Consider the following 57671-nt stretch of genomic DNA (forward strand, 5'->3'; position numbering starts at 1 on the left):
TCGCCTTTGTAAAGAATATGGTAAAGCCGGAGTATAATAACTGGGAAGGTAAAGAAGAGTACGAAACCCGCTTTATAGGCCTAATTGAACGTAGGTTCGCATAAATCCATTTTTTCAATTTTATTTTGATTTTAAGACCGTAACTTTGGTTCATGGGAAAGCTATATCTAGTTCCAACGCCAATCGGAAACCTTGAGGACATGACACTTCGTGCTATAAAGGTATTAAAGGAGGTAGATGTTGTTCTAGCGGAAGATACTCGGACCAGCGGCAAGTTGCTCAAGCATTTTGATATCAACACCCCATTACAAAGCCACCATATGCACAACGAGCATAAACAGGTGGAAGGATTGGTGCAAAAAATGAAAGAAGGGTCTACTTATGCCCTAATTTCTGATGCGGGTACCCCTGCAATTTCCGACCCAGGATTTTTATTGACACGCGCTTGCGTGGAAAACGATATTGAAGTGGAGTGTTTGCCTGGAGCAACTGCCTTTGTACCTGCTCTAGTGAACAGTGGACTGCCCAATGAGCGATTTGTTTTTGAAGGGTTTTTGCCCGTAAAAAAAGGCCGCCAGACCCGACTTTTGGAACTTGCAGAAGAAACTAGGACCATGGTTTTTTATGAATCGCCCCATAAGCTGCTTAAAACCTTGACGCATTTTGCTGAGTATTTTGGGGAAGACAGACCTGTTTCCGTATCTAGAGAATTGACCAAATTATACGAGGAAACCGTTCGCGGAACCGTTGCTGAAGTATTGGAACATTTCAATAATAAGTCGCCCAAAGGCGAATTTGTGATTGTAGTTGGTGGGAAGAAATAGTTGTTAACTTCAACACAATTTTACGACCCAACACATCAGATGGACCAACTACTATCCAAAATACGGAACTGCATCCATTGCAAGGAGCATTTACCCCTAGGCCCCAGGCCCATTGTTGCTGCCCATCCAGCATCAAAAATTGCGATTATTGGGCAGGCACCCGGGACCAAAGTCCACCAAACGGGGGTTCCGTGGGACGATTCTAGCGGAAGGCAGCTTAGAAAATGGTTGGGTGTAACGGATGAACAATTTTATGATGAACAACTTTTTGCCTTGATTCCAATGGGATTTTGTTATCCGGGCAAAGGAAAATCAGGGGATTTGCCACCACGATCCGAGTGTGCTCCTTTATGGCACGAGTCGCTGGTAAAACAAATGCCAAGCCTAAAACTGATAATCTTGATCGGTCAATATGCGCAAAACTACTATTTGGGCAATACGATGAAGCGGAATTTAACAGAAACGGTGAAGCACTATCAGGAATATTTGCCCGATTATTTTGTGTTGCCGCATCCATCGCCAAGAAATCGGTTTTGGTTGAGCAAAAACCCATGGTTTGAGGAAGAAGTTTTATCTGATTTGAGAGAAAAGGTTTCCGGTACGCTGGATTATTGAATCTATTTAATATTTGGACCCATCATGCTTTCCCTTTTGCCACCCAACTTCACCCAAATATTTTTCCGCACTTTCTATAGCACCATCTTCAATGGTTGTTCCCATGGAATCGTTCCAGCGGTTGAGGTAGCCAAAAAGTGAGATGACCCCCATCATTTCTACAATTTCTCCCTCGTTCCAGTATTGATGAAGCTGTTTTTTGATATCAGCATTAACCGTATTTGGTACTTGTGAGGCGGCCAAAGCAAAATCGAGAGCCGCTTTTTCTGCCGCAGAAAAGGCACTATGTGTACGGTATTCCCAAATGTTGTCCAATTGTTCCTGTTTGGCACCATAACGTTCTGCGGCCCTAATCGCATGCGCTTGGCAATAACGGCAGCCCGTAGCATTACTGCTTACCCAGGCAATCATCCGTTTTAAGGCTGAAGACACTCGGCCCTCATTGGCCATTACTGCCTTGTTTAGGTTGATAAAAGCCTTGGATATGGCCGGCCTGTGCTGCATGGTAAGAACCGAATTCGGACAAAACCCCAAGGTTTCGTTGAAGAACTCGGCCAGTTCTTTGGTTTCTGCATCATGCTCGGGCGACAAGGGTTGTACTAAGGCCATTTTTGAGATTATATATCGTATTTTTGAACCCTGCAAGAAACAAAAATTATATTGTCATGACAAATCACATAACTACCAAATGGTTGGGCGAAATGGCCTTTGAGAGCAATAACCCTTCCGGACATACCATACGAATCGATGCCGGAGAAGATAGTGGGGGCTCCGGAGCCGGTTTGCGCCCTAAGGCGTTGATGTTATCCGGATTGGCCGGTTGTTCCGGTTTGGATGTGGCTTCGCTCATCAAAAAAATGAAACTGGAAGTTGATGACTTCAAGATAGAAACCATTGCGAACCTTACCGATGAGCATCCCAAATATTATGATTCCGTAGTAATCGAGTATCACTTTACCGGTGCCAACTTAAACGAGGACAAACTTAAGAAAGCTGTGGACCTTTCGGTGGAAAAGTATTGTGGCGTTATGGAAATGTTCAGAAAATTTGCCGAGTTGGAGATCAAGATTATCTATAACAACAAATAGATTTTCCCCAAAAAGTCCAAGTCCAAGATTCAAGTTCAAAATTCGGTTAAATCAATTATATTTATGAACTAGGTCAACCTCAAGATCAAGTTTTGAAATATGAATGAATGTAAATTCTATGGAAATCGTATTTGAACTTGAATTTTATTGATGAACTTGAAATTGACCATTCATGCGCTGGACCGTAAAGCCAAAACCCGAACAAGAATCCATTGACCGACTTGCTGAAGCTCTGGGGGTAGATGATTTGATTGCCCAATTGTTGATTCAGCGAGGGATAACCAATTACGATGAAGCAAAGGCATTCTTCCGTCCGGAATTGAACCATCTGCACGACCCTTTTTTGATGAAGGACATGCACAAAGCCGTGGACCGGATTGAGCAGGCCATAACCAATGGAGAAAATATTTTGGTGTATGGAGATTACGATGTGGACGGCACCACTTCGGTAGCCTTGATGAGCTCATACCTTTTGGAGACTTATCCTAATGTAGCAACTTATATTCCCGATCGTTATTTGGAGGGATACGGTATTTCGTTTCAAGGAATTGATTTTGCTGCTGATAACGATGTCAGCCTCATGATTGCTCTGGATTGTGGCATCAAAGCCATCGACCAAATAAAATACGCCAAGGAAAAAGGGATTGATGTGATAGTCTGTGATCACCATCGGCCAGGAACAGAACTGCCCGAGGCCGTTGCGATTCTCGACTCAAAACAAGCAGATTGCGAATATCCGTACAAGGAACTTTGTGGTTGCGGGGTTGGTTTTAAACTGATACAGGCCCTTGCTTCAAAACGAGGTAAAACCATTGATGATATTTTACTTTATCTGGATTTGGTGGCTACCGCCATTGCTGCGGATATCGTTCCGATTACGGGAGAAAACCGTGTGCTCGCCTATTATGGTTTAATGGTCATCAACGAAAATCCAAGAATTGGCATAAAAGCCCTAATCGACCAGACCAAAAAGAAAGAACTTACCATAACCGATGTAGTATTTATCATTGCGCCACGAATCAATGCTGCCGGTCGCATGAAGCATGGACAACATGCCGTAAACTTACTTACCGAGACCAACTTTGCCCAAGCACAACAGTTTGCTTCTGAAATTGAACTGTTCAACACAGAACGGAGAAGTTTGGACCAAGAAATCACACAGGAAGCCTTGGTGCAAATCCAAGAAAATAAAGAGGAGGAGAAGTTTACCTCTGTGGTCTACAACGAAAATTGGCACAAAGGTGTGATAGGCATTGTGGCATCGCGATTAACTGAGACATACTACCGTCCTACCTTGGTCTTCACCAAAAGCGGGAATAAATTGGCAGCTTCAGCCCGATCGGTTAAAGGATTTGATATCTACAATGCACTCGAAGGCTGTTCGGATTGTCTGGAGCAGTTCGGGGGACACATGTACGCGGCAGGACTTACCTTGCTGGAAGAGCAGTACGAAGCCTTTAAAAAACAGTTTGAAAAAGTAGTTTCAGAAACCATAGACCCCAAATTATTGCAGCCAGAAATTGCCGTGGATGCCAAAATCTCCATGCACCAAGTTACACCTAAATTGATGCGTATCTTGAAGCAATTTGCACCTTTTGGCCCGAGGAACATGACCCCGATTTTTATGGCCGAAGGTTTAAAGGACACAGGGTATGCCCGTGGCGTGGGGGAAGGCGAGAAGCATTTAAAATGTAGTTTGTATCAGCCCGGTTCAAATCCCATTGGAGGCATTGGCTTTAATTTGGGCGATAAATTAGATGTAGTTAAGGGCATAAAACCGTTCGATGCCGTATTTTCGTTGGATGAAAATGAATGGAACGGAACGGTGAGCCTTCAACTAAAACTAAGAGATATTCGCTAGCAATTTATGGACCCCTACGCAGCACTTCGCTATAAGGAATTCAACATATTTTTGATTGTACGCTTTGCCATGGTATTTGCATGGTCCATGCAGTTTATAGTGATTGAATGGCAAGTCTATTCCTTGACCAAGGACCCACTTTCGCTTGGTATTATCGGATTGATGGAAGTGATTCCAGCGGTGAGCATGGCCCTTTTTGCCGGACATATCGTAGATCAAAAAGAAAAGCGAAACCTATTGATTACCTGTATTGGCGGGTTCTCTGTAATAAGTCTTGGACTGTTCTTGTTGAGCTGGCCCGGGCTTGAAGAGTCATGGGAATCCAAAACCATATTGTATTCCATTTACGCCTTGGTGTTCTTGGGAGGATTTGTGCGCTCGTTTTTAGGTCCGACCATATTCTCATTGATTGCTTTGATCGTTCCCAAAAAAATATATCCGAATGCCGCTACGTGGAGCAGTTCCACATGGCAATTGGCCTCGGTTTTGGGTCCGGCGCTGGCGGGTTTTTCCATTAGCTGGATTGGGGTGCATTGGAGCATGTGTGTTATTTTCGGTTTCTCTTTGTTCGCGTTGATTTTTCTTTTCCAGATTCCCAGAAAACCTATTATGAACCCAAAAATTGGAGAGCCCGTTTTTCAAAGTTTGAAGGATGGACTCAAATTTGTTTTTGGCAACAAGGCCATTTTTGGGGCATTGACCTTGGATATGATTGCCGTACTTTTTGGTGGGGCCGTAGCACTATTGCCCGTTTATGCCCAGGACATTTTGCATGTGGGCTCCGAAGGTTTCGGGATTTTACGGGCGGCTCCAGCGGTAGGAGCATCCATTACCATGTTGGGTTCTACGAGATTTCCGTTACATAAAAATGCGGGCAAAAAATTGTTGATGGCAGTATTTGCCTTCGGTGTCTGCATCATTGTTTTTGGGCTATCGGAATTGTTTTGGCTATCGGTGATTGCCTTGTTCCTCAGTGGTGCTGTGGATGGTGTTTCCATGATCATACGGCAGACTATTTTACAATTAAAGACGCCAGATAATATGCGTGGCAGGGTAGCATCAGTGAACTCCATGTTTGTGGGTTCCTCCAACGAGTTGGGAGCCTTTGAAAGTGGATTGGCGGCCAAATTATTGGGAACGGTTAGCGCAGTAGTTTTCGGTGGATGTATGACATTATTGACAGCGGGAACAACGGCTATTGTTTCGCCGAGCTTCAGGCGATTGGACCTTCAAAAAGACATTGAAGAGCACGAAAAGGAAGATTAATTTTCTAGTTTTTCCAAAATCAATTTTTCACCATCAAAAACGGCATAAGTAAAATAGGAAATCCAATCCCCTAAATTGGTATAGGTCGATTTTTCATTGAGTTTGATTTCCATAGGAAGGTGTCGATGACCAAAAATGAAATGGTCATAGTGCTGCTGCTCCAGCTTGTGCTTGGCATATAAAATCAGCCATTCCTTGTCCTCTCCCAAAAAAGTAGCATCAGCATCTCCGGAAATAACCTTGTTGTTCACGGACAAATGCTGTCCCAAACGTACTCCCAAATCGGGGTGCAACCATTTAAAAAGCCATTTGGCCACGGGATTGGTAAACACCTTTTTCATTCGTTTGAAGCCCTTGTCGTGTGGCCCCAATCCATCGCCATGGCCGATAAAAAAGGAAGTATCGTTGATAAGATACTGCTGAGGTTTGTGGTAGACAGGTATGTTGAGCTCTTCTTCAAAATAACCGTTCATCCAAAGATCGTGATTGCCCACAAAATAGGTAATGGGAATGCCCATGTCCGATAGTTCGGCCAGCTTTCCCAAGGTGCGGGTAAAGCCTTTTGGCACTACGGTTTTGTATTCAAACCAAAAGTCGAAAAGATCGCCCATTAAAAAAATGGCAGCAGCATCATGCTTTATGGAATCCAACCACGCCACAAACTTTTTCTCACGAGGCAAACTATCCTTGCGGGTGGGAGCCCCGAGGTGGTTATCGCTCGCGAAATAGACTTTTTTGCCTTTAGGCAGGGCAATGTTCTTCATTTACTTTTTGTAACGTCGGTTGCTTCGTATTCTGTTGACCACATATACCACGATTACGAAAAGGGCCAATATGGGGAAAATCAAATCATTCATTTTTAATAGACTCTATATCTTTAATTATTTCTTGAATTCTGTCAAATATAAGCCTAAAGCTATCAATATTAACTTTTTTAAAATTGTCATGTTTGGATAATATATTACGAGCAAAGTCCTTTTTTGATAATGCTAGACTTCTTTCTTCCAAGTCATAGACTTTTGAATCAATTATACCATCAGTCATCCTTAGTTTTTTTTGTCCAAAGTCACACCTGACATTTTCCATCTCTATATGTTCACCGCTTTGATCATTAAACTCATTGCTTAAAAAGATTCTTCTTCCATATTCATCTTTGATACATAGATCGTGATTTTTGTAATAATGTTCTATGCAGTTTTTATCAGTTTTTCTGTGAAATGGTTGAGGTAAATAAAATGTAAAAACTCGATTATCAAAGTTTAGGTATTTCCTATTTCTTGTAGGGTTAAATTCTCCAAGAGTTTGAGGGTTGTCAGAATCAAAAACGCCAATAATCGGACGTGTATTATCGGATAGAAGATGACCTCTCAATATTTCCATTAGCTTTTTATCACCTATTGTAAGGGTTTCATCATACTCATAAATTTTGATGGCCGAATTGACTTGAAGGTAATTATTAATAACGTTGAAAGATTCAAGGGCATGCTTTAAATGCATCCAATCCGTATTTCCCTCAGTATACACCAATATTTTATCCCCTTGGTAACTTAGATAATTTTTTAGAGTGTCTTTAGGCGCTAGAACCTTAAATTTAGCAAGTAACTTTTTAAATATAGGGTCGTTCTTTCCTCTTATGTCAGCGACAAAAAGTAGTTTCCCTTCAATTATTCTAATAAAAAGTGAATCATCTTTTTTACTCTTATGACGAACAGAATACTTATTAAAATGCTCTTGTGCTGCATTACTTAGACCAAAGGTTTCCCAAGCATGTAGCATAGCCCTAACTTGCTTTAAAAACTTACGCTTAACATTTACTTTTTGGTTTACTGTTAAACCTGTTACATATTGATGTTCGTAAGGCCTTTTAAGTGAGGATTTATTGGGATTAATACTAAATCTGTTTTTGCAGATAATTTCATTTAACTTTTCTCCAATCTGAATTTCATGCTTGACGATTTTGCAAAGTGAATCAGGGAACCTTCTAAGACTTGTAGAGAAAGTAATATCATCTGCATAACGAGAGTAAAAACATTTATTGTTTTTTGCAAGACGTTTTAAATCATTATCAAGGCTTCTACATATTAAATTTGATATGACGGGAGAGCATGGACTTCCTTGAGGTAATGAGTTTTGATGGCAACAAAGTTGGGCCAATATATATGCCACTTCATTATTAAAATTAAATGGGGGTGCTTTGAAAACACCAGAAACTCTACCAAAATTTATAGAAGGGAAGAAGTTCTCAAGATCTATATTAAAAACAAAACGTTGATTTACATGTATTTTAGCATTGGTTCGAATGCCTTTCTTACTCGTGTAGCTATGAACATGTTTTTTTGGGAGATATAGTTTTGTTAGTTCTTTTGATAGTTTTTTTTGGATTGTTTTTAAAGATGGAATGGGAGCATAAATCTCCCTTTTGCTACCATTTTTCTTTGGTACGTGAAACTTATTATACTTTTTGTCTTCGTTATAGGCGTTATAGTCTAGCTGCTTAATTGTAATGTCAAGAAACTCTGCTAAATCATTTTTTGTTTTTAAATCGGTGAAGTTTTTTTTCATAAACTAGACGCACACAACAATTCTACTTTAGCTGGATTGCTAAGAATAATTAAATGTTATTATAACTTTTAAAGCATTTTTTCTAATGACAATTAACAGTTATGGAAATTTAAGTAGAAGTAGTTTTTGCTATTAAGTATACCACTCCGAAACTATGGCAGGATCGCACATAAAATCAATAATGTTATGTACGCCTAGAAAACTTCTACAATATAAAGATAATGTGAGTAGTTTACTACTTTTTAAATTTTTCCAGTGCTTTTTTAGTGTTGGATGACAGTGCCAATCTACCAGATGCTTCGGCACGTTCCAACAATAGGTCGTCCCAATGCTCGGTTCCTTCCCAAAGGACCTTTTTCATTTCAGCTAAGGCTTCGGGATTATAGGTCGCCATTTTTTGCAAGTGAATGTCCAGTTCCTTGTCCATTTCGGAAATGGAATCGTATACCTTTGCATAGAGTCCATGTTCCTTGGCCCAATACGCATTTTTCCACTCTGTGGGATATAAAGTGAGCTCTGCAAGGGCAGCTTTTCCCATTTTACGCTCTACAGCGGGAGCGATGACGAACGGACCTATGCCTATGGAAATCTCGGATAGTTTGATGGCTGCTTCCTCGGTAGCATGCACATAATCGCAAGCCGAAGCCAATCCAACCCCGCCACCAACAGTCTTTCCTTGCACCCGACCAATAATCGGTTTTGGACATTTGCGCATAGCATTGATGACATTGGCAAAACCGCTGAAAAACTGTTTGCCTTCTTCTAAATTAGAAACGGCCACCAGTTCATCAAAGGAAGCTCCTGCACAAAAGGCTCTTTCTCCTTCTGATTTAAGAACAATGACGGAAACTTCATCATTTTTACCAAGTTGGTCAAACTCCTTGGCTAGTCTGGCCAAAAGTTCGGACACAAAGGAGTTGCTTGCCGGATGGCCGAATTCGACCGTGGCAATCCTGTTTTCTATTTTGGTATATAAACTTCCGTTGGTTCTATCCGTTGTCATCAAATTAGATTATCAGATGTCTTTGAGCACTAAATTAAGGGTTTTGCACCAAGGGTCTGAACTTTCTTCTAAATTTCCAGACCAGAGAGAATCCGCGAATCATCATCCAGACGACAAAAGCTATCCAAATGGCATGTATGCCGAGACCGGCGTATAATCCTAAATAGAGGCAAGGTATAAACCCTAAAAAGGTAGCGACCAAGAGTACATTTCTCAAATATTTCATTTCTCCCATTCCTTTAAAAATCCCATCAAAAATAAAGGCCAAGGTATTCATAGGCAGCCCTAGAATTACAATGTAAAATATGCTGTAAAAGGTATTGAGTACAATTTCTTCTTTGGAAAAAAGTAGTCCAATGGGCCGATAAAAAATAAATCCTAGACACATGAGGGAGAGACTCACAATCATTCCGTACTTGAAAATGGTCTTGGCCAATTTCCACAGACCATCATAATCAGCAGCGCCCAAAAGTTTACCACCCATACTGTTGCCCGCTGCTGCATAGCCATCAATAAAGAAAGCGGCGAACAACCAAAGGTTGACCGCGATAGTGTGCGCTCCGATGAAGCGGTCCCCCAATGTGGTGGCTTCGCGAACGGCCAGCATCAAAGCGGCATTCAGGGCCAAGGTCCTTACAAAAAGGTTAAGGCTCATAAATATCAATCTTTTGATTTCCTTGTTCAGCGGGAAGGTCAATTTTAAGCTGATATCGGTTTTTTTCACAAGTAGGATAAAGGCCAATATTGCCATAATGGCTTGGGCAATCAAACTCGCCCATGCTGCACCTTCCAAGTACAATGCGGGAATGAATCCCTCAATGCCATATACCAAAACAAAGTCCAACAGAATGTTGAGCCCGGCCCCCAACATGGCGATGACCATGGGATAAAAGGTGTTCTGGAGTCCACGGAAAATCCCAAAAATGGCAAAAGTGAATAGGGTAAGCGGAAATCCCCAAACTCGAATGGAGTAATAGGAAACACAGTAGTCCAATATTTTGCCCGATGCATTGAAGAGTGCAAAAATCTCTTCGATTACAAAAATGGTGGTGAGCAGGACTACCAGGCTCAAACAGATGTTCAGAAAAATGGCCTGAGCAGGCAGATTTTTAACTTCGGATAACCTGCCGGCACCCAAATATTGTGATATGATAGCAGAAATGGCACTACGGGTCTGTCCGAGAACCCAAATGAGCATGGACAAAAAGGAACCTACGATTCCTGCCGCTGCCAATGATTCCAATCCGTCCACTGGAATATTGCCCACAATGGCAGTATCCGTAATAGACAGTAAGGGTTCGGCAATACCCGAAATGGTCGCGGGGATTGCCAATTGGTTGATGCTCTTAAAATTTACCTGTGTGCTCAAATCGGCGGCAAGTTACAGCACTAATTCATAACAATGAAAGGGATGCTTGCTTTGTTTGGGAAAGTAGATGTCCCCAAGTTTTTGATACCCTCTTTGTTCGTAAAAACATTGGTTTCTTTTGTTCTGGGAAAAGGTGTCCAAGCGTACTGAGATAAAGTTGTTATCTCTTGAATAGTTTTCGGCAAAATCCATCATTTGTTGGGCCAATCCCTTGCCTTGAAGTTTAGGGTCTACTGACAGGCGGTGGATGTAGGTGCTGTTTCCGTTTGGAGTCAGCCATTGTATGGGTTTGTATTCCTCGTCCATCAATGTGGATATGACGATGGTGCCCTGGATGGCATGGTTTTCCTCAATCACAAAAAGTTCATTGCGTTCAATGTCCTTTATGAATGCTTCTTTGGATGGATAGTGCTCGTTCCATTGAAAAATGCCGTTCTCCTGCATTTTTTTGGCACAGGCTTGGGTTATGGTCAAGATATCGGGGATTTCGGATATCTTTGCGCGTCTTATCATTGATTCGTTTCAATTTAATTGTAAATTTAAGGTTTAATCGTAATAACCAAACCATGAACAACATACTTGTACCTATTGGAACTTCTCCAGATTCTTCTCAAACCTTGCAATATGGCGTTGATTTTGCCGCTGAATTCGGCGCAAAGGTCTATGTAATGGACGTATTTAACGTAACCACGGCTGTTGGTAGCTTGGCGAATGTGGAAGAAAAGGTGGCAAAAAGCAGCAAGGAACATTTAAAGGAGGTCATTGACCAAGTAGATACCAAAGGGGTAGAGATTAAAATGGCCACATACAATGGTGATATCATCGATGGATTAAAAAGCATCAATAAGGAACTTGGCATTGACTTGATCATTATTGCCCCAAAAAGTAACGACATCCAAGAAGAACTTTATTTAGGGAATACATCCGGAAGAATTATCAAACAGACGGAAATCCCCACCCTTATAGTTCCCAAAGGAACCGTTTTTAAACCTGCCAAAAAGATATTGACAGCTTTTGGTTCCGGTATATTGAAGCGAAGTAGCATTCTGAACCCATTAATCATTATCAAGAACAAGTTCAGGTCTGAAGTAAGCCTATTATTGGTAAAAAGACCGGGCTATACCGAGGATGATCTTAAGGTGAACACTGCTTTAATGGATTTGAGCTCACAATTGACCATTACAGAGAACGGCACTACCTATTTAGGGGTAACGGAGTATTTCCAGAAAGAGCACCCGGATATGTTGTGCGTATTTCGCAGAAAACGAGGATTCTTTAAAAAACTATGGGAAAAGAACACGATTCAGAAGTCGGAGTTCTTCGTTAAGATACCGGTATTGGTACTCAGCGTTAAAAAAGATTAAGGAAGCGACGCAATTTTTGATACTTTCGAAAAAAAGTAGTTATTTTGCGCTCTCTTTGGGGGATTAGCTCAGTTGGCTAGAGCGCTTGCCTGGCAGGCAAGAGGTCACCGGTTCGAATCCGGTATTCTCCACGAAAATTGAAAAGCACCTTATAAATGGGGTGCTTTTTTTCTGAATATTCGATGAAATTTTTCCGGAAGCTCATCGGTAATACAGATTTTCTTTTTAGTAAATGGATGCTCAAAATTCAGGGCGTGGGCGTGAAGGTACAACCCTTTGCCTTTTAAAATTAGGCCCTCTAAAGCATATTCTTTGTCTCCGAGTATAGGATTGCCCAAACTGTACAGATGCTTTCGCAATTGGTGCCTTCTACCTGTTTTGGGATGTAATTTTACTAGGTTTAGGGTGCCGAAACGCTTCGATGGAACCGACCCGACAACCTTGTAATCGGAATGTGACAGTTTTCCATCTATATCAGAGTTTATGGTTCCCCGTGGCTTCATTTTGCCAATAGCCATGGCATAGTAGGTTTTAGAGATGAGTTTGTCCTCGAACATGTTGTTTAAAGCTCGGATGCTGCTGTGAGTTTTGCCCACCAAAACAATGCCCGTTGTGGCATAATCCAATCGGTGTACGGGTTGAGGGGTAGTGGCATCGGGAAGCGAACTGGGTGTAAGATTTTGCGGTAAAGCGTTGGTGATGGTCTTGAACTTGTTGCCGCTCACTTCGATTCCCGCGGGTTTGTGGATGGCTGCCAAATGTTCATCTTCATATAACACCTGGAGGGGGAATATGAGTCGTTTATTAGGTGTAGGATCTTCTGGAATGGTCAAAACAATACGTTCGCCACCATTGATTATGGTAGCGGTCGAGGCAATGAAACCGTTTACGGTGATGTAGCCTTTTTTTAAAGCTTTTTTAAGTGCAGATTTGGTAGGGGCCATTTTAAAAATACCTACTCCGTACTCCTGTAGCCGCTGGGGTTCGGGAATATCGGGAGCGATATGTTCTTCTATATGGCTATTGATACTTCTATTTTTTATTCAAGTCCGTTAATTTCAAAATGAGTCTTATAAATTTTGCTTAAGCCATTATTGCTTTGGTTGATGTATTCTTGGAAATCCGACACAGAATCAAATGGCTTTGGGGACAAATTGTTTCGGCGGCTGGTGAAATAGAGCGTCTGGTTAGTCTCATCGTAGAAGGGGCAATACTCCATATACTTTGTGTTGATGGGAGCTCCAATGTTCTTTGCTTTTTGCCAGTCGCCCTTTTCATTTTTTAAAGAAATGTATAGATCTCCACTGCCTAAACCGTCATCTTCGTTATATCTTGAAAAAAGAATAAAATCTTCATTCTTGGAGATAAAGGCATTGAATTCATATCCGGAAGTATTGATGTTTTCATCCAATAATTGTGGGGTTGAATATGAGCCATTTTCCCAGCGGGAAATGTAAATGTCGTCCTTTCCAAGTCCGTCGGGCGATTCCAAGGTAAAGTATAGGTTGTTGTTGTTGCTTATAGAGGGATAAAACTCATTAAGGCCGGAATTTACGGGTGTGCCGATATTCGTAGGGCTTGACCAATCTTTCTCAGGGCCGCTTCGTTCCACATACCAGATGTCAAAGTCCTTTTTTTCCTTACTCGAATCATTCAATGGCCTATCGGAAACAAAGAACAATCGCTTTCCATCGTGGGACAAAAACGGTTCCAAGTCCATGTATGAAGTTGAAAAGGGCATAAGTTCGGGCTCGGTCCATCCGTTAAGCTCTTTTTTAATAAAGACGATTTGAGAGATATCCTGTAACGGACTCTGGATGGTGAAAAAGGCCTCGTTCCCATCTTCGGAAATACAAAAATCACGAACGTTCAGGAATTGGTTAAGGACACTGCTAAACTGCGTGACCTCGTTTTGATTCTGTGCGATTACACGGTTCAAGCACAGCACCAGAAAAATAATCAATCCAGTTTTTCCCATGTATTATTTATGAATTATTTCAGGAATCGTAAATGTACCATATTTTACATCATAATTTTGTAACACCCCCTTTCTCGCACCAAACTTTACCATCCTTTTAATACCTATTTTTTGTATTTGCCGCATGCTTTTTTGAACTTTACTTCAAAACAAAATCAACATGAAACTAGAAGGAAAAGTAGCATACATCACAGGAGGAACCAAAGGTATCGGATATGGAATTGCCGAAAGCTTATTGGAGCATGGCATGAAGGTTGCCATTAGCGGACGGAGTCGAGAAAGCGCAGATGCCGCTGTAAAAGGCTTAAACAACCCGAACAATGTATTGGGATTGGTATCCGATGTGTCCAAATTGGATGATGAGAAAAAAGCCGTGGCCGCCATTCTGGATACATGGGGGCAATTGGATGTGGTAATGGCCAATGCAGGCGTTGGACATTTTGCTCCAATCGATGAATTGGAGGACGAGAAATGGCATCAAATGATCGATACAAATTTGAACGGAGTGTATCACACACTTAAAGCCTCGGTGGACGCTTTGAAAAAATCTGAAGGTTATTATATGACCTTGGCCAGTTTGGCTGGAACCAATTTCTTTGCTACGGCAGCAGGTTACAACGCCACTAAGTTTGGTGTAGTAGGTTTTACTCAGGCAGCTATGCTGGATTTAAGGCAGTATAATATAAAGGTGACCACCATTATGCCGGGTTCCGTTGCCAGTCACTTTAACGACCACGAACCATCGGAAAAAGATGCATGGAAAATACAGCCAGAGGACATCGGTAAATTGGTCGTTGATTTGCTGACCATGCACCCACGTACCTTGCCAAGTAAAATAGAAGTACGCCCTACTCGCCCCGATTTAAAATAATCAATCTAGTTTTTCGGTAAGGGGCACTGCGGCATTGCAGATTTCACGTATCAATTGGAATAGATAATTTTCAAAGGTTGCAAGGGTATCCGAATGTATTCGGTTATCCTTGTCCTCTGAAAACGGGAACAATCCTTTGCTTAAATTTTTAAAAGAAATAATTCCAGCCTGTACATCGCTTATGCCGTGTTTTTTTTTGGAATACAGGTAGGCGTAGCAGAGCAATTGGAACGCCTTGCTCTTGTCGTAATCCGTGATGAGCGTTTCCCAATCCGTTATTTTCACGTTTTTGGCTTCCACTTTTCCCGTTTTGTAATCTATGATGCGCACTGTGCCGTCAAATTCATCGACACGGTCCAAGGTTCCCTTTAGTTTGATGGTAAAATCAATCCCTGGCACCGAAATAAATTCTTCATAGCGCTCTTCGAGCGCCAATATTTTTATTTCGTGACGTTTGAGATGTCGGAGTTCATCGTCCAGGAAATTGTGGAGGTATTTTAGGATGACATTGTAGACCAGCAGAAACTTACCTTTTGAAACATCCACCCCGGATAGGTTCTTGGTAAAGTGATGTTGCACAACCTCGGGTACTTGCTTTTTTAGGGACCGGATGTTTGTTTCCGTCAATATTTGATTGACGAGCGGGGTATAAAGCTGCTCCAAACTATCATGAATAATTGTCCCGAAGGTATTGGCGGCAATATTTTCCTCTACCTCTTCCAAATCATTGATTTTAAGTAGGTTTCTGGTGTAAAAATCAATCGGGTTTCTTATGTAATTGGTTAAAGATGTGGGAGAAAATCCGCTAAGGGCAAAAGCCTTTAAGTCTTCCATAAATTGTCCATCTTTCTCAATTTGGATGAGTTGCTTGGGTTCTATGGAAATTTTGGGCGTTGCAATGGTGTGGGATATATGCTGTTTTAGATTTTTATCTGTCAGCAATTGTGTGATCAATCGGCTTTTTTCTCCACCTTCCAAAACATCTGGTTCGGTGTTGTATGTAATATAAACGTTCTTGGCGCGCTGTATCAACCTATAAAAGTGATACACGTAAATGGCGTCCTTCTCTTTGTATGTGGGGAGACCATAATCACGTTTTACATCAAAAGGGATAAAGGAATTGTTGGATTTTCCCGAAGGGAGAATGCCCTCGTTGATCGATGTTATGATAACGGTTTCAAAATCTAGGTTCCGACTCTCCAACATTCCCATAATTTGAAATCCAGTCAATGGCTGGCCAATAAAATCCAAGCTTTCCATATTGGCCAATTGTTTAAATAGATTTTTGATGGATTTGAGTTCCCCCATAAATTCCACCTTGTCCAAATATTGTCCCAACTGGTTGAAGAGGGCATAAAACCGATATAGATATTCAAGTTCCAGCGCATTTTTTTCTTCTTGATAGATAATCTTCAGACGTTCTATCAATTCCAAACAATTGCTTATCCAATCCATTGGGGTCATGGTTTTTTCCGGAAAAATGATGGATAATAATTCTTTTGCCTTTGGATATTTCTCGATTGTTAAGGCATTAATGTACAGTATATTGTGTTCTTTGATGCCTTTGGATAAGTGTTGTGCAAAGCTTCCTTGCTCTTCGGTCGAGAGTGTCAGTGTATAGGGATTGGAGGTAAATTCCATTACCCGTTTATAGAACCATCCGCGGTCAGAAACATTTAGATGTAACTCCAAAAAGGTGGTGAAAAATGAATAGAGCACAGTTTTGTTCAATGGCATTCCCATGGTGATGTTAACTTCGGGAATGGTGCTGGGAACAGCATTGAGCATCGGGTTCAGTAAAGTTTCATCCGCGAGGACGAGAGCAGTTTTGCCCAAATCAATTGTGCTGTCTGCTTCGATGGTTTGTAACAACTGCCCCACATATTTAGTTTGTGAGATGTTTTTTGGAACGCCAACTATTTGGATGTTCTTCCGTTTAAGAAAGTTGTTCTGGGGCTCTATTTTATGTCCGTGCTTGTAGTATGGCCAATTGTATTGATAATCCCTGACGAACAAGCCGGCATCATGTATGGGGTCTTCCAAAAAATAGAAATCGATATCCCAATAGATGTATGAATTACCTTGTTCCAGATAATGTTGAATAATGGTCGATTCTGCGGCATTTAGTGCATTGAAACCAATAAATATAATGGGGTTACCATCGACTTTTGGATTAGTTCCGCTTTGAATTTCCTTAACAGCTTCCCGTTGTATTAGTCCCTGATAGCCCCGTTTTTGTTCAAGTAGTGCTTCATAAAAATTATTATAGATGGTTTCTAGGTTCTTCCAAAGTTGAAGATAGTTCTCTACCAGTTCCGTTTTTTCTTTGCTGGCCGACCAATGGTTGATTTCTTTAATGGCGGACAAGTAATTTAGAATGTCGGCAGCCGGAATTAGATAACCGTCTATTTCGTTGAAATCCTGCAAAAGTGTTTGACCCCAGTTTATAAATGATGCAAAGTCATCCGGTTGGTCTATTTGAGATTGTTTGTAAACCCTAAAAAGAAGGAGCAACAAATCAATGTTCGCTGCTTGCTCCATATCGGAAAGGTTTCCGATGAATTCTTGAATGGATAGAACCTGAGGACTAAATACGTTTTTCTCCAATTTGGCGGAGATGTGTTTTTTTAAAAAAGTGCCCGACCTTTTACTGGGAAGTACATAGGTGCATTTGGTTATATCCAACTGTTTTTGGGCAAGGTCATCCAGCACATGTTCAAGGAAGGTGTTATGCATGGATTAAAAATAAAAAAGGCCCCGCATTTGCGGAGCCTTTTTCTAGAAAACTTTGTTTCTAATTATTTTACCAAGTTGATTTCAACTCGTCTGTTTTGTGCTCTACCAGCTCTTGTATTGTTAGTAGCGATTGGTTTTTCTTCACCGTAACCAATTGCACTCAATCTAGAAGAATCGATTCCTTTGTCGATTAAGAAATCTCTAACAGAGTTAGCTCTTTCTTCAGAAAGTTTCTGGTTCAATTTGTCGCTACCTACACTATCAGTGTGACCTTCAACTGTAAATTTAGCAGTTGGGTACTCGTTCAAGATTTGGATAATGTCAACCATTACAGAAGTAGATTCTGCTTTGATAGAAGATTTACCAGTATCGAACAAGATAGTTCTAGCGTAGTCGTTCAATTGTTTTTGAACTTCTTCAGTTACTTCTGGACATCCTTTGTTAGCTACTGTACCAGCAACTTCTGGACATTGGTCGTCTTTGTCAAGAACACCATCGCCATCAGTATCAGGCCAAGGGCATCCGTTGTTTGCAGAAGGACCAGCTTCGTTAGGACATTCGTCATCTTTATCAGCAACACCGTCGCCGTCAGCATCTGGACAACCAGCTAGTGCAGGAAGACCAGCTTCATTAGGACAAGCATCATCTTTATCGGCAACACCGTCACCATCAGAATCAGGACATCCGTTCATTTCTTTGGAACCAGCTTCGTTAGGACAAGCATCTTTAGAATCTTCAATACCGTCACCGTCAGAATCAGGACATCCGTTGAAAGCAGCTAGACCAGCAACTTCTGGACAAGCATCATCTTTGTCGTAGATACCATCACCGTCTGTATCAGTTCCACCAAATTTGATGCTGATACCAGCCATGTGTTGGAAATGCTTAACCAAGTAATCTTCGAAAGCGTGCTTGTATTGTGTTTGAAGTGTCAAACCAAGGTTATCAGAGAACCAAAAGTTAAGACCAACACCACCATTTACTGTACCGGCACCGATTTCGTCAACCCAAGTATAACCACCACCAATTTCTACGAAAGGATCGATAGTAGTGTTTTTTAGAAAGTTGTACTTAATTGTACCATCAATAGCATAGTGAGATAGATCATCAACTTCAAAATCTCCTAACTTTTCAATTCTGTTCAAGGAACCTCTTGCTCCAACAGAGAAACCATCACCAACATACTTGGAAACGGCTACATAAGAAACGGAAGGCAAAATGTTCCAGTGATCGGATACATTAAAGTACTCATCGAACAATGTTGTACTGGAAAAAGGATTGTTCTCGTCGTTAGTAGGATAAGTGTCTATCGCATTCACCCCAATGCTAACTTGCCAGGGATTATTTTCGTCTTGCGCTTGTATGCTGTTGATCCCTACAAATACAAGAGCAACAACCAATAATTTGCTAAGATGTTTCATGCTCAAAATTTTAAGTTTAAGTGTTTATCAGCAGCAAATGTAAGTTGTTAAGACTTATTAACAAAATCTAAATTTCTTTTTTTTTGACTCATTTGCTGTCAGAATTGTTGCATTTCGTCGAATTTAGATGACCTTTAACGACTTTCCTACCTTTATAAAGGCATTAATAGCATGGTCCAAATGCTCTTTTTCATGGGCTGCGGAGAGCTGCACCCTTATCCTGGCCTTGTCTTTTGGGACAACGGGATAAAAGAAGCCGATTACATAGATACCCTCTTTTAATAGCATATCTGCCATATTTTGCGATAGCTTGGCATCGTACAACATTACTGGAACGATCGCCGAATCGCCATCAATGATATCAAAGCCAGCTTCTTTCATGCCTTTTTTGAAATATTCCGTATTGCTCTGCAACTTGTCGCGCAAAGAGGTATCGGTATCCAACATTTCGAAAACTTTAATCGATGCTCCAACGATTGCAGGTGCCAAGGAGTTGGAGAACAAATAAGGTCTGGAGCGTTGACGTAGGAGTTCTATGATTTCCTTTTTACCTGTAGTATAACCGCCCATGGCACCGCCCAAAGCTTTGCCTAAAGTTCCTGTTATGATATCGATACGGTCCATTACCCCTTTTTCTTCCAACGTACCACGGCCTGTTTCACCAATAAAACCTGCGGCATGGCATTCATCTATCATAACCATAGCATCGTACTTATCCGCTAGGTCACATATTTTATCCAGAGGAGCCACGAGACCATCCATCGAGAATACACCGTCTGTAACGATAATTTTAAAGCGTGCACCATCGGCAACACTTTGCTTAAGGCTTTTCTCCAAGTCGGCCATATCGTTGTTGGCATAACGGTAACGCTTAGCCTTGCACAAACGCACACCATCAATAATGGAGGCGTGGTTCAGTGAATCGGATATTATAGCATCTTCTGCGGTGAGCAGAGGTTCAAAAACTCCTCCGTTGGCATCAAAAGCAGCAGCATATAATATGGTGTCCTCCGTTCCGTAGAAATCCGCAATCTTCTGTTCCAGTTCTTTATGGATGTCCTGCGTCCCGCAAATAAACCGTACCGAAGACATTCCAAATCCGTGGGTGTCCATGGCATCCTTTGCGGCCTGAATCACATCTGGATGCGAGGAGAGCCCCAAATAGTTGTTCGCACAAAAATTGATGACTTCCTCACCTGTAGATATTTTTATCACCGCCCCTTGTGGAGATGTAATGATTCGCTCTTTTTTAAATAGGCCAGCTTCTTCAATATCTTTCAATTCGTTGGCCAAATGTTCTTTTATTTTTCCGTACATATCTTTAATTCTCTTTATACAAAAATAGGGTCTATTTCTTGGTCAATATAAACAATAACAGATTGTATGATTTTAAAATCCATATCTCTTAGGATATCCGCATAGTTGGCGATCTGCTCTTTGTGCTTGGGCGATGGTTTCCCGGTCTTATAATCTATGATGGTGGCCTCCTTGCCAGAAATGACAATTCTATCGGGCCTCAGCAAAAGCCCATCCTTTGTTAAGATCTCCCTTTCGTTCAAAATATCAAGACCTTCGAGGAACAGGTTCTTCAATTTAGGATGGTTTACCACGGACATAATCTTTTGTTTGATGTCATCTGCTGCTTCCTGTGGAAAATGCCCCTCAATCTCCAAACGCTCCAAAACGATATCAACATCGGAAACTGTTTCAATCTGGCTCAATGCAAAGTGAATCACATTCCCCATTTCAATGGCCTCCATCCGCTCATCGTCCCACAAGCGGCCGGATTTTGTCGAAATCGTAAATCCAACATCATCTTTGGGGCGGGTCACATAACGGATGTGGTTTTCTGCAGACTCCGAAGAAGTTTCCACCATCTCTTTTGATGGAAAGGTTCCCAAGATGTAAGTGCCACTTTCATTTTCAGGAATGTTTTTTTCCTGAACATATAATTGGAATAGGTCAGAGTAGGATGTGGCAGCATCAATCGAAGCTATATCTTTCTTTGGGCTCTCGGTGATGATGAATAGTCCTTTTGCGGGGCGGGTGAGGGCCACATAGAGCACGTTCATGGAATCCAGCAACGTTTTTTGTTCTTCGTCCACATATTTTTGATGGGCCACTTCGTTGTACTCCAACATATCTTTATTGTTGTTGATCAAGAATTCATCCAGCCCCAAAGCTTTGTCGTCGGTTGTAGCAGGCACCCATGCTTTCTTCTTCTTTCGCTTGTCATCCAAAATAGCGTTGGCAAAAGGGAAAATCACAAAAGGGAACTCGAGTCCCTTGGCTTTGTGAATGGTCATAATTTTTACCGCATCCACACCGTCGGGCGCTGCAATGGACAGGGATTCTTTTTTTATCGCCCAATAATTAAGGAAAGCATACACGCTGGGACCTTCTCTTTTTTCCAGATCCAGCACTTCGTCCATTAAAAAGGATAGGTGGGCCACGGAACCTTGATACAGTTCAAATTGTACTATGGCCGTTTCCAGAATGGTCAAAACCGGCTCTCCTTTTAAGTCAGTAATGTTGAAGTTATATTCTTGGGCCAAGAAGGTTTCAATATCCTCCAAGTGTTTGCTAATAAAGCTGTGCTTGCCTTTTTCATCGGGGGACACATACTTTAATATATGGTATGCTGCCTCTCTATCTTTTGTATTTTCAAAAATTAGGAGGATGGATATTAAAAAAATGACTTTCTCATTCTTTGCCAACAAAAGTGCATCCGAAGAAATGATGGGAATGTTCTGTTGGGTCAAAAAGTCCGCTAACAACATTCCTTTTTTATTGTCGCGTACCAGCACGCAGATATCCGAATAAGCATGATTCTCACAAACGATACGGTGGATGGATTTTAAGGTTTCTTCGCAATAAGCATCATCCTTGTCTTCCTTATCCGCATCCAAGAACGTCATTTGAATATGACCTCCCGGCTTATTGTTTGTTTTTTGATGGGAATCGTTCAAAAATAAGTTGCGATAATCTTCATTACCGAGTACAGGGGCCATTTCCGTAAAAAAGCTGTTGTTGAAGTTTACGATTTCATCCGAACTGCGCCAGTTGGTGTCCAAGGAATGGATGGTGGGTTCCACCACAAACGGGTGTGATTTTCCATTGATAAGATTAAGAAACTGTTCGGCCCGCCCGCCACGCCAACGATAAATGGCCTGCTTTACATCGCCTACCAGAAATAGGGAACCGCGTTCGTGCTTTTCGTCCTCGCTTTCCAAGGCGTTGCCAATAAGGGGCACCAAGTTTTCCCATTGCATTTTTGAGGTATCCTGGAACTCATCTATAAAATAATGGTGGTATTTTTCGCCCATCCGCTCGTAAATGAAAGGCACAGGTTGGTTTTTGATTTCCTTGGACAGAATTGCGTTCAGGGAGGAAATGGGAATGATGTCCCGGTCCAACTCAATGTTCTTTATCTCCTTGGCGATTTCGTTCAGGACCGTCATGGGTACGATGTTGCCATATATGTTTTGGAGATAGCTGTACCGATACACAAGTCTTTTTATAATGAGGTAGTGTTCCAAAAGGATTACGGCCAATTGGGTAACATCCCTTTTGTCGCTTGCCTTGAGCAATTTTCCTTCAATCAGATTGGGTTCCAAAGTTTTGGCGGCGTACAATTTTTTTGGGTCAAGTTCCCCATCCACCATTTTTTTAAAATGATTGGGCAAGGTTTGTCTAGGGAAATCGGCAAAATCAAAACCTTGATTCTCTATTTCCTGAAGGACAGTTTGAGCCAATTGTTTTACCTTCTCTACGATAGCTTTGCTTTCCGATGCTATCCGCTTTTGAATGTCTTGAAAATCCCCGATGGATTTATCCCGCAATGGGTCAATGTGGTTTACATGATTTTCTTGAAACAGCAGTTTGCCAATTTCTATAAGATCGTAAGTGATGTTCCAGCTTTTGTCGTCATCAATTTTTTCGAGGGAAAAGGCGATGAGGACTTCGGTGAGCTTTTCATCATTACCGGCTCGCTCCAATATTCTGCCCACGGCTTCTTCCAGCAATAAATCCAGGTTAAGTTCCACCTCAAAATTTTGGGATAGGTGAAGGTCTCGGGCAAACGTTTTTATGATTTTATGGTTGAACTTGTCGATTGTCGAAATCTCAAAAAAAGAATAGTTGTGAAGAATGCGTTTGAGAATGATTCGCGATCGTTGACTCAACTGTTCTTCAGAGAGCAAGAGTTCATCACAAAGTGATTGGAATAAACCTTTCTGTTTTTCAGGAACTGCATCTTGACCAAAGGCGAACAGGTTGTCCAAAATTCTGGTCTTCATCTCGTCCACCGCCTTGTTGGTGAAGGTAATGGCCAAAATCTGACGGAATTTTGTAGCAGAATTGTTGGAAAGCAATAAAGTAAGATAGGTTTTGGCAAGGGCATATGTTTTGCCCGAGCCTGCAGATGCGCTGTATATTTTAAAATTGGAGCCTTTCAAAAGCCTTTTTCCTGCAAATTAAGGATTCCTTACCTGATGTTAACATGGTTTTAGCGGAATATAAATGTTAAAATCCGTATTTTTACATAAATTGATTAATAACCTAAAAAAACAAAAAATATGGCTTTTGAATTACCTAAATTACCGTATGCATACGATGCATTGGAACCTCATATAGATGCTAGGACCATGGAAATCCACCATACCAAGCACCATAATGGTTACACTACCAAATTGAACGGTGCGATTGAAGGTACCGACTTGGAGGGCAAGGGAATCGAGGATATCCTTTCCGGTTTGGATATGTCCAACGCTGCAGTTAGGAACAATGGAGGCGGATTTTTTAACCACAGTCTTTTTTGGGAAGTAATGTCCCCAAACGGTGGAGGAAAACCATCTGGTGAATTGGCCTCTGCAATAGACGATGCTTTTGGATCTTTTGATGCCTTTAAAGATAAGTTTTCTTCTGCTGCCGCTACCCAGTTTGGTTCAGGTTGGGCATGGTTGTGCGTGCACAAAGGAGGAAAAGTGGAGGTATGCTCAACTCCAAACCAAGATAACCCCATTATGCCCGGTGTAGGTTGTGGCGGTTACCCGATTTTGGGATTGGATGTTTGGGAGCATGCATACTATTTAAACTATCAAAACTTGAGACCGGATTACATTTCTGCATTTTTTAATGTAATCAACTGGGACAAAGTTTCTGAAAATTATGCGGCTAGTAAATAATAACTAGTTCATTCATAAATAAAAAAGCCGTGCACCAAGTGCACGGCTTTTTTTGTTGAATTTTTTTAAAATAGAAAAGGGCGAGGAAGTCCTCACCCTTTTCGTCCCAAATCTTACCATAAACTTAACCTACTTATGCTATGGCGAGACTAAAATACTGGTATTGTGTAAAATAACAAAGGGTTTTAAAAAATATTTTGCGTTTAAAAGAAAAAAGAAAACGTGCAGTTCATCGATAAAATGGATAAAACCTTGGTAGTCAAACATAAAGAAGCCGGAGCATGCTCCGGCTTCTTTCCCCAAATCTTACCATGAACTTAACCTACTTATGCTATGGTCCTCCAAATGTAAGCCAAGAGCTGATTTTTATTATAAGCTTTTAGATGAAACTCCCTTAAATGGGTTGAAGTGTTAAAATAGGCCCGATTATTGATAAATGTCAAGAAAACAAAGGATAAGGAGACCTGTTTGGAAAAGTATAGAAAATAAAAAAGGTGGAATAGCTTCCACCTTTTTTGCCCCAAATCTTACCATGAACTTAACCTACTTATGCTATGGCAGATACTAAAGTAGGATTGCACACTGCTGATTGTATAAAAACCCGCTATTCTGTTAGTTTCATCGATAAAATGCACAGTTTTGTGCGCTTTTACCTTGAATTATCTTAATATGCTCGTTCTTTTTTACCCTCGAAAAAGTTGACGAAAGCCTTGTTTACCACTCTATTACCTCCAGGAGTTGGGTAGTTTCCAGTGAAATACCAATCTCCCAAATTCTTTGGGCAGGCACTATGAAGACCTTCAACCGTTTGATAGATGATCTCCACTTCTGCATTGATGCCTTCGGGGCTTAGAATTTCGCCAATTTTATTTGAAATTTGTTTTGCTGAGAACGGTGCGTAAAACTCTTGTACATAGTTCACTGCATTTTTATTCGTTGGATCTGTCTGAGTTAGGCACTTTTCATAAATCTCCTTGATTCTGTGTGTGGTGCCATGATCTTCATGAAGTGCCAAAGCGGCCCTAAATGCAACAAAGTCTTCCAATCGAGCCATATCAATTCCGTAACAGTCAGGGTAACGAATCTGCGGTGCAGACGATACCACGACTATCTTCTTGGGAGACAATCTGTCCAGAATTTTTAGGATACTTCGCTTCAACGTAGTTCCCCGAACAATACTGTCATCTATGATTACAAGATTATCCGTAGGCTTCACGGAACCGTAGGAAATATCATAAACATGGGTCACCAAATCGTCCCTACTGCTGTCTTGGGTGATAAAGGTCCTTAGTTTGGCATCTTTGATGGCCACTTTTTCAATGCGTGGACGAATATTTAATATGTTATGAAGCTCCTCCGCGGTCATTTTGGAACCCAGGGCCAAAATCTGTTCCTCTTTTTTCTTGTTGAGGTAGTTTTGTGCTTCTTTCACCATTCCAAAGAACGAGGTCTCCGCGGTGTTGGGAATATAGGAGAAAACTGTATTCTCCAAATCGTTGTCTATCGATTTCAATATTTCTGGGAAAACAAGTTTGCCCAATAGCTTTCTTTCTTGATAGATTTCTTTGTCGCTACCACGGGAGAAATAGATGCGCTCAAAGGAACACGCTTTGCGTTCGGTAGGTTCCAATATCTTTTTCAAGGCCATTGAGCCACTTTTCTTAACGATTACGGCATGACCTGGGTCAAGTTCCTTTACATCGTCAAAATTAACATTGAACACGGTTTGGATTACGGGCCGCTCCGATGCCACTACCACCACTTCATCATCTTGGTAGTAATAAGCGGGCCGGATACCGGCGGGGTCTCGCATCACAAATGCATCTCCGTGTCCGATCAGTCCGCTCATGGCATATCCGCCATCCCAGTTTTTGGAAGCCTTTCTCAAAATTTTGGCTACGTTCAACCGTTCGGCGATCAAGGCAGAGGCCTCCCTTTTGGTGTAGCCTTCCTTTTTGATCTGTTTGTACAGTTTGGCCACGGCATCATCCAAAAAGTGACCGATCTTTTCCATTACGGTAACAGTGTCGGCCTTTTCTTTGGGATGCTGTCCCAATTCGATCAAGTTTCCGAAGAGCTCATCAACATTGGTCATGTTAAAGTTACCGGCAACTATCAAGTTACGGTGCATCCAGTTGTTCTGTCTTAAAAATGGGTGAACGCTCTCGATACTGTTCTTTCCGAAGGTACCGTAGCGAACGTGCCCCATCAAAAGCTCGCCGATGTAGGGAATGTTCTTTTTTTGCCAGTCAACATCATTTTCGCGTTCCGGGTTTTCGGTCAACGCCGTATTGATACGGTTGTTGATCTGGGCAAAAATATCCTGAATGGGTTGCTGCTGTGCAGATCTAACCCTGCTCATATAGCGCTCACCGGGCTGCATGTCCATTTTTATACTTGCAAAACCGGCTCCGTCCTGTCCGCGGTTATGCTGTTTTTCCATCATTAGGTACATCTTGTTTACGCCGTAAAAAGCTGTACCGTACTTTTCTTTATAGTACTCCAGGGGTTTAAGCAATCGGATCAACGATATTCCGCATTCGTGCTTAATGGGATCACTCATAACAATTACAAATAAAAAAGCCCCGAAAATTTCAGGGCAAACATTATGTTAATTCAATATTGAACTGCGTCAACTCTTTAAACTGTGTCAAGCGGGCCTCGACCTCGCTCTTTTTTAAATTGACCATCCGGTCCGTGCCAAATTTTTCTACACAGAACGAAGCCAAATTGGATCCATGGATAATGGCGTTCTTCATGCTTTCAAAAGAAATGTTTTGTGACTCCGTCAAATAACCTGCGAATCCACCAGCAAAAGTATCTCCGGCCCCGGTCGGGTCAAACACCTCTTCAAGCGGAAGTGCAGGTGCAAAGAAAATATTGTCCTTATGGAACAAAAGTGCGCCGTGCTCTCCTTTTTTTATGACCACATATTTAGGGCCCATTTCTTGAATCTTTGCAGCGGCTTTGACCAAGGAATATTCGCTGGTCATTTGTCGCGCCTCTTCATCATTTATGGTAATAACATCAATTTTTGAAATCACTATCATCAATTCATCCCAAGTATTGTCCATCCAAAAGTTCATGGTATCCAAAACTATGAGCTTTGGTCGTTTTTCCATCTGATTAATTACACTCAGTTGGATATTGGGGTGAAGGTTTCCGAGCATGACGATATCTGCATCGGTATAATTTTCGGGCACCACGGGGTTAAAGTCAGCCAAAGTGTTCAATTCGGTAGCCAAAGTATCCCTTGAGTTGAGGTCGTTATGGTACTTGCCTTCCCAAAAGAAGGTTTTTCCACCTTTCACTACTTCAACTCCAGAAAGGTCTATGTTCTTGTTTTTTAAAATATCCATGTAAGATTGTGGAAAATCATCTCCCACTACGGATACTATTGCAGCGTTTATTTTAAACTGTGATGCGGCCAGACCGATAAAGGTTCCTGCTCCTCCCAATATTCTTCCAGTTTTCCCGAACGGTGTTTCAATGGCATCAAAAGCCATGGTTCCCACGATCAGTAATTTGCCCATTCCCTAATTTTTTGTGCAAATATACGGTATGGATGTTCCAATTATCAAAAAATGGCTTCTTTGTTCGTGCAAACGGTTACTTTCTTCCAAAATCGGCGGGGATTTCGCCCCATGCCTTGGTCTCCCATTTAACGATAGGGGTATTGAACCGATTTTTTTTCAGCCAATTCTCCGCTCGTTCGATCAATTCGAACAGTTGGGCATTTTTGGCGGTTTTGACCAATTTTGTACCACACTTTTTCTTTCGAACCCACCCGATGGCGATTCGGGAATCGGAATAGAGGATACGATTGCTTTTCTTCTGTTGTAAAAACGCCAGACCGTGTACCAAGGCAAGAAACTCGCCTACATTGCTGGTTCCCTGTTCAAACGGACCTTGGTGAAAAAGCACTTTTTTGGTCTTGGTGTCCACACCGCGATACTCCATTCTACCAGGGTTTCCGCTCGATGCCGCATCCACGGCAATGGAATTATAATTGGGGTCTCCGATTTTTAAAAGTTCCTCTGGGGTGAGTTCACTTTTTCCCTTGGATTTGCCCTTGTAGTCCAAATAGTTGCCATTATAGGCTTTTTTGGCTTCTTCAAAAGTGGCGAACGATTTGTACTGGGCACCTTTATACCCCTCAATCTGGGCTTTACAATCTTTCCAAGACTCAAAAATTCCAGGATGTTTACCTTGCCACACGACATAAAATTTTTTCTTTTTGGTCATCAGGACAATAGTTTTTCTATCACTTTAGGAAAGTGTTCATATTCGAGTTGATGAACTTTTTGGGCAATTGAATTTGCATCATCCGAAGGAACAACAACGGTTTTAGCTTGAAAGATGATAGCACCTTCATCATAATTTTCGTTTACATAATGAATGGTAATGCCGGTTTCCGATTCCTTGTTTTCTTTCACGGCCTGATGGACCCTATCCCCATACATGCCTTTTCCACCATATTTGGGCAACAATGCCGGGTGAATATTGATGATCTTACCAGGAAATGCTTCTATAATGTTGGAAGGAACCTTCCATAGAAAGCCGGCGAGCACAATTAAATCTGTTTGCAAACCTTTTAGCAACCGAACCACGGTATCGGAATCCCTAAAGGCAGTTTTGTTAAAATAAAATGCGGGAACATCTAACCTTTCGCATCGGTCAAGGACTGTTGCCGTTTGTTTGTTAGTAAGCACCGCAACAACGGTAACCTCTGGTTTTTCACGAAAAAATGATATAATGTTTTCTGCATTGGACCCACTGCCCGATGCGAAGATTACAATTCGTTTCATTCGTTAGGAATTGATAGGTTTTTGGACTAAATTACGTCGGCTAAAGTAAGGTACAGTATTTTAAGATGTTTATTTTGCATCACATTTTATCGACAAATAGTGTATTTAATCCAAAGTTTTATATTTTTGCCAACGATTTAAATTTTTAAAACCACAATAATTATGTCAGACATTGCATCAAGAGTAAAGGCTATCATCGTTGATAAACTAGGTGTAGATGAGAATGAAGTTGTAGCTGAAGCTAGCTTTACCAACGACTTAGGAGCGGATTCCTTGGACACTGTTGAACTTATCATGGAGTTTGAGAAAGAATTTGATATCCAAATACCAGATGACCAAGCAGAGAACATCGCCACTGTTGGTCAGGCCATTAGCTACATCGAAGAAGCTAAGTAATTATATGATATATCGCTAAAGATTTAAAATTATCCATGTGGTGGTTATCGCATGGATAATTTTTTTTATAATTTAGGTCTAAAGGGTAAAAAAAATAGTTCAATGCAGTTAAAGCGAGTTGTAGTTACCGGGATGGGAGCATTGACCCCCATAGGTAACAATTTAGAAGCTTATTGGGAAGGACTACGGACTGGTAAGAGCGGTTCTGCCCCCATTACGTATTTCGATACCGAAAAATTTAAGACAAAGTTTGCTTGCGAGCTTAAAGGATACGATCCAAACGACTTCTTTGATAGAAAAGAGGCCAGAAAGTTGGATAGGTTCGCCCAGTATGCCTTGGTCTCTTCCGACGAAGCCATAGCAGACTCTGGAATAGACTTGAACGTTGTGGACAAGTTTAGGGTAGGTGTTGTATGGGGAGCCGGAATTGGTGGACTGGAAACTTTTCAGAACGAAGTGATTGGGTATGCCGAAGGAGATGGTACACCACGTTTCAATCCTTTCTTTATTCCTAAAATGATTGCCGATATAGCACCGGGTAACATATCCATAAAACATGGATTTATGGGGCCAAACTATACTACGGTATCCGCATGTGCATCATCGGCAAATGCCATGATTGATGCGCTTAACTATATTAGATTGGGCCATTGCGATGTAATCGTAACCGGGGGTAGTGAAGCCGCCGTTACCATTGCAGGTATGGGAGGATTCAATGCCATGCACGCACTTTCCACTAGAAACGACAGTCCAGAGACCGCATCCAGACCGTTCGACGCAACGCGCGACGGGTTTGTACTGGGAGAAGGAGGAGGAGCACTTATACTTGAAGAGTATGAGCACGCCAAAGCTCGTGGTGCTAAAATATATGCAGAAGTTTTGGGTGGAGGATTGTCAAGTGACGCCCACCACATGACCGCACCACATCCTGAAGGAATTGGGGTAGTAAAGGTGATGGAAAATTGTTTGATGAACGCAGGATTAAAACCAGAGGACGTTGATGCCATCAATACTCATGGAACCTCTACACCACTTGGGGACGTGGCCGAGCTTAAAGCTATTTCCAAAGTGTTCGGGGATCATGCCAAGGACATCAACATCAATTCTACCAAGTCCATGACAGGACACTTGTTGGGAGCGGCCGGAGCAATCGAGGCCATCGCATCAATACTGGCCATGGAACATAGTTTGGTACCACCAACCATCAACCATAGTGTAGTTGACGAGCAAATAGATCCTTCCTTAAACTTGACCCTTAACAAGGCTCAAGAACGAGAGGTAAAGGTGGCAATGAGCAATACATTTGGCTTTGGTGGACACAATGCCTGTGTACTATTCAAAAAAATAGGGTAGTTTTGTAACATGAAACTTACTTCCAAAATATTCAATTCCCATCCAAGCTCGGATGGGGATTTTTTTTTGGGAATGAAAAGAATACTTGGATTTAAGCCCAAGAGTCTGGAAATCTACAAAACAGCCTTTCTGCATCGTTCCATGAACAAAAAGGACGATGAGGGCAATCCGGTGAACTACGAGCGATTGGAATTTCTAGGAGACTCCATGCTGGGTACCATAATTTCAAAACACCTGTACAACGAAGTGCCGGAAGGGGACGAAGGATATCTTACCAAAATGCGCTCCAAGGTGGTCAGCCGAAAACATCTAAACGAATTGGGAAAGGACCTCGGTCTACTCAAATATGTGGAGAGCAGGATTCCCAAGGCACATTTTGGTGATAATATACATGGAAATGTTTTCGAGGCACTCGTGGGAGCTATTTATTTGGATAGAGGGTACAATTACTGCGAAAAATTCATCAACGAGAGGGTAATTGAGCCCTATGTCGATATAGAACAGTTGGAGGGCAAGGTAATAAGTTATAAGAGTTTGGTGATAGAGTGGTGCCAAAAAGAAAAGAAACCCTTTAATTACAATGTTTACGAGGACACCGGAAACGATGAGCTCAAACACTTTGCGGTAAAGCTGACCATAGGGGATAGAATGCTCGCCAAAGCAAGGGCCACATCCAAGAAAAAAGCTGAAGAAAAAGCATCCAAGAGAGCCTATTTTGCACTGCAAAGTAGGATAGACAACAAGTAACTTTAAATAATGGTAAACTCAAACGTTTTCGCTTGATTTATAAGTGTATTGTTTTGTATAGACTAGGCATTCAATTGGATTAAGCCTATATTTACGGTTCGTGTTATGGGCATATTAACGACGCATAAGATATCGGCGGACTTGTACGATGAAAGCTTTTCGCTCATCGCCATTCACAGTAATTTGGAAGATTATGCCATCACCTATGCCATAAATTCCAGTTGTGGACTGTATCTTAAACGGATGAAAAAAGACCTTCAATTAGATGAAAAAATGTCTTTTTCGGTGTTTGATTGGGACGATGAGATGAGCGAGATGTATTGGACGCTGATTTCCAACAAGTGCGAAGTTGAGGAGGAAATGCCTTCAGTGGGATTATTTGACAACAATGTTTCCCGAAGAACAGATTATTTGGTGAAAGAACGCAAAGAAGTAGATTATTTTTTAAAGGTAGATACGATAGATGAAGCGTTGTTTCTCAAAAAAATCAAATCAATCAACACAATAGCCAAAGTGATAACAGCATATCCTTTGGATGCACAGAATTTAAAATCAAAAAGAAATTTAATCTTTTAAAAATGCCAACTAGAAAGAAGACTAAAATTGTAGCAACCCTTGGACCTGCCACCAGTACAAAAGAGACCCTAAGGGAAATGATCCTTGCAGGAGTGGATGTTTTTAGAATAAACTTTTCCCATGCCGCCTACGAAGATGTTGCCGAGCGAATTAAAATGATTAGGGAGCTTAATGAGGAATTGGAAGTCAATATAGCCATCCTTGCCGACCTACAAGGCCCCAAACTAAGAGTTGGGGTAATGGGCGGTGAAGCCGTAGTTGCTCCAGGTGATGAGGTTACCTTTGTTACGGGAGAACCGTTTGAGGGCACCGCCGAAAGGGTCTACATGAACTACAAGAGCTTCCCCAAAGATGTTAAGGCGGGGGAGCGTATTCTTTTGGACGATGGCAAGCTTATTTTTGAAGTAAAATCTACCAATGGAGAAAACGAGGTAGTTACCAAGGTTATCCAAGGAGGGCCTCTTAAATCTAAAAAGGGGGTAAACCTTCCCAACACGAACATTTCTTTGCCGGCACTTACAAAAAAAGATATCAAAGATGCCATTTTTGCAATAGAGCAAGATGTGGACTGGATAGCACTATCATTCGTACGTCATGCACAAGACCTGTATGATCTCCACGATCTCATAAAACAACACACAGAGCATAAAATCCCAGTGATTTCAAAGATTGAGAAGCCAGAAGCACTGGACAATATCGATGAGATAGTAAAAGCTTCCGACGGACTTATGGTGGCTCGAGGTGACCTAGGGGTAGAAATCCCGGCACAAGAGGTCCCATTGGTTCAGAAACAATTGGTGTTGAGTGCCAAAAAAGGAAGAATTCCTGTAATCATCGCTACCCAGATGATGGAGACCATGATTACCAGTTTAACCCCTACCCGCGCCGAGGTGAACGACGTTGCCAACTCCGTAATGGACGGGGCCGATGCCGTAATGCTCTCGGGAGAAACATCTGTGGGGAACTATCCGGTACAGGTTATCGAGAAAATGGCAAGTATTGTTTCAAGTGTCGAGAGCTCCAGTTTGATCAAAGTACCACAAACCCCGCCGCACATACGTACCAAAAGATATATTACCAAGTCGGTTTGTTACCATGCTGCGTTAATGGCAAACGAAATCTCTGCCAAGGCCATTTCCACATTGACCAACAGTGGATACACGGCCTTCCAGATTTCAGCATGGAGACCGGCCGCACATATCCTTGTGTTTACATCGAACAAGAGAATATTGACCCAATTGAACCTTTTATGGGGGGTTAAAGCGTTCTACTACGACAAGTTTGTCTCCACTGACCAGACCATCGAGGATGTAAACCAGATAGCATGTAAAAAAGGTTTCTTGGAAGTAGGCGATATGCTCGTAAGTTTGGCAGCAATGCCCATTAAAGAAAAAGGTATGGTAAACACCTTGAGGGTAACAGAGATAGAAAGCTGCAATTTCTAAAATAGAAAAACAGATTTATAAAAAGCGCGCATCTTTGGATGCGCGCTTTTTTGTTTGATTTTAATTCTTTTGGGCTGTAAGTATGAGCGAAATAGAAGGACTAATCGTTCTGTAACGGAACAATCTTCCCAATGAGATACGAATACAAGGATTCCAAGTTAGGAGCCATTTTAGGATTTTCGGATGATATCAAAAATGATGAGGAACGATTCTCCACAACCTCAAAAACCATTAAATTTTTATGGAACCGGAACGATTGCCCCCTGACGGTTCAAATAGATGGAATGGATTTGGAACTTTTGCCCAATCAGATTATTACCGTTACATATTTACAACACGTTTCCTATTCCAAAATGCAATTGCCCCTTACAGCCATACTTTTTAACAGGGAGTTTTACTGTATATTCGATCATGACAGCGAGGTTTCCTGTAATGGGATTTTGTTTTTTGGAACACAGGATATCCCTATCATCACTATTCCAAAAGAACAGTTGAACAAGTTTAATTTGCTGCACGGTATTTTCATTGAGGAGTTTTCCACTCCCGATAATATTCAGGGCGATATGCTCCAAATGCTACTAAAAAGAATGATTATAATGAGCACGCGATTGGCAAAAGAACAGCTCATGGTCAAAGCATTGGGGAACGATCAAGTCGAAACCATCCGAAAATTCAATGTGTTAGTGGACCTAAACTTCAAAACCAAGAGGAAGGTGAGCGATTATGCTGAATTGTTGCACAAATCCCCCAAAACACTATCCAATCTTTTTGCCATTTACAATCAAAAGTCGCCACAACAAATTATTCTGGAACGAATCGCATTGGAGGCCAAACGACTCATCAATTTTACCGATAAACAAAATCAGGAAATTGCGTTTGAGCTTGGGTTCACCGACCCCGCACATTTTAGCCGTTTTTTTAAGAAGATGACACAAATGAGCCCATCAGAATACCGTGAAAACCTCTTTTTGATGGCCTAAAGGAAATTTGGTCAAGCCATCGGGAAATCCTTCCTAACACCCACCCTCTTTTTCGGAGCATCTTTGCCCTGTAATAAAAAAAACAGATATAAGATGAAATCCACAGAAAGATCAATTTTTAATCTCATTGAGATTTTTAGAACGTCACAGAAAACCGAAGTAAAAACAGCTACTGTTGCGGAACACTGTGAGCAAAAGTATCATCACGATTTCTATTGTGATGCGGAACAACCCTTTGTACAGACGTATTAATCATTTAAAAATAATTCATATTAAAAATTCAATTATGAGCACAATCAATGTACCTAAAAGAGAAGAAGTAAGCACGGCCAATCAGGCCATTTTTGACAATCTGGAAAAAACGCTGGGATTTGTTCCCAACCTTTTCGCCACCTATGCACACTCCGAAAATGCGCTGGGCAATTATTTAGCCCTTTCCAATGCGAAAACCTCATTGAAGGCCAAGGAAAAAGAAGTGGTGAATTTGGCCGTAAGCCAAGTAAACAACTGTATTTACTGTTTGTCCGCACACACGGCTATTGGCAAGATGAACGGTTTTACAGATGAGCAGATCCTAGAGTTAAGAGCTGGAAAAGCTTCTTTTGATAGCAAACTGGATGCGCTGGCACGTTTGGCCAAGAACATTACCGAAAATAGGGGAGCAACAGACCAGCAAGTTCTGGCTGATTTTTTTGCCGCTGGGTGGACCAAGGAAAATTTGATCGACACCATAGTTTTAGTAGGGGATAAAACAATCACAAACTATATCCATAGAACAACAAAAGTTCCTGTGGATTTCCCAGAGGCACAACCATTGGAAGGAGTTAAAGCTTAATCTAAGTGAATCCCTTGTTAAAAAAGCCCCTCATTTTGGAGGGGCTTTTTTATACCAGCTCTGCGTCCATAAAAAGAGATGGCGCGATACTTTTGGACATAAAAATAGGCCAGTCGTTTTTGAACAGATGGCTCTCGGTAACTGCACTTTCATACAAAAGGTAGAGTCCGCCCGAAATTTTTTCCGTTTCTGCTTTGGACAAATTGGAAATGTTATCGCCAACCACCTCGCCCAAATACAGGAGCAATTCTTTCTTCTGCTGTTGAATTACACTAAGAATGGTAGTTTGGTCAGGAGAAAGCTCGCCAAGCGTCTTGAGTCCCCAACAGCCCTGAAAATTTTCCTCGAGGTACATATCCCGCAGTAGGTCAAATATGGCCAATAGCTGATTTTTCCCTTTTGGTCTATCGTTCACATAACCTTTGAGATTCTTAATAAACGCACTGTGTCGCTGATTAAGATAGGCAATGCAAATATCTTCTTTGGATTTAAAATGACTATATAGCGTAGCTTTTGCTATGTCACATTTGGTAATGATTTCGTTGACCCCCGTTGAATTATATCCCTGCGAATAGAAAAGGTCTCCCGCTGAAGATATAATGTGCTCGTGCAATTCGTTTCGTTGCATAAATGAGTAAAATGTAGTTAATGGTGGTCGATGGTACTACAAATTAAAAGAAAATATGTAACTCGAGCCCCAACTATCAACTATTATTCTGGTTTAAACAAAGAAATATTACATTCTTTAGTTTTTAAGATGAATGCTAACAGTCTAGCATAGTGTTCATTGTAAACATTTTCCTATATTGTGTATCATAATTTATCAATCAAATAACTAAAAACAACAGAAATGAAAAAATTACTTCTGGCCTCATTTGTAGGCCTTCTTTCCTGTTTAATGAGTTTTGGGCAAGGATTTCAATTCAAAGCCGATGACATCGACATCGATTACAAAACCTACACTTTAAAAAATGGACTCACGCTTTTGGTCCATGAAGATCACAAAGCACCAATCGCTGCGGTGAATGTTTGGTACCACGTAGGGTCTAAAAACGAGAAACCCGGTAAAAGTGGATTTGCCCATTTGTTCGAACATTTGATGTTCAACGGAAGTGAGAATTACAACACCGATTATTTCCAAGCATTGGAGAGTATTGGGGGTACCGACCTGAACGGAACAACCAATACGGACCGAACCAACTACTTCCAAAATGTGCCCGTTTCTGCTTTAGATCAAGTGTTGTTCTTGGAATCTGACAGAATGGGACATTTATTGGGAGCGATTGACCAAGAAAAACTGGATGAGCAACGTGGGGTTGTTCAAAATGAAAAAAGGCAAGGCGAAAACCAACCTTATGGGATGCAATGGGATTATCTGACCAAGGCCATGTATCCAAAAGGACATCCATATTCATGGACCGTAATCGGAGAAATGGAAGATTTGAACGCCGCCTCTTTAGAAGATGTACAGGAATGGTTTAAGTCCTATTATGGTGCTGCTAATGCGGTGGTCGCCGTAGCAGGGGACATTGATGCCGAAGAAGTGCATCAAAAAGTGATTAAATATTTTGGGGATATACCCTCAGGCCCTACGGTAGAGCGACAAGAGGTGAACATACCCAATAAGATTTACGACTCCCGTCAAGAATATCAAGACCGTGTTCCGGAGACCAGAGTATTGTTCGCTTGGAACACACCTCCGTTTGGATCAAGGGAAGACCTTCACTTTGATTTGATCTCCGCCATCTTGACGAGTGGAAAAAACTCCAGGTTGTATCAAAAATTCATCTATCAAGACCAATCGGCCAGTGCCGCGGTCTCTTTTCAATCATCAAGCGAAATAGCAAGTCAGTTTATCACTTGGTTAAATGTGAAGCAAGGAGAGGATGCTGCAAAATTGGAAAAAGAGCTCGAGGCCGAAATCGAGAGATTTATCAAGGAAGGACCTACCGAAGAAGAACTGAAAAGGGTAAAGGCCAATTACTTTGCTAATTTCATTAAAGGCTTGGAACGAATCGGTGGATTTGGAGGGGTATCCGATATTTTGGCTTCCAATCAAACCTACCATGGCGATGCATCATACTACAAAACACAATTAAAATATGTTGAAGATGCAACGGCCGAAGACCTTAGGAAAACAGCGGAAAAATGGCTGACAAAAGGGAAACATATTTTAATCTGCCGACCATTTCCTGAATATGATATCGTAGAATCTTCGGTGGACAGAAGCAAATTGCCAGAGCTCGGAGCGCCAAAAAGTTCAAAATTCCCAGAGCTGCAGCGTATGCAATTATCCAACGGACTTAACGTGGTGTTGGCGCAGCGTAAGGGGGTGCCCACGGTAATCATCAATTTGGTGGCCGATGCCGGTTACAAAACCGATTATTTGTCCAGCCCCGGTACGGCAAATTTGGCCATGAACTTAATGGATGAGGGAACAAAGGACAAGACCTCTTTGGAAATAAACGAGCAATTACAGCTCTTGGGAGCCTCTTTGAGTACTTTCTCCAGCCAAGATGAGTCCAATGTATATATGAGTACCCTAAAGCCAAGTTTGGATGCCAGTCTGGATTTGTTTATGGACGTTTTACTCAACCCGGTATTTCCTCAAAAGGAGTTTGAAAGATTACAAAAGGAGCAAATCAATAATATAAAACAGGAGAAATCACAGCCCATCACCATGGCCTTGCGGGTGATGAACAAATATCTTTATGGAGAGGACCATCCCTACAGTAGTCCTTATACAGGTACAGGATATGAAGACTCGGTCTCGAACTTGACAAGGGACGATGTAGTTAATTTTTATAACACCTGGTTCAAGCCGAACAATTCCACATTGATAGTAACAGGGGATGTGGAAATGAGTGAATTGAAATCCAAATTGGAAAAGACGTTGGGCAAATGGAAAAAAGGCGATGTTCCTACCATCGCTTTCAATCAGCCCAAGACCGGCTCCAGTAATACGCTGTATTTAATGAACCGACCAGAATCCCAACAATCCGTGATTTTGGCAGGGCACTTGACCGAAAAGTACGGAGGGGTCAATGAGATAGCACTGGAGCAAATGGTGAATATCCTCGGTGGAGATTTTACTTCTAGAATCAATATGAATTTGAGGGAAGACAAACACTGGTCTTATGGAGCTGGCGGATTTGTGCTGGGTTCCAAAGAAGAACGTCCTTTTATTGTTTATGCACCGGTACAGACGGATAAAACAGCAGAATCCGTGACCGAAATTAGAAAGGAAATATCCGAATTTACCTCTACAAGGCCTGCAACCAGTGAAGAGTTGGAAAAGGTAAAGACCAATCAGGTACTGAAGCTTCCCGGGCAATGGGAAACCAATAGTTCGGTAAACAGTTCAGTAAGAAGTTTGATTCGGTATGATCTACCAGATGATTACTATCAAAAATACGATCAGAACGTAAGGAATCTTTCTGTGGATGATATTAGAAAGGTGAGCAATGATGTAGTGAAGCCTGGAAAAGTGAACTGGTTTATGGTGGGAGATCGTGCCGAGATCATCGACAAACTGGATGCGCTTGGTTTTGATAATATTGTTGAGATCGATGCGGATGGGAACCCTAAAAAACCAGCAGTAAAACCTACGGAAACGGATATCAAGAATTAAATAGGATAGCCTCCCGAAAGGGGGGCTTTTCTTTTAAAAATCAAATTTGAGCTGAACGAGCACCGATTCTTTTTCTTCGGTCTTTTTCTCTTTTTCCGTGTTAAGGTTGGCCAAGGAAATACCCAGCAATCGAACCGAATTTTCCAAAGTGGATTGGTACAAAAGCTCCTTGGCGGTTTCCAATATCAAATCCTTACTGGCAATAAAATAGGGAAGCGTCTTGCTGCGGGTCTGTAGGGTAAAATCGCTGTACTTGATTTTCAAAGTGACCGTTTTCCCGGCAATTTTTGATTTTTGGAGCCTTCTTTCCAGTTCACTGGCAATGTTCTCCAACTTTTCCAGCATGAAGATTTCACTGCTCAGGTTTTCAAAAAACGTCCGTTCCGCACCAACGGATTTCGGAATACGGTGCGGCTTTACGGCACTGAGATGGATTCCCCTTACCACATTAAAATAATGACCGCCACTTTTCCCAAAATGCTGATCAAGGAAATCCGCTGACTTTTCTTTAAGGTCCTTGCCCGTGAATATTCCCAAGCGGTACATTTTTTCTGCGGTCACCTTGCCCACGCCATAAAACTTCCGAATGTCCAGGTTTTCCAAAAACTCTATTACCTCTTCGGGGTTTACGGTTTTCTGTCCGTTGGGTTTGTTGTAATCGCTGGCCACTTTGGCGATAAACTTGTTAATGGAAATTCCTGCCGAGGCCGTCAACCCGGTTTTTTCAAAGATTTTTTGACGGATTTCCTTAGCAATCAAGGTAGCAGAGGGATTCCCTTTTTTATTTTCGGTGACATCAAGATAGGCCTCGTCCAAGGAAAGGGGTTCTACCAAATCGGTATATTCAAAAAAGATGCTCCTAATTTGGTTCGAAACCTCTTTATAACGGTCAAAGCGGGGTTTTACGAATATGAGCTCGGGACAATTTCTTGCTGCAATACTTCCTGCCATGGCACTTCGAACACCAAATTTCCGTGCTTCGTAACTTGCTGCGGATACTACCCCACGCTTGGAACCACCACCTACGGCAATGGGCTTCCCTTTTAATTCCGGGTTATCATGCTGTTCCACGGACGCGTAAAAGGCATCCATATCCACATGAATTATTTTTCTTAAGGGAAAATCAAAGTCCATTTTCAAATTTAGGGTATATTTAGTTTGATGGAACATTTGGAAATAGAACGAAAATTTTTGGTCAAGTCGGAGACCTTCAAAGAGCAGGCCACATCACAGGCCCGAATTGTACAGGGATTCCTGAATACGGACCCGGAAAGGACCGTTAGGGTCAGGATCAGGGGAGAAAAGGGCTTTTTAACAGTAAAAGGCGCCAGTAACGAATCGGGGACCACGCGCTTTGAATGGGAGACCGAAATTTCGGTTGCAGAGGCAGCTAATCTTATCGACCTGTGTGAAGCCGGTATACTCGAAAAAGTCCGTTTTGAAGTGCCGTTGGGCAAGCATACGTTTGAGGTGGATGAGTTTTTGGGCGAGAACAAAGGACTTATCTTGGCAGAGGTGGAGCTCTCACATGAAGATGAACGTTTTGAAAGACCGGACTGGCTGGGCCAAGAAGTCACCGGCCAAGTGCAATATTACAATTCGCAATTGAGTATAAAACCGTATAAAGAATGGTAGCCAAATCTAACAGAACAAGGCAACTCATCAATATCTTTATATTGGTTTCCGCATGTTTGGCCATTTATTTTGGATTTTACAATGACAGAGCACTTTTTATGTTCTTCAAGCCATTGACTACGATTTTGGTAATTGCCTTACCATTTTTTGCGCCAAAGAATGGCCATGTTACATTTGGAAGATTGGTTATCGTTGGTTTGGTGTTTTGTTTGTTGGGCGATGTTCTGTTGCTATTTGATGCATATTTTTTATTTGGACTTGTGGCATTTTTAGTGGCCCATATTTTATTCTCCGTATCATTTATCCAATACATGGGATTTTACAAAAACTGGATTGCTTTTCTGGTACTTTTCGGTATTGCCGGAGTTCTTTTCCTTTGGTTAAGACCGGGTTTGGGAGATTTGTTGCTACCTGTTTCCATTTATGTGTTGATAATCACGTTTATGGCATGGCAAGGAGTTGGCCTGTACGTGAGGGAAAGGAACAACGCACATGCTCTTATGGCTATGGCCGTATTATTTTTTATGCTTTCTGATGCACTATTGGCAATTTCCAAATTCAAGACCCCTTTTTACTTCTCCGGACCATTGATTTTGAGTACCTATTGGTTGAGTATCGGATTGATCGCAAATGCTGTGAGAGGAATAACCTCGACCACAGTAAAGTAAAATCAATCCAATTTTTTATCCAAAGCCATAATAGTTTGCAAGAGCACATTGGCTCCATTGGCCATATCTTCGGCTGATGTAAACTCTTTGGGTGAATGACTGATGCCTCCTTTGCTGGGAACGAAAATCATTCCCACAGGAGCAAATCTGGATATATCCTGCGCATCATGTCCGGCACCACTGGGCATATATTTGTAGCTAAGTCCCAAGGCCTTTGCGGAGGATTCTATTTCGTTTTGGATAGCGGTATCAGTCAGGGCCGGTTCTGCTGTGGTGTCCAACGGTAAAAACTCAACGGTAACATTGGATTCCTTAGCAATCTGTTCGGTTTTTTTCTTGATGGCCTGATATACTTTTTGAATCACTTCCAAAGAGAGGTCACGGATTTCAAGACTGGCGGTCACCTTTCCCGGTATTACATTGGGTGCTCCAGGCTCCGCTTTGATTCGTCCTACTGTACCTACTTGAGTTCCCTCGAAGCTATTGGTAATCTCGTTTACCGCAACAATATATTTGGCAGCTGCAAGCAGGGCATCCTGTCTCGCGTTCATGGGCGTGGTACCTGCGTGGTTGGCAAAGCCGGTAAATACAACGTCCCACCAGTTAAGTCCTACAATGCCCTCTACCACACCAATATCCAGGTTTTCTTTTTCAAGTTTGCCCCCTTGCTCAATATGAAGTTCCAAGAAAGCCGCCAAACTGCCCTTTTCACGTTTTGCTTCCATGAGCTTTGTGGTGTCACCACCAATTCTCATAATGCCCTCTCCCATGGAATAGCCTGTGGAGTTCACTACGCCAAGTGCGGATTTGCCCAAATTTCCGGCCATGGCCCTGCTTCCCATAACGCCGCCCTCTTCGTTTGGGAAAATAATGACTTCAAGGGGATGTTTGGTAGAAATGTTATGCTCGTTCAAGGTTTCGATAACTTCCAAAGCAGCCATAGATCCCACGCAACCGTCATAATTTCCTCCGTTGGGTACCCTATCAATATGAGAGCCAAAAGCAATTGGTTTAAAGGATGCTTCACTCCCTTTTCTAGTTCCGATAATATTTCCGGCAGCATCGACCTTCACCACCATTCCAAAATCTTCGAGCGTTTTAATTACCCAATTTCTAGCTTCGATATCCGCATCACTAAATGCAACACGTTCCGTTTCACCATTGGTTTGAAGACCGAATTCTGCAAGGTCGAAAATTCTCTTTTCAAGACGGTCTTGGTCGACTTTTACGTTGGATTGCTGAGCTGATAGGGTCCCAATTAAAAGAATGGAAAGAACAGTGATGAACAGTTGTCTCATAATTTCCTGGTTTCCTTAAAAATAGGGAATTAGAAAGAAAAATATGCTAAAATGACTAAGCAGCTTTTTCTGTGGCGGTCGAACTTATTTCGTGGTCAATCAATTTTTGCTCCGACCACTTTTTTTTACTGATACCACTGCACAGGGGAATGATAAAACCAATGCCTAAAAGAGCAACGGCGACCATAAAAATATTGACGGGATTCACAAAGAACGAACCACTGTTCAAGGTTGCCAATATGAGCATTGTTGAAAGTGGGAACGACAATGCTAGAATTGCCACTCCAAAATCGCCACTAAATGTTCTTCTTTTCGACTTTTTGTCCATTTCCATGCTATCCACGGCGGCTATGTGGGCATAGGGCCAAAAACTACAAGCGCTAAGTCCAAAGGCCAGGGTCAACAATATTTCGTTGCGGGCCTCGATACCTGCCACCATCACAAATACTCCTGAAATCAACAAAACTAAACCTGCACGTGTACAGAGCAAGGAAAAAATCTGGAAGAACTGTTTTCTTTTGATTTTTACGGCGAGACCTATAAAAAGCAATACCAATGGCGTCATGATCAAACTCAGCTTTTCCAATGTTTCACTTAGAAAGAACGGAAGGGAGTCCATGTGCAGCCCAAATGCCAACAAAACAAGCGCCGCTGTGATAAATACGTTAACGGGCTCCGAGATCATGGCCTTGATCAATGGTTTTAGCTTTGTTCCTCCGTTCTTTTTCTGATTGGACTGAAGGCTGTAGTGCCAATTCATCGCAACTAAGTAGAGAAAAAAGAGTACAAAAACCTTATTTCCAAGGTCGGACATGGCTGCCTTGGCCAAATATTCATCCCCCAAAAACTCCAAGATAAATGGGAAAGAGGATAATCCGGGCGCCAAGGAAGGCACCAACAATTTGGCGGTTCTATACTCCGAGGTCCCTTTTCCAATTCCCATAAGAGGCAAAATAACGGGCATGGAAAAAAACAACAATAGGTTAAGCCCAAGGGCCAATAAAGGCAATATTAATAGATGTAACTCGACCTTAACCCCCAACAACGCAATAAAAATGGTCGCTGGAAGGGCAAGGTTCAGAATTATTTTTTTTATTCCAGAAATCTCTTCTTTGGATTTAAACTTTACTTTGAGCAGTACTCCAATGAAGATGAAAAAAAGAAATACAATGGTTTTTTGAATGCCTATATCCACTATACCAACACTTTATTGAGTGCGGCGGTAAACGTTTTCATTTCGTCCATGGTTCCCATACTTACACGGCACCAATTTTGGTCCATAAATTGGAAAGCACGAACACCCACCTTCAACTCTGTCATTTGTTCCAAGAATGCTTGTCCTTCCATTTCAATCGGGAAAATGATAAAACTGGTAGAGGAAGGAACATAAGAGGTAATGCCCAACTGATCTAAACTCTTGTACACATATTCCCTACATTCGGCATTAAGGCTACGGGACTTCTCTATAAATGCGTCATCGTCCATCGCAGCCATAGCGGCGTAAACTGATGGAAGTGAAATGCCCATACCACCACGGGTAATTTTTTGTATTCTGGCGAGAGTTTCTTCCAAGGCAACAGCATAGCCCACACGTAAACCGGCCATACCGTGTATTTTGGAGAAAGTTCTGGCGATGATTACATCTTTACCTTGGTTTACCAAGGATACCATACTTTTTTTAGCTCCGTCCTCCAAGAACCATAGGTAGGCTTCATCAACAAATACGGGCACCTTTTCAGATACTCTTGAACAGAAATCAACCAATTTATCATGGTCTGTCATGGAACCGGTAGGGTTGTTCGGATTACAGATGTAAACCAATTTTGTTTCATCATCAATGGCTGCCTCCATTGCATCAAGGTCGTGCGACCAATCGTCTTTCAATGGGACTGGTTTCCACGTAGCTCCAACAGATTCAGCAACACGAATAAGAGACATATAAGCCGGGTCGGCGGAGACCACATTGCCTCCGTTCATAAAGAAAACCATGGCCGTTTTCTCCAAAAGGTCGGAGGAGCCAGGACCCATCATAATGTTTTTGCTCTCTACTCCTTCAAAATCGGCAATCTTATCTACAAGTTGATACAATTCTTTCCAAGCATATCGGTTACCGCCAGAAGCTGAATTCTTGAACGCCTCCAAAGCCATTGGGGAAGGCCCGTATGGATTTTCGTTGGCATTCAATTTGGCCGCAAGTTCTGGAAGGGCCGCTTCGGGTTTTGGTAAATATTCTTTAAAGAAAGGACTGTAGATTGCGTTGCCCTCTGCATCGAGGGTCAAAGGTGCCTTTGGTGTCTCTGCCAATCCAATATAGGGCAGTGCCATTGCCCCGCCGGCAGTGAGCATACTTTTTCTTATCCAATCACGTCTGTTGATGTTAGTTGTAGTTCCCATTGGTTTTTAGTTTTTAGAAGAATTTAAAATTAGACGATGATGTTGTTAAAATCAATGCTAAAAACGTAAAAATCAGCTATTTGAGAACGAATATGTTAAAATTCTGAAGTGTTATTTAAGGATTTGACAGTCTGAAGACTACTGAAGGGGGCTTTTTTGCAGATATTCCAACGTAAGTATGCCCCTTAGATTGTTGATAATAATGTGCTCCAACAATTCATGAATGCTGTATTCATCAAATAAATTTGGTTTTGAATAGACGGTCTCTTCCATCCGGGACAAAAAAAGTGTACAGACCAATTGGACGTTTACATTTTTTCTTACTTGTCCCAATCGTTGTGCTTTTTGTAATAGCGGGCAAACAATATCCCAAACAATATCTTTTTTTAACTGGGAATATATTTCATAGGCCTCCGGATAGTATTTATGGAGCCCGTATAAAAAAGCAGGGTTGATCTCCTGAAATGTGATCAACCCTTGCTTGTATATAAAGATTATTGTGGTAAGTGGCTTTTCTTCATTAGGGTTTTCAAGTATATAATTATCTACATTGGCCCTAATATTATCCAAGTAATATTGAAGACTCTCCTTGACCAGTTTTTCTTTGCTGTTAAAATGCTTGTAAAGGGTCTTTTTTGAAATACCAAGGCTTTTGGCCAGTTCATCCATGGAGAAGCGCTTGCTTCCAAATTTGGTGAAGTTCTTGATGGCATAGACCAATATGTTCTTTTTATCCCCCACAGAGCAAAAAATTTTATTTCCAGCCCCCTCCTAGAGCCCTGTACAGTTCCACAATGGCACTCAATCGTAAATATTGTGAGTCTACCAAGTTAAGCTCGGAGTTCAATGCATTTTGACGTGCGGTCAATACTTCCAAATAATTGGCCAGACCATTGTTCAGCAGTTCTTCGGAATAATCCTCCGCTGTGGCGTATGCATCGAGTTCCTTGGAGCGTGCCTCCAATTTTTCGGTTTCTGCTTCATAGGTGTAGAGGGCATCGCTAACCTCTCTGCCAGCGGTGAGCAAAGCTTGTTTGTAATTTAACAGTGCCTGTTCCTGCTGTGCCTTGGCTACTTCCATTTGCGTTCTTAATCGTCTGCCATTGAAAATAGGTTGGGTCAGCGAGCCGACCAAAGTCGAAAAGAGTGAGCTGGCATCTAACCAGTTGTCAAATTCGAGGCTCTGAAAGCCACCGGTCGCCGATAAGCTCAATGACGGATATAGACTACTTTTGGCAACGTTGGTCAATTCAAAAGCATTGATTAGGCCATATTCTGCCTGCATTACATCTGGCCGGTTTGCAAGAAGTAAATAAGGAACGCCTGTACTCAACTCATTTTCAATGCTTTGGTCGTCCAATTTGCCACGTTGGATTTTTTGCGGCGCCTCGCCCAGCAGGATACTAAAGGCGTTTTCGAGCAGTTTGATGTTGTTCTCAAGGTCTATTACAATAATTTCGGTGGTATGTACCTGTGCCTCGGTCTGCTTTACGGCCACCTCGGTCACCTGCCCGGCATCTTTTAACGCTACTGTGGTCTCCAAACTATTTTTTCTGGCCTCCAAGGTTTGCTTGGCAACTTCCAACTGTTTGTCCAATGCCATCAACTGGTAGTAGGTGGCAGCAATATTGGCGATTAAATTTGTCTTGACAGCTTGATGTGCCGATACACTCTGTAAATAGGATGCGCCAAAAGCTCTTTTATTGCTCCTTATTTTTCCCCAAACATCAGCTTCCCATGATAGGGCTCCAGAAAGTTCATATTGTTCCAGCGCACTGGTGAAAAAGCTACCAAACTGACTGTTTGCTGAGTTTTTGGTCCTTGTAAAGCTGGCCGTTCCGGAAAGGGTAGGGTAATATCCAGCCTTACCCTGTTTTACGTAGGCTTCTGCAGCTACTACGTTCTGTAGGGCTATTCTAATATCGATGTTGTTTTCGAGACCTTGTTCTATATATGACCTCAATTGTTCATCGTTGAACAGGTCCCTCCAAGATACATCCGCCATGGAAATACTGTCCTGTGGCAGATTATCTGTTCGATAGAGATTTTCGGTCTCCACCTCTGGTCTTGAGTAATTTTTGGCGACAAAACACGATTGTAACAATAGTGGTGTCGAAAGTACCAAGATCAATTTATATGTTGATTTTATTTTCATGGTTGATATACTTTGTTTGATCAAAGGATAATTAGGCATTTTCTGCATTTTGAAGTTCTTCCGGTTTACCTGATATTCTTTCCTGAAGTGCTTGGAACACCACAAAGAGCACAGGTATGATAAACACACCCAAAATGGTTCCCACTAACATTCCTCCTACGGCACTCACACCAATAGATTGGTTTCCGATGGCTCCGATTCCCGATGAAAGTGCCAAAGGCAATAGACCAAAAATAAAAGCGAAAGATGTCATTAAAATGGGACGGAGTCTTGCTCGTGCCCCATCCGCAGCGGCATCGAACAATGATAGACCTGCTTTTCTACGTTGAAGTGCAAATTCCACGATCAGAATTGCGTTTTTGGCCAAGAGACCTATCAACATGATCAATGCAATCTGGAAGTAGATGTTGTTTTGCAACCCGGCCAGATTTATGAACAGAATAGCTCCCGCAATACCAAATGGCAACGATAATAATATGGAAAGTGGTAAAATGTAACTTTCATATTGAGCACTCAACAGGAAATAGACGAATATCAAACTCAAGATAAAGATGATGATGGTCTGCGAACCCGCATTGCTCTCTTCCCTTGTCAATCCAGAATAATCGTAGGTATATGAATTCGGAAGTACCTGGGCGGCAACCTCCTCGATGGCCGCAATGGCATCACCGGTACTGTAACCTGGATTTGGAACACCTGTAATGCTCACAGAACTCAACAAGTTGAATCGCTGTACCACTTCTGGACCATATATTTTTTTAAGATCCACAAATTGACTTACTGCAACCGATTCACCATTGCCGTTTCTCACAAAAATGTGATTTAACGAATTTTCATTGGCCCTATCTTCCGGTTTGGCCTGTATCATTACACGATATTGCTTACCAAACCGGTTAAAGTCAGTAGCATAGATTCCACCAAAATAGCCTTGTAACGCGTTGAAAATATCGGTAGCGGTAAGCCCGGCCATTTTCACTTTTTCCATATCGATATCCAAATCGAACTGTGGGAAACCTGGGTCGAACTGGGATATCGCATATTGCACTTCGGGCCTAGCGTTAAGGGCGCCCAAAAACTGATTTTTCACATCGTTGATGGAGTTCCAATCTTCGCCGGTCTTACTCTGCAACTGTACCTCGAATCCGGAACTTGTACCGAAACCTTGTATACTCGGAGGTGTAAAATAGATGATTTGAGCATCATTGAAACCTGCCGTAGTAGCATACAAACGTTGCATGGTGGCGTTTACCGATAGTGAATCTGCACCCCTTTCGCTCCAATCTTTCAACTTCATAATGGAGAATGCATACGAACCTGCACTCACGCGGTTCAACAAACTGAAACCGGCGACGCTCATCCGTGCATCGATCACGTCCATGGACTCGTAAATGGAGTCCAATTTCATGATAGTTTCTTCTGTCTTTTCTATTGTTGTTCCAGGAGGCATGCTCACATTGGCAAAGATCATTCCACGGTCTTCATCGGGAACGAAACCGGATGGTGTTGATCGAAACAAGAAGATGGCCAAAATACTAAAGCCCACTAAAAGAGCAAGAGTTACCCATTTACGTTTCACCAATGTCCCTATGGAATTGGTATATTTATTGGTCATTGCCGTGAACCCAACGTTGAAGGCGTTAAAAAACCTGTTCAAGAAATTGGATTTTTTACCCTTTTCATGGTCATGCGGCTTTAAGAACAAGGCTGCCAATGCCGGACTCAAGGTTAAGGCGTTGATGGCCGATATTAAGATGGCCACCGCCAAGGTGATACCGAACTGTTGGTAGAATACACCCGAAGATCCTTGAATAAAGGACACGGGGATAAATACCGCGGACATTACCAACGTTATGGAGATAATGGCCCCGGATATTTCGCTCATCGCACTTTTGGTCGCCGTTTTGGCCGAATCGGCCCCTTCTTCAAGTTTGGCGTGTACTGCTTCAACTACAACAATAGCATCATCCACCACAATACCGATTGCCAAGATCATGGCGAAAAGGGTCAACATATTGATGGAATATCCGAATAATTGCAGGAAGAAGAACGTACCCACAATGGCCACGGGAACCGCAATGGCCGGAATCAATGTGGACCTAAAGTCTTGGAGAAACAGGAATACCACAATAAATACGAGAATAAACGCCTCTATCAAGGTCTGGACCACGTGATCTATGGATGCATCCAAGAAATCTTTGGAGTTAAACGGGATTACATAATCCATCCCCTTTGGAAAATCCGCTTTGGAAGTTTCCAGGATGTTCTCGATCTCGTCGATGATCTCCTTTGCATTGGAACCAGAGGTTTGGTAAACCCCCACGGCAACACCGGGGTTTCCCATACCAGAGTTTTTTCTAACATAGCTCAATGCGCCCAGCTCAATTTCGGCTACATCTTTTAAACGAAGGAATCCGCCATCATCCGTGGTTCTAAGAATGATGTTTTCATACTCGGCGACATCGGACAATCGCCCTTTGTACTTCATCACATATTCAAAAATACCATCGGCATTTTCTCCGATTTTCCCCGTAGCAGCTTCGGTGTTTTGTTCCCTTAAAGCAGCTTGGATATCAGCCGGCACCAAGTTATAAGCGGCCATTTTATCAGGAGAAATCCAGATACGCATGGAATAATCCTTGGAACCGAATACGTTTACGTTACCTACACCTTTGATCCTTTGCAATTGGGGGACCAAGTTGATCTTGGCGTAGTTTTCCACAAAAGTGGCGTCGTAGTCCTCATTTTCAGAAAAAATAGAGAAGAACAACAAGGCACTGTTCTGTGCTTTCTGGGTGGTAACACCGGTATTGATTACCTCTTGCGGCAATAAGCTATTTGCCCTTGCCACACGGTTCTGTACGTTTACCGCGGCAATATCCGGGTCAACACCAAGTTCAAAGAACACACTGATGTTGGCAGCACCGTCGTTACTCGCGGATGAAGTCATGTAGGTCATTCCCTCCACACCATTTATTTGCTCTTCCAGCGGAATAACGACACTCTTAAGTACCGTTTCGGCGTTCGCACCGGTATAGTTGGCGGTAACCTGAACGGTCGGTGGAGCAATCTCTGGATATTGTTCTACGGGCAAAGTCGTAAGACCAAGGATACCCAATATCACTATGATAACGGATATTACCGTAGAGAGTACAGGTCTATCTATAAATTTTTGGAACATAAATATCTTGTTCTATATGATTGATGGTGATTATTGTTTTACAGGATTGATGGTCTGACCATCTTTAAGTTTGGATACGCCCTCGGTAACGATGGTACTTCCATTTTCCAATCCATCTTTCACGATGAACTCTTTATTGGTCTGCGCCGTAATGGTCAATGGAACCGTTTTTACCGTATTATCATCGTTCACTATGTACACCATTTTGGTGCCCTGAAGATCAACAGTGGCAAATTGAGGGATAACAAATACATCCTCATAAGTGGAAGGAACTTTTATGGTACCTGTACTACCCGAACTCAACAAGAGGTTCGGATTGTCAAAATCGGCCCTTAACGTCACGCTTCCGGTAGTTGGGTTGATGATATTGTTCACCATCGCAATTTTCCCTTTCTGAGGGTATGTCTCGCCATTGATCATCTCCAATTCAACTTCTGGTGCGTTTTCCGAAGAAGCTGTAGACCCATTGCCTGTCATTTGGCTCTTCATTTTTAGGAGCTGTTTTTCATTCATGGAGAAATAGGCGCGTATGCCACTGATATCGGACACCACAGTCAATGGATTTCCCATGGTACTACTTACCAAGGCACCAACTTTATAGGGTATTTCGCCAATGTAACCGTTTACAGGGCTAACAATATTGGAATAGCCAATGTTTGCGGTAATACTGCTATAATTGCTTTTTGCTTGTTGCAATTGGGCTTTTGCCGTTTCCAGTTGTACCTCGCTGATAATGTTCTTCTCTACCAATGGAACCAATTTGTCCACTTCAACCTGAGCGACATTTACGGCAGCTTTTGCCGCTTCTGCGTCTTGTGACAAAGTTTGTGTCTCCAATTTGAACAATAACTGGCCCTTGGTTACTTTTTGGCCTTCTTCTACATAAATATGCTGAACAAAACCAGAGACTTTCGGCCAGATCTCAACGTTTTGGACACCTTGGATATTTGTGGAATAGGAATCGAAAAGCGTTATATCCTGCTTTTCCAAAGTGCTTACTTTTAGCGACGGTGCTTGCTGTGCAGGGGCCTGTTGTTGCTGATTTTTACCCCCACAGGCTATGAATAAAAGTACACTTGATGATGCTAAGATTGATTTGATTGTTTTCATGTACGAAATTACTTTGCTACTTTTTTGGTTGTTGGAGTGACTACTCATTTAAAATTGATTCGAGTTTCTTGATTGATTTTTTCAAGGTTTTTTCGGATTCGTTTACGTAGTCCAGATATACTCTGGTACGAATCTGTCCTTCTTCAAATTTTTTAGGACAGTATTTTTCGTGATAACCCATTACCAAAGTGATAATGTGCTTCTCACGTTCAATACGTTTTAAATTTTCCTGAAGTTTGGATAAAAAGAAAGTTTTCTTCTTCGCAGTTTTAAAATACCGCTTTCGATCACCGGGCTTTGTGAAATAGGATAAGAGCCCCATATTCACTAAAAGATTGAGAGATGTCGATATAGAGCTTTTACTGGCATTGAGCCTGTCCAAACAACTATCAAATGTAAGCCCGTCCTTATCGGTTAAAATTAAGACGGCATAAATTCGAGCGGCTAAAGGAGGTAGATTATGTTCCTCTTCTAAGTGGAGACCAATAGTTTCTACAATTTCTTCCTTCGATTTTTCCATAAAATGGATTTTGAAGGCGCAAATTTACAATTGGTTCGGAACCAACCGAACTAAATGAACCTAAATGTTTGTTAAAAGTTAAATCTTGATTTTATTTGATAAATCAACCTTCAGGAAGAATCCCATCTTTTTCTATAATGGGAATGGGGGTAAGACTGTTTTCCGTTATGGAGTTTTTGGGAAACAGGAATCTTTTTTCAAAGAGTTTGTTCTCGGCAAAAAAGGTAACAAAGAACTCATTATTGAGGGCTAGCAACTCTTCTTGTAGAAACTCAATTTTTTTGAAGGACTTTGCTTCCACGATCCCAATACCGTGACGCATGGTGGATGTTTTCTTGTCTCCGTCAAAACCTTTGGAAACTACAATGGTCATTTCAATGGCATCCGACCGGTTATTGATCAGGTACACGTTCCATTCTTTGGATAGAAATTCATCGTTCCACTCCCTGATGACCACAACGTGGACATCCTTGGCTACAGGAATTTCAATATCCTTTTTCATGACTTGGGTTTACAGTGCGCTTTTGAACTGTTCCAAAAAGCGGACATCATTTTCGCTGAGCAATCGAATATCGGAAATTTGGTGAAGCAGTAAAGCAATACGGTCTATTCCCATACCAAAAGCAAACCCCGAATATACTTCAGGGTCTATTCCACAATTCTTTAGAACGTTAGGATCCACCATGCCACAGCCCATAATTTCCAACCATCCGGTGCCTTTGGTCATACGGTAATCGGTTTCAGTTTCAAGTCCCCAGTACACATCAACTTCGGCACTTGGCTCTGTGAAGGGAAAGTAGGATGGACGCAGTCTTATTTTAGACTTACCGAACATTTCCGAAGTAAAATATTGCAAAGTCTGCTTCAAATCCGCAAAGGACACGTTTTTATCTACGTACAATCCCTCTACCTGATGAAAAAAGCAATGCGAGCGGGCGGAAATGGCCTCGTTCCTGTACACACGTCCGGGAGAAATGGTTCTAATGGGCGGTTTATTGGCCTCCATATATCGTACCTGAACCGATGAGGTGTGGGTACGTAGCAATATATCTGGGTCGGTTTGAATAAAAAAGGTATCCTGCATATCCCTTGCCGGATGATACTCGGGCAAATTCAAAGCTGTAAAATTGTGCCAGTCATCTTCAACCTCTGGTCCTTCAGAAACATTAAAACCAATTCTAGAAAAAATATCGATGATTTGGTTCTTAACAATACTGATAGGGTGTCGAGCCCCTATTTCGACCGGCTCACCGGGACGGGTCAAATCACCATATTTTCCGGCGGATTCTGCTTGGCTCTCTAATGCATCCTTTAACGCATTGACTTTTTCAGTAGCCGTGGTTTTTAATTGATTGATTACTTGTCCAAACTCCTTTTTCTGCTCGTTGGGAACATTTTTGAATTCGGCAAAGAAACCGTTCAATAGACCTTTTTTCCCCAAATATTTGATTCGGAAAGCCTCTATTTCTTCTTTGGATGTCGAAGTGAACTTTTCAACTTCGGCAATATGTTCCTTTATGGTATCAATCATGACTACTTTGGCTATTGGCGGACAAATTTAGCAAATTGTCCTTGAATATGTAGGTAATTAAAAAATGAACTGCAATACCACCCAAAAGATGCCAAAGCCAATGGGTCCCCATAGGAAAGAAGTTTTGATGTAGATCTATGCTCCGAAAGAAAATCGCAACCCCAAAAATGATGAAGGCGGTTACCACCAAGCCCAAATTTTTCCCTTTGGTCTTAATCAAATACCAGATGATGGGTACCAATATGGTTGTAGCTGTAATGATGTATCCCAAAGAAATTCTCAACCCAGATGGCAGGCGAAGAATCCGTAATAAAAAAGAAGCGCCAAGCAGTATTATGATCCATAGAAGCCTTTGCCACCAAGGTTTAACGAGCTTGAAAATAAAATAGACCACCAATGCGGCACAAAGAAACATTATCGGCATCCAATCCAAACGAAGCCAAAATTCGTGGCTTCGGGTAGCATGATAGATGGTTCCTCCTATATAACTGATTCCAATAACAGGAAGTACCCAAGCTAAAAATCGGTGTCGCGACGGGTTTTTATATACTTTGAAGCCCCAATACATGATCAAGACCAAAAAGATTAGGTTGCTAAAGGTATTGAAAGGTTCCACGGGAAGCCTTCCTTCCAGAGTTTCCAAATAGATGGGTCCAGAATCATTAGGAAATTTTATTGGAATCATGTTATAATTAAATAGAGAAGTGGTAAAATACAGCAATGCTACGAGCATCTCCAAATATCCTCCATAAAAAAAGCCGATGGAACCATCGGCTTGTATATTTGAAGTGTTATTGGATTAAAGAAAAGTAACCTTTCCATCGGAGATGTCGTACATGGCACCCACTATGGCAATTTCACCTTTTTCTTCCATTTCTTTTAAGATGACACTTTGGTTTCTGATATTTTCCAAGGCCATCTCCACATTTTTCATGGCAACGGCATCCACAAAATCCAGATTTTTCGAATTTCTGAGTTCCTCATCTTTTGGCTCTTTTACCGCATAAACCGCAGGCTCAATTTTATTGATCAAACTGGTTAAATTGCCCATTCTGGCATGGTCACAGGCACCTTTTACCGCACCGCAACTGGTATGGCCCAATACCACAATGGCCTTTGTTCCTGCCAGTTTGCATCCAAACTCCATACTCCCCAAAATGTCTTGGTTGATGAAGTTTCCCGCAATCCTAACGCTGAAAATATCACCAAGTCCTTGGTCAAAAACCAATTCCGCAGACACCCTAGAGTCTATACAGCTTAATATAGTGGCAAAGGGAAACTGGCCGTCCTTGGTATCGTTTACCTGTTCCAAAAGGTTTCTGTTCGCCTTTAAATTTCGTTGGAAACGCTCATTGCCCTCCTTCAAAAACTGAATAGCTTTTTTGGGCGACATGGTCGCTTGTGTTTCTTTTGTATGTGCTTTCATTTCTATTTTTTTATGCTGTTTTTTTAGGTCTTAGATTAAAAAACTCGATATAGCTTTCAGGGTTTTCGATTTCACCTCTTTCCGAAATAATTTTAATATCAATGTTTCTGTTCTTCGCCTTGCTTGAAAAATCTTCTAGAATTTCTACGATATCATTGTCAAGATAACGTGTTTTTCTAACATCCAAAGTTAGGTAAGAATTTTCTGGAATACTGTCCAGTTCTTTCAAAATGGCACCTTTGTTAAAAAAGGTAACTTCTTCCGCCAAGGTCATCTTTATTTTATGGGACCCGTTACCACTGTCCTCAATATGCAAAAAGTGGGAGTTTTGATAACTTTTTATCAAGACTACGACGATACCAACACCTAGGCCCAAACTAATTCCGACCAAAAGATCGGTAAAAACGATTCCTACAACTGTTACCACAAAAGGGATAAACTGTTTCCATCCTGCTTGGTACATTGTCTTGAAAAGGCTTGGTTTGGCAAGTTTATAGCCCACCACAAATAGGATTGCCGCCAAAACGGACAAAGGTATCATATTGAGTAGCTTGGGTATCAAAATTACCGATCCCAATAGGAAAAACCCGTGAATGATTGCGGACGCTTTTGTTTTTCCACCAGATTGAATGTTTGCGGAGCTACGAACAATTACTTGTGTAACGGGGAGACCGCCGATAAGTCCGGAAAGGGTGTTACCAACTCCTTGAGCCATAAGCTCGCGATTTGTTGGCGTGGTCCGTTTTTCGGGATCTAACTTGTCCGTAGCTTCTACACAAAGCAAGGTCTCCAAACTGGCAACAAGGGCTATGGTAAAGGCCGTTACCCAAACATCCGTGTTGGAAATAGCGGAAAAGTTGGGGAAACTAAAAAACCCCATAAAAGACTCGAAGCTATCTGGCACGGGAACCTTTACCAAATGCTCGGCAGAAATTCCCCAAGTGGAGTCTCCTTGGGTAATAGTAAAATAAACGATACCGGCCACAACTGCTACAACGGGCCCTTGAATCAATTCAAATATCTTTGATTTTTTTGTCAATACCGTACTCCATAATAAGAGGATGGCCAATCCAATTACAGCGATTAAGGTCGCCCCTGGACTTATATAGTTGATGGAGTTGATGATCTCACTAAAGGTGTTTTCACCGTCCACCTGAAAAAATGCCCAGTCGCCTTCTGGATCGGCATCATAGCCGAAAAAGTGGGGGATTTGTTTTAAGATTATTATGATACCTATACCTGTAAGCATTCCTTTAATTACAGATGATGGAAAATAATAGGCAATGATACCTGCTTTCAAAAGTCCGAAAACAAGTTGGATGATACCGCCCAATACCACGGCCACTAAAAAATTTTGATATCCGCCAAGTGTTCCAATAGCGGTAAGTACTATAGCTGCAAGTCCTGCAGCAGGACCACTTACCCCAATTTGTGAGCCACTAAGTGCCCCTACGACGATTCCGCCTACAATACCTGCAATAAGTCCCGAGAACAACGGGGCGCCACTGGCCAAAGCAATACCCAAACAAAGGGGGAGTGCCACAAAAAAGACCACTATACTGGCAGGCAAGTCATTTTTAATATACTTGAACATGATGATGTGTATGATTACTCTTCTATTTTTTGGTTAGGTTTTTTATAGAAGAAGGTTAAAAATTTGATTTAGAACTTAAGGTTTAAAGTTTACACCAAATTTCTGGGGGGAGGGTCCAAGATTTCTACGGTATAATCCGAAAAAGGGAAAATATACCCAAGATACCCCATAGAGCTATCCTGTGAGAAGTGTTGATTATGTGATTCAAAAAAGTATTTATAGAACGTATCGGCCTCATCAAATTTTTTGATGGTGATAGTTTTACTGCTCTTTTCCTCTTCTGCCGCACCAATAATCATTGTTTTGCCCAATTCTTTATCCAACAAGGGAACAATCGGGGATACTGATAAGGCAAATATCAGTAACAATGATATAATAGGGAACAGGAGTGTCTTCACAAAAACATCAATTTTATCTAAAATAAGGAATTCTGGGCAAGCAAAGGGGGTTTTTTGTCTAAAACTCCTTTATTTTCTTGATACTGTCAACCTGTAACCAACCTGTTTGTCCATCTGCAATACGAATCCTCCTCCATTCGTCGAGTTCGTCCAAAACGTTCACTTTGGTTCCTTCGTGAAGAGTAAAAGTTGTACTACTGTTTACGTTCGGTTCTGCATTTACGTTGACTTCTTTTGCAAATATAATAGCAGGGTCGTCGTTCTTGTTCTGTTGGTGGTTAAGGTAAGCCAATAAAACACAGACCAAACAGAGAACAAGCGATAGCATACTGAAAATAAAGGCTGCTCTCTTTTGGTTGGCAGGCCTTAAGAAGTAGTAGGCCATGTACGCAAGCACAAATAAAAAGACAAGTGCAATGGCCAGGTAAGACCATTGGTCCGATGTGAATGTTCCAACAACGGAATTGTATATTCTTGACATCTCCGTTTTTGGCATTTCCTCTATAGCATCAAGCCTCATATTTTGCGCAAATGCTAAATTATTTCGGATTTCTTTGTTATTGGGGCTCAAAAGCAGCGCTTTTTCGTAGTAGTAAATACTCGGCCCAATGGCATTGAGTTTGTAATAACAATTCCCCAAATTGAAATATAACGAAGCGGAATGTTGGCCATTATCAAGAATTTCCTTGTAATTATCTATAGCTGCAGCATATTCGGCATCATTATACAGTTCCGTTGCTCTATTAAATAACGCTTCGTTTTGGGCAAAACCAAAAGAGAAGGAAAGCAGAAATATCAAAAATGCAATTTTCTTCATGATCATAGTTGTTTGTCCAAATTAGAGATTAT

At 41.7% G+C, this 57671-nt stretch carries 54 protein-coding genes and 1 tRNA gene (2 of these 55 running past the window's edge); 21 read left to right on the forward strand and 34 right to left on the reverse strand.

Going from position 1 to position 57671, the window contains the following annotated elements:
• The 3 genes in view from DCK90_RS08245 to DCK90_RS08255 are tightly spaced (at most 48 nt apart) and all read left to right on the forward strand, a layout consistent with a single transcriptional unit that may run on beyond the window.
• Positions 1 to 104 carry the 3' portion of a hypothetical protein gene (locus tag DCK90_RS08245; RefSeq protein WP_108245704.1) on the forward strand. The gene continues 589 nt to the left of window position 1, outside the view, so only the last 104 of its 693 coding nucleotides appear in the window; its start codon lies beyond the left edge, outside the window; its stop codon occupies positions 102 to 104.
• 48 nt (positions 105 to 152) lie between these two features.
• The gene (gene rsmI, locus DCK90_RS08250; RefSeq protein WP_108245705.1) at positions 153 to 824 is read left to right on the forward strand and encodes a 16S rRNA (cytidine(1402)-2'-O)-methyltransferase; all 672 of its coding nucleotides are present in this window, start codon (positions 153 to 155) and stop codon (positions 822 to 824) included.
• A gap of 39 nt (positions 825 to 863) precedes the next feature.
• Positions 864 to 1439 (forward strand): uracil-DNA glycosylase family protein, encoded by a 576-nt coding sequence (locus tag DCK90_RS08255; protein WP_108245706.1) that lies wholly within the window; start codon positions 864 to 866, stop codon positions 1437 to 1439.
• Between the two features lie 6 nt (positions 1440 to 1445).
• Here the strand turns inward: DCK90_RS08255 and DCK90_RS08260 are convergent, their stop codons facing one another.
• Positions 1446 to 2048 (reverse strand): carboxymuconolactone decarboxylase family protein, encoded by a 603-nt coding sequence (locus DCK90_RS08260; protein WP_108245707.1) that lies wholly within the window; start codon positions 2046 to 2048, stop codon positions 1446 to 1448.
• Positions 2049 to 2104: 56 nt separating this feature from the next.
• On the opposite strand from DCK90_RS08260, the gene DCK90_RS08265 reads away from it, so the two are divergent.
• From DCK90_RS08265 to DCK90_RS08275, 3 genes are all read left to right on the forward strand, one after another.
• Entirely contained in the window at positions 2105 to 2527 is a 423-nt protein-coding gene (locus tag DCK90_RS08265; protein WP_108245941.1) for an OsmC family protein, read from the forward strand.
• 172 nt (positions 2528 to 2699) lie between these two features.
• Positions 2700 to 4388, forward strand: coding sequence for a single-stranded-DNA-specific exonuclease RecJ (gene recJ, locus DCK90_RS08270; protein WP_108245708.1), 1689 nt, complete (start codon positions 2700 to 2702; stop codon positions 4386 to 4388).
• Positions 4389 to 4394: 6 nt separating this feature from the next.
• Positions 4395 to 5654 (forward strand): MFS transporter, encoded by a 1260-nt coding sequence (locus DCK90_RS08275; protein WP_108245709.1) that lies wholly within the window; start codon positions 4395 to 4397, stop codon positions 5652 to 5654.
• Here DCK90_RS08275 and DCK90_RS08280 read toward each other — a convergent pair.
• The 5 genes from DCK90_RS08280 to DCK90_RS08300 all read right to left on the reverse strand — a co-directional run bounded on the left by DCK90_RS08280 (position 5651) and on the right by DCK90_RS08300 (position 11101).
• Positions 5651 to 6418, reverse strand: a complete 768-nt coding sequence (locus tag DCK90_RS08280; RefSeq protein ID WP_108245710.1) for a UDP-2,3-diacylglucosamine diphosphatase — start codon at positions 6416 to 6418, stop codon at positions 5651 to 5653. The genes DCK90_RS08275 and DCK90_RS08280 overlap by 4 nt on opposite strands.
• A gap of 85 nt (positions 6419 to 6503) precedes the next feature.
• Entirely contained in the window at positions 6504 to 8216 is a 1713-nt protein-coding gene (locus tag DCK90_RS08285) for a reverse transcriptase domain-containing protein (RefSeq protein ID WP_108245711.1), read from the reverse strand.
• A gap of 235 nt (positions 8217 to 8451) precedes the next feature.
• Positions 8452 to 9219, reverse strand: a complete 768-nt coding sequence (locus DCK90_RS08290) for an enoyl-CoA hydratase/isomerase family protein (RefSeq protein WP_108245712.1) — start codon at positions 9217 to 9219, stop codon at positions 8452 to 8454.
• Between the two features lie 34 nt (positions 9220 to 9253).
• Positions 9254 to 10588, reverse strand: a complete 1335-nt coding sequence (locus tag DCK90_RS08295; RefSeq protein ID WP_108245713.1) for an MATE family efflux transporter — start codon at positions 10586 to 10588, stop codon at positions 9254 to 9256.
• A 12-nt stretch (positions 10589 to 10600) separates the two neighbouring features.
• The gene (locus DCK90_RS08300; protein WP_108245714.1) at positions 10601 to 11101 is read right to left on the reverse strand and encodes a GNAT family N-acetyltransferase; all 501 of its coding nucleotides are present in this window, start codon (positions 11099 to 11101) and stop codon (positions 10601 to 10603) included.
• 53 nt (positions 11102 to 11154) lie between these two features.
• Between DCK90_RS08300 and DCK90_RS08305 the strand changes: the two genes are divergently transcribed.
• On the forward strand, positions 11155 to 11952 hold the full coding sequence (locus DCK90_RS08305) for a universal stress protein (protein ID WP_108245942.1): 798 nt from the start codon (positions 11155 to 11157) through the stop codon (positions 11950 to 11952).
• A 57-nt stretch (positions 11953 to 12009) separates the two neighbouring features.
• A tRNA-Ala gene (locus DCK90_RS08310) sits at positions 12010 to 12083 on the forward strand.
• A gap of 18 nt (positions 12084 to 12101) precedes the next feature.
• Here the strand turns inward: DCK90_RS08310 and DCK90_RS08315 are convergent.
• On the reverse strand, positions 12102 to 12896 hold the full coding sequence (locus DCK90_RS08315; protein WP_108245715.1) for an RluA family pseudouridine synthase: 795 nt from the start codon (positions 12894 to 12896) through the stop codon (positions 12102 to 12104).
• A gap of 95 nt (positions 12897 to 12991) precedes the next feature.
• Complete coding sequence (locus DCK90_RS08320) at positions 12992 to 13930, reverse strand: TolB family protein (RefSeq protein ID WP_108245716.1); 939 nt, start codon at positions 13928 to 13930, stop codon at positions 12992 to 12994.
• Positions 13931 to 14090: 160 nt separating this feature from the next.
• Between DCK90_RS08320 and DCK90_RS08325 the strand changes: the two genes are divergently transcribed.
• Positions 14091 to 14801 carry an SDR family oxidoreductase gene (locus tag DCK90_RS08325; RefSeq protein ID WP_108245717.1) on the forward strand — a complete coding sequence of 237 codons (711 nt, stop codon included), beginning with the start codon at positions 14091 to 14093 and terminating at the stop codon, positions 14799 to 14801.
• Here DCK90_RS08325 and DCK90_RS08330 read toward each other — a convergent pair whose 3' ends face one another.
• From DCK90_RS08330 to DCK90_RS08345, 4 genes are all read right to left on the reverse strand, one after another.
• Positions 14802 to 17537 carry a PD-(D/E)XK nuclease family protein gene (locus DCK90_RS08330; protein WP_108245718.1) on the reverse strand — a complete coding sequence of 912 codons (2736 nt, stop codon included), beginning with the start codon at positions 17535 to 17537 and terminating at the stop codon, positions 14802 to 14804.
• Between the two features lie 62 nt (positions 17538 to 17599).
• Positions 17600 to 18958, reverse strand: a complete 1359-nt coding sequence (locus DCK90_RS08335) for an OmpA family protein (protein ID WP_108245719.1) — start codon at positions 18956 to 18958, stop codon at positions 17600 to 17602.
• Between the two features lie 123 nt (positions 18959 to 19081).
• A complete protein-coding gene (kbl, locus tag DCK90_RS08340; protein WP_108245720.1) occupies positions 19082 to 20275 on the reverse strand; it encodes a glycine C-acetyltransferase in 1194 nt (397 codons plus the stop codon).
• A 14-nt stretch (positions 20276 to 20289) separates the two neighbouring features.
• On the reverse strand, positions 20290 to 23415 hold the full coding sequence (locus tag DCK90_RS08345) for a UvrD-helicase domain-containing protein (RefSeq protein ID WP_108245721.1): 3126 nt from the start codon (positions 23413 to 23415) through the stop codon (positions 20290 to 20292).
• A 120-nt stretch (positions 23416 to 23535) separates the two neighbouring features.
• Between DCK90_RS08345 and DCK90_RS08350 the strand changes: the two genes are divergently transcribed.
• On the forward strand, positions 23536 to 24144 hold the full coding sequence (locus DCK90_RS08350) for a superoxide dismutase (protein WP_108245722.1): 609 nt from the start codon (positions 23536 to 23538) through the stop codon (positions 24142 to 24144).
• Between the two features lie 664 nt (positions 24145 to 24808).
• Here the strand turns inward: DCK90_RS08350 and DCK90_RS08355 are convergent.
• The 4 genes from DCK90_RS08355 to purN all read right to left on the reverse strand — a co-directional run bounded on the left by DCK90_RS08355 (position 24809) and on the right by purN (position 28952).
• Positions 24809 to 26707 (reverse strand): amidophosphoribosyltransferase, encoded by a 1899-nt coding sequence (locus tag DCK90_RS08355; protein ID WP_108245723.1) that lies wholly within the window; start codon positions 26705 to 26707, stop codon positions 24809 to 24811.
• A 43-nt stretch (positions 26708 to 26750) separates the two neighbouring features.
• A complete protein-coding gene (locus tag DCK90_RS08360) occupies positions 26751 to 27677 on the reverse strand; it encodes a PfkB family carbohydrate kinase (RefSeq protein WP_108245724.1) in 927 nt (308 codons plus the stop codon).
• Between the two features lie 76 nt (positions 27678 to 27753).
• Positions 27754 to 28389: a ribonuclease H1 domain-containing protein gene (locus DCK90_RS08365; RefSeq protein WP_108245725.1), complete on the reverse strand. Its 636-nt coding sequence runs from the start codon at positions 28387 to 28389 to the stop codon at positions 27754 to 27756.
• The gene (gene purN, locus DCK90_RS08370; RefSeq protein WP_108245726.1) at positions 28389 to 28952 is read right to left on the reverse strand and encodes a phosphoribosylglycinamide formyltransferase; all 564 of its coding nucleotides are present in this window, start codon (positions 28950 to 28952) and stop codon (positions 28389 to 28391) included. The genes DCK90_RS08365 and purN overlap by 1 nt, the downstream gene beginning before the upstream one ends.
• Before the next feature lie 162 nt (positions 28953 to 29114).
• On the opposite strand from purN, the gene DCK90_RS08375 reads away from it, so the two are divergent.
• From DCK90_RS08375 to DCK90_RS08405, 8 genes are all read left to right on the forward strand, one after another.
• Positions 29115 to 29348 (forward strand): acyl carrier protein, encoded by a 234-nt coding sequence (locus DCK90_RS08375; protein WP_009778413.1) that lies wholly within the window; start codon positions 29115 to 29117, stop codon positions 29346 to 29348.
• 102 nt (positions 29349 to 29450) lie between these two features.
• Positions 29451 to 30701, forward strand: a complete 1251-nt coding sequence (fabF, locus tag DCK90_RS08380) for a beta-ketoacyl-ACP synthase II (RefSeq protein ID WP_108245943.1) — start codon at positions 29451 to 29453, stop codon at positions 30699 to 30701.
• A 9-nt stretch (positions 30702 to 30710) separates the two neighbouring features.
• Positions 30711 to 31448: a ribonuclease III gene (gene rnc / locus DCK90_RS08385; protein ID WP_108245727.1), complete on the forward strand. Its 738-nt coding sequence runs from the start codon at positions 30711 to 30713 to the stop codon at positions 31446 to 31448.
• A 105-nt stretch (positions 31449 to 31553) separates the two neighbouring features.
• The gene (locus DCK90_RS08390; RefSeq protein WP_108245728.1) at positions 31554 to 32024 is read left to right on the forward strand and encodes an IPExxxVDY family protein; all 471 of its coding nucleotides are present in this window, start codon (positions 31554 to 31556) and stop codon (positions 32022 to 32024) included.
• 2 nt (positions 32025 to 32026) lie between these two features.
• Positions 32027 to 33469: a pyruvate kinase gene (pyk, locus tag DCK90_RS08395; protein ID WP_108245729.1), complete on the forward strand. Its 1443-nt coding sequence runs from the start codon at positions 32027 to 32029 to the stop codon at positions 33467 to 33469.
• 131 nt (positions 33470 to 33600) lie between these two features.
• The gene (locus DCK90_RS08400; protein ID WP_108245730.1) at positions 33601 to 34449 is read left to right on the forward strand and encodes a helix-turn-helix domain-containing protein; all 849 of its coding nucleotides are present in this window, start codon (positions 33601 to 33603) and stop codon (positions 34447 to 34449) included.
• A 93-nt stretch (positions 34450 to 34542) separates the two neighbouring features.
• Positions 34543 to 34701: a hypothetical protein gene (locus DCK90_RS16980; protein WP_159075794.1), complete on the forward strand. Its 159-nt coding sequence runs from the start codon at positions 34543 to 34545 to the stop codon at positions 34699 to 34701.
• Between the two features lie 34 nt (positions 34702 to 34735).
• Positions 34736 to 35284 carry a carboxymuconolactone decarboxylase family protein gene (locus DCK90_RS08405; RefSeq protein WP_108245731.1) on the forward strand — a complete coding sequence of 183 codons (549 nt, stop codon included), beginning with the start codon at positions 34736 to 34738 and terminating at the stop codon, positions 35282 to 35284.
• A gap of 49 nt (positions 35285 to 35333) precedes the next feature.
• On the opposite strand, the gene DCK90_RS08410 is transcribed toward DCK90_RS08405, so the two are convergent.
• Positions 35334 to 35912: a TetR/AcrR family transcriptional regulator gene (locus DCK90_RS08410; RefSeq protein ID WP_108245732.1), complete on the reverse strand. Its 579-nt coding sequence runs from the start codon at positions 35910 to 35912 to the stop codon at positions 35334 to 35336.
• 222 nt (positions 35913 to 36134) lie between these two features.
• On the opposite strand from DCK90_RS08410, the gene DCK90_RS08415 reads away from it, so the two are divergent.
• On the forward strand, positions 36135 to 38915 hold the full coding sequence (locus DCK90_RS08415; RefSeq protein ID WP_108245733.1) for a M16 family metallopeptidase: 2781 nt from the start codon (positions 36135 to 36137) through the stop codon (positions 38913 to 38915).
• Between the two features lie 33 nt (positions 38916 to 38948).
• Here the strand turns inward: DCK90_RS08415 and dinB are convergent, their stop codons facing one another.
• Positions 38949 to 40049 (reverse strand): DNA polymerase IV, encoded by a 1101-nt coding sequence (dinB, locus tag DCK90_RS08420; protein ID WP_108245944.1) that lies wholly within the window; start codon positions 40047 to 40049, stop codon positions 38949 to 38951.
• Between the two features lie 27 nt (positions 40050 to 40076).
• On the opposite strand from dinB, the gene DCK90_RS08425 reads away from it, so the two are divergent.
• Together DCK90_RS08425 and DCK90_RS08430 are read left to right on the forward strand one after the other, a co-directional pair.
• Positions 40077 to 40550, forward strand: coding sequence for a CYTH domain-containing protein (locus DCK90_RS08425; protein WP_108245734.1), 474 nt, complete (start codon positions 40077 to 40079; stop codon positions 40548 to 40550).
• On the forward strand, positions 40544 to 41218 hold the full coding sequence (locus DCK90_RS08430; protein WP_108245735.1) for a lysoplasmalogenase: 675 nt from the start codon (positions 40544 to 40546) through the stop codon (positions 41216 to 41218). The genes DCK90_RS08425 and DCK90_RS08430 overlap by 7 nt, the downstream gene beginning before the upstream one ends.
• Before the next feature lie 2 nt (positions 41219 to 41220).
• On the opposite strand, the gene DCK90_RS08435 is transcribed toward DCK90_RS08430, so the two are convergent.
• The 16 genes from DCK90_RS08435 to DCK90_RS08510 all read right to left on the reverse strand — a co-directional run.
• Entirely contained in the window at positions 41221 to 42516 is a 1296-nt protein-coding gene (locus DCK90_RS08435) for a Zn-dependent hydrolase (RefSeq protein ID WP_108245736.1), read from the reverse strand.
• Positions 42517 to 42571: 55 nt separating this feature from the next.
• Complete coding sequence (locus DCK90_RS08440; RefSeq protein ID WP_108245737.1) at positions 42572 to 43711, reverse strand: AEC family transporter; 1140 nt, start codon at positions 43709 to 43711, stop codon at positions 42572 to 42574.
• Entirely contained in the window at positions 43711 to 44910 is a 1200-nt protein-coding gene (locus DCK90_RS08445; RefSeq protein ID WP_108245738.1) for a pyridoxal phosphate-dependent aminotransferase, read from the reverse strand. The genes DCK90_RS08440 and DCK90_RS08445 overlap by 1 nt, the downstream gene beginning before the upstream one ends.
• Before the next feature lie 138 nt (positions 44911 to 45048).
• The gene (locus tag DCK90_RS08450; RefSeq protein WP_159075795.1) at positions 45049 to 45651 is read right to left on the reverse strand and encodes a TetR/AcrR family transcriptional regulator; all 603 of its coding nucleotides are present in this window, start codon (positions 45649 to 45651) and stop codon (positions 45049 to 45051) included.
• A gap of 13 nt (positions 45652 to 45664) precedes the next feature.
• Entirely contained in the window at positions 45665 to 47065 is a 1401-nt protein-coding gene (locus DCK90_RS08455) for an efflux transporter outer membrane subunit (protein ID WP_108245740.1), read from the reverse strand.
• Between the two features lie 31 nt (positions 47066 to 47096).
• Positions 47097 to 50243 carry an efflux RND transporter permease subunit gene (locus DCK90_RS08460; RefSeq protein ID WP_108245741.1) on the reverse strand — a complete coding sequence of 1049 codons (3147 nt, stop codon included), beginning with the start codon at positions 50241 to 50243 and terminating at the stop codon, positions 47097 to 47099.
• A gap of 30 nt (positions 50244 to 50273) precedes the next feature.
• Complete coding sequence (locus DCK90_RS08465) at positions 50274 to 51353, reverse strand: efflux RND transporter periplasmic adaptor subunit (protein WP_234414679.1); 1080 nt, start codon at positions 51351 to 51353, stop codon at positions 50274 to 50276.
• A gap of 40 nt (positions 51354 to 51393) precedes the next feature.
• Positions 51394 to 51873 (reverse strand): GbsR/MarR family transcriptional regulator, encoded by a 480-nt coding sequence (locus tag DCK90_RS08470; protein WP_108245743.1) that lies wholly within the window; start codon positions 51871 to 51873, stop codon positions 51394 to 51396.
• 103 nt (positions 51874 to 51976) lie between these two features.
• Positions 51977 to 52375 (reverse strand): hypothetical protein, encoded by a 399-nt coding sequence (locus DCK90_RS08475; RefSeq protein ID WP_108245744.1) that lies wholly within the window; start codon positions 52373 to 52375, stop codon positions 51977 to 51979.
• Positions 52376 to 52384: 9 nt separating this feature from the next.
• The gene (gene pheS / locus DCK90_RS08480) at positions 52385 to 53404 is read right to left on the reverse strand and encodes a phenylalanine--tRNA ligase subunit alpha (RefSeq protein WP_108245745.1); all 1020 of its coding nucleotides are present in this window, start codon (positions 53402 to 53404) and stop codon (positions 52385 to 52387) included.
• Complete coding sequence (locus tag DCK90_RS08485; RefSeq protein WP_108245945.1) at positions 53397 to 54089, reverse strand: hypothetical protein; 693 nt, start codon at positions 54087 to 54089, stop codon at positions 53397 to 53399. The genes pheS and DCK90_RS08485 overlap by 8 nt, the downstream gene beginning before the upstream one ends.
• Before the next feature lie 114 nt (positions 54090 to 54203).
• A complete protein-coding gene (locus DCK90_RS08490; RefSeq protein ID WP_108245746.1) occupies positions 54204 to 54830 on the reverse strand; it encodes a carbonic anhydrase family protein in 627 nt (208 codons plus the stop codon).
• A 10-nt stretch (positions 54831 to 54840) separates the two neighbouring features.
• Positions 54841 to 56424: a SulP family inorganic anion transporter gene (locus tag DCK90_RS08495; RefSeq protein WP_108245747.1), complete on the reverse strand. Its 1584-nt coding sequence runs from the start codon at positions 56422 to 56424 to the stop codon at positions 54841 to 54843.
• Positions 56425 to 56513: 89 nt separating this feature from the next.
• Positions 56514 to 56822 (reverse strand): hypothetical protein, encoded by a 309-nt coding sequence (locus tag DCK90_RS08500; RefSeq protein ID WP_159075796.1) that lies wholly within the window; start codon positions 56820 to 56822, stop codon positions 56514 to 56516.
• A 58-nt stretch (positions 56823 to 56880) separates the two neighbouring features.
• Positions 56881 to 57639 (reverse strand): SH3 domain-containing protein, encoded by a 759-nt coding sequence (locus DCK90_RS08505; protein WP_176619180.1) that lies wholly within the window; start codon positions 57637 to 57639, stop codon positions 56881 to 56883.
• Between the two features lie 2 nt (positions 57640 to 57641).
• Positions 57642 to 57671: the 3' portion of a BatD family protein gene (locus DCK90_RS08510; protein WP_108245750.1), read on the reverse strand. It continues 1758 nt past the right edge of the window; the window shows 30 of its 1788 coding nt (coding positions 1759-1788); its start codon lies beyond the right edge, outside the window; its stop codon occupies positions 57642 to 57644.

The organism is Muricauda brasiliensis (assembly GCF_003057865.1).
Classification (GTDB): Bacteria; Bacteroidota; Bacteroidia; order Flavobacteriales; family Flavobacteriaceae; genus Flagellimonas; species Flagellimonas chongwuensis.

What these genes read in the sequence shown, in the direction of transcription:
- DCK90_RS08490 (WP_108245746.1), bottom strand. Translation starts at nt 54,830, where the DNA reads ATGAAAGCACATACAAAAGAAACACAAGCGACCATGTCGCCCAAAAAA.
- DCK90_RS08260 (WP_108245707.1), bottom strand. Translation starts at nt 2,048, where the DNA reads ATGGCCTTAGTACAACCCTTGTCGCCCGAGCATGATGCAGAAACCAAA.
- DCK90_RS08415 (WP_108245733.1), top strand. Translation starts at nt 36,135, where the DNA reads ATGAAAAAATTACTTCTGGCCTCATTTGTAGGCCTTCTTTCCTGTTTA.
- DCK90_RS08280 (WP_108245710.1), bottom strand. Translation starts at nt 6,418, where the DNA reads ATGAAGAACATTGCCCTGCCTAAAGGCAAAAAAGTCTATTTCGCGAGC.
- DCK90_RS08300 (WP_108245714.1), bottom strand. Translation starts at nt 11,101, where the DNA reads ATGATAAGACGCGCAAAGATATCCGAAATCCCCGATATCTTGACCATA.
- DCK90_RS08400 (WP_108245730.1), top strand. Translation starts at nt 33,601, where the DNA reads ATGAGATACGAATACAAGGATTCCAAGTTAGGAGCCATTTTAGGATTT.
- kbl (WP_108245720.1), bottom strand. Translation starts at nt 20,275, where the DNA reads ATGTACGGAAAAATAAAAGAACATTTGGCCAACGAATTGAAAGATATT.
- DCK90_RS08290 (WP_108245712.1), bottom strand. Translation starts at nt 9,219, where the DNA reads ATGACAACGGATAGAACCAACGGAAGTTTATATACCAAAATAGAAAAC.
- pheS (WP_108245745.1), bottom strand. Translation starts at nt 53,404, where the DNA reads ATGATTGATACCATAAAGGAACATATTGCCGAAGTTGAAAAGTTCACT.
- DCK90_RS08430 (WP_108245735.1), top strand. Translation starts at nt 40,544, where the DNA reads ATGGTAGCCAAATCTAACAGAACAAGGCAACTCATCAATATCTTTATA.
- DCK90_RS08335 (WP_108245719.1), bottom strand. Translation starts at nt 18,958, where the DNA reads ATGAAACATCTTAGCAAATTATTGGTTGTTGCTCTTGTATTTGTAGGG.
- DCK90_RS08355 (WP_108245723.1), bottom strand. Translation starts at nt 26,707, where the DNA reads ATGAGTGATCCCATTAAGCACGAATGCGGAATATCGTTGATCCGATTG.
- DCK90_RS08265 (WP_108245941.1), top strand. Translation starts at nt 2,105, where the DNA reads ATGACAAATCACATAACTACCAAATGGTTGGGCGAAATGGCCTTTGAG.
- recJ (WP_108245708.1), top strand. Translation starts at nt 2,700, where the DNA reads ATGCGCTGGACCGTAAAGCCAAAACCCGAACAAGAATCCATTGACCGA.
- rnc (WP_108245727.1), top strand. Translation starts at nt 30,711, where the DNA reads ATGAAACTTACTTCCAAAATATTCAATTCCCATCCAAGCTCGGATGGG.
- DCK90_RS08315 (WP_108245715.1), bottom strand. Translation starts at nt 12,896, where the DNA reads ATGGCCCCTACCAAATCTGCACTTAAAAAAGCTTTAAAAAAAGGCTAC.
- DCK90_RS08330 (WP_108245718.1), bottom strand. Translation starts at nt 17,537, where the DNA reads ATGCATAACACCTTCCTTGAACATGTGCTGGATGACCTTGCCCAAAAA.
- fabF (WP_108245943.1), top strand. Translation starts at nt 29,451, where the DNA reads ATGCAGTTAAAGCGAGTTGTAGTTACCGGGATGGGAGCATTGACCCCC.
- DCK90_RS08285 (WP_108245711.1), bottom strand. Translation starts at nt 8,216, where the DNA reads ATGAAAAAAAACTTCACCGATTTAAAAACAAAAAATGATTTAGCAGAG.
- DCK90_RS08455 (WP_108245740.1), bottom strand. Translation starts at nt 47,065, where the DNA reads ATGAAAATAAAATCAACATATAAATTGATCTTGGTACTTTCGACACCA.
- DCK90_RS08325 (WP_108245717.1), top strand. Translation starts at nt 14,091, where the DNA reads ATGAAACTAGAAGGAAAAGTAGCATACATCACAGGAGGAACCAAAGGT.
- DCK90_RS08465 (WP_234414679.1), bottom strand. Translation starts at nt 51,353, where the DNA reads ATGAAAACAATCAAATCAATCTTAGCATCATCAAGTGTACTTTTATTC.
- DCK90_RS08425 (WP_108245734.1), top strand. Translation starts at nt 40,077, where the DNA reads ATGGAACATTTGGAAATAGAACGAAAATTTTTGGTCAAGTCGGAGACC.
- DCK90_RS08405 (WP_108245731.1), top strand. Translation starts at nt 34,736, where the DNA reads ATGAGCACAATCAATGTACCTAAAAGAGAAGAAGTAAGCACGGCCAAT.
- DCK90_RS08445 (WP_108245738.1), bottom strand. Translation starts at nt 44,910, where the DNA reads ATGGGAACTACAACTAACATCAACAGACGTGATTGGATAAGAAAAAGT.
- DCK90_RS08505 (WP_176619180.1), bottom strand. Translation starts at nt 57,639, where the DNA reads ATGAAGAAAATTGCATTTTTGATATTTCTGCTTTCCTTCTCTTTTGGT.
- DCK90_RS08495 (WP_108245747.1), bottom strand. Translation starts at nt 56,424, where the DNA reads ATGTTCAAGTATATTAAAAATGACTTGCCTGCCAGTATAGTGGTCTTT.
- DCK90_RS08475 (WP_108245744.1), bottom strand. Translation starts at nt 52,375, where the DNA reads ATGAAAAAGGATATTGAAATTCCTGTAGCCAAGGATGTCCACGTTGTG.
- dinB (WP_108245944.1), bottom strand. Translation starts at nt 40,049, where the DNA reads ATGGACTTTGATTTTCCCTTAAGAAAAATAATTCATGTGGATATGGAT.
- DCK90_RS08360 (WP_108245724.1), bottom strand. Translation starts at nt 27,677, where the DNA reads ATGGGCAAATTACTGATCGTGGGAACCATGGCTTTTGATGCCATTGAA.
- DCK90_RS08485 (WP_108245945.1), bottom strand. Translation starts at nt 54,089, where the DNA reads ATGATTCCAATAAAATTTCCTAATGATTCTGGACCCATCTATTTGGAA.
- DCK90_RS08470 (WP_108245743.1), bottom strand. Translation starts at nt 51,873, where the DNA reads ATGGAAAAATCGAAGGAAGAAATTGTAGAAACTATTGGTCTCCACTTA.
- DCK90_RS08320 (WP_108245716.1), bottom strand. Translation starts at nt 13,930, where the DNA reads ATGGGAAAAACTGGATTGATTATTTTTCTGGTGCTGTGCTTGAACCGT.
- DCK90_RS08350 (WP_108245722.1), top strand. Translation starts at nt 23,536, where the DNA reads ATGGCTTTTGAATTACCTAAATTACCGTATGCATACGATGCATTGGAA.
- pyk (WP_108245729.1), top strand. Translation starts at nt 32,027, where the DNA reads ATGCCAACTAGAAAGAAGACTAAAATTGTAGCAACCCTTGGACCTGCC.
- DCK90_RS08390 (WP_108245728.1), top strand. Translation starts at nt 31,554, where the DNA reads ATGGGCATATTAACGACGCATAAGATATCGGCGGACTTGTACGATGAA.
- purN (WP_108245726.1), bottom strand. Translation starts at nt 28,952, where the DNA reads ATGAAACGAATTGTAATCTTCGCATCGGGCAGTGGGTCCAATGCAGAA.
- DCK90_RS16980 (WP_159075794.1), top strand. Translation starts at nt 34,543, where the DNA reads ATGAAATCCACAGAAAGATCAATTTTTAATCTCATTGAGATTTTTAGA.
- DCK90_RS08305 (WP_108245942.1), top strand. Translation starts at nt 11,155, where the DNA reads ATGAACAACATACTTGTACCTATTGGAACTTCTCCAGATTCTTCTCAA.
- DCK90_RS08255 (WP_108245706.1), top strand. Translation starts at nt 864, where the DNA reads ATGGACCAACTACTATCCAAAATACGGAACTGCATCCATTGCAAGGAG.
- DCK90_RS08460 (WP_108245741.1), bottom strand. Translation starts at nt 50,243, where the DNA reads ATGTTCCAAAAATTTATAGATAGACCTGTACTCTCTACGGTAATATCC.
- DCK90_RS08275 (WP_108245709.1), top strand. Translation starts at nt 4,395, where the DNA reads ATGGACCCCTACGCAGCACTTCGCTATAAGGAATTCAACATATTTTTG.
- DCK90_RS08410 (WP_108245732.1), bottom strand. Translation starts at nt 35,912, where the DNA reads ATGCAACGAAACGAATTGCACGAGCACATTATATCTTCAGCGGGAGAC.
- DCK90_RS08435 (WP_108245736.1), bottom strand. Translation starts at nt 42,516, where the DNA reads ATGAGACAACTGTTCATCACTGTTCTTTCCATTCTTTTAATTGGGACC.
- rsmI (WP_108245705.1), top strand. Translation starts at nt 153, where the DNA reads ATGGGAAAGCTATATCTAGTTCCAACGCCAATCGGAAACCTTGAGGAC.
- DCK90_RS08375 (WP_009778413.1), top strand. Translation starts at nt 29,115, where the DNA reads ATGTCAGACATTGCATCAAGAGTAAAGGCTATCATCGTTGATAAACTA.
- DCK90_RS08365 (WP_108245725.1), bottom strand. Translation starts at nt 28,389, where the DNA reads ATGACCAAAAAGAAAAAATTTTATGTCGTGTGGCAAGGTAAACATCCT.